Below are 56,690 nucleotides of genomic sequence, written 5' to 3'. Positions count from 1 at the left end.
CGCCAATGTGCCCAATTTTCGCACTACCCCCCACCCCAACAGTGCGACGACGCCCCGGGTCTACATTCGCGGGGTGGGTAACTTCGATGACCAGATCACCCAGGACCCCAGCGTCGCGGTGTACCTCGACAGCGTTTACATGGGGCGCACCCAGGGCATGGGGATGGAGGTGGCGGACCTGGAGCGGGTGGAAATTCTCCGCGGGCCCCAGGGCACTCACTACGGGCGCAACGCTACTGGCGGCGCGGTCAATTTCATCACCGTGGCGCCGGAGATCGGTCGCTGGCAGTTCAAGCAACAGCTGAGCCTTGGTAACCGCAATAAACTGCTGTCTAAAACCATGGTAAATGTGCCGATCACCGATGAACTGGCGGTTAAGGGGTATTATCTCACCGCGCGAGAGGATGGCTTCATCGACAACCGGGGTGTCGGGGAGGCGCGCTATGGCGACGAGGACCGCGATGCCCAGCGCCTGGATGTCAAATGGACGCCGACCGATAGCCTGGACCTGCGCTACGGTTTTGATCGCTCCCACATCGGCGACACACCGGACTATCTCATGCCGAGCACCCTGGGCGTCTCCGTCGATCGTCCACACGCGAGCCATGCCGGTAGCCAGGACATCCAGCCCAACGACGCCACTACCGGGGGGCACCAGCTGACACTGAGCTGGTTCCTCGACAACGGTACCACGTTGCGCTCGATCACCAGCTACCGGGAGCTCGACAGCTATGTGTACCAGGACTACCTCTCGGGTACCGGGCGTCCGAACACGCCGTTTTATATCGATTCCTGGGTCGACCAGGACCAGTTGAGCCAGGAACTCCAGTTGCTGGGGTCGGCCCTGGATGAGCGGCTTGAGTACACGCTGGGCCTGTACTACTTCGAAGAGGACGGCGACGGCGAAACGCTCAACTGGCTGCCGGGCTTCGGTATTCGCCAGTACTCCCTGGCGACGATCGAAAATTCCGCACGCGCCGCCTACGGCGAGGTTACCTACACCCCGGATATCCTGCAAAGTCGGTTGCACGTCACCGCGGGCCTGCGCTGGTCCCAGGACAAGCGCCGGGCGCAGCTGCTGCGCAACAACCAGCTGAATGCCCTGGATATCGTCATTCCCGGCAGCCAGGAGCAGGGCGCAGGTTCGAGAGACTTTAGCGACCTGACGCCGACGATAACGCTTGCCTATGACCTGGGCGATCACACCAATATCTACGCCAAGGCCGGCGAGGGTTACAAAACCGGCGGGTTCAATATTCGCGCCACAACCATGACCTTCTTCGAGGACGGTTTCGGCGAGGAATCACTGCGGTCCTACGAGTTGGGTTTGAAAGCCGAGTGGCTGCAGAACCGGCTGCGCACGAATATCGCGGTGTTTCTGGCGGACTACGAGGATATCCAGCTCAATGCCCAAACCGTGCTCGACGACCCGAGCAAGGCGGATATCCTCAACGCGGGTGATGCCAGCATTGAGGGGGTGGAGCTCGATGTCACCGCGGTGCTTGGTCGGGGGTTCACCCTGGGCTTTAACTACGCCTACCTGAACGCCAGCTACAACGAGATTCGCGACGGCCTGGGTCGCGACGTCACCGATCACTATGAATTCGTCAACGCTCCCGAGAACAGCTTCCGCGCCAACCTGGCCTGGGATATCGCCGAGACCCCGCTGGGTTCGCTGCAGGCCTACCTGAACTACAGCTGGCTGGACGACCGCTATATCACCGCGACTACGCTCAACGGCCGCTACACCATCGACGCCTACGGGCTGGTCGATGCCCGCCTGACACTGGCCGGGATTCCCGGGCTCCCGGCGGGCGGCTTGCGGGTGGCGCTGTGGGGCAAGAATCTCGCGGACGAGGAATACGCCTACCTCAACGGCCCCACTTTTGGTGGGATAACCGCCTGGGGCGAGCCCCGCAGCTACGGCGTTGATGTGATCTATGAGTATTGAGTGCGGAGACCCGTCAATGAGTGTTTTGCCTTTCACCGCGGCCAGGCGCGCCGCCTGCCGCGCACTTGCCTGTATCCTGGGCTGTGTCGGCATATCGCTGGCAGCGGCCGCGGATGAGCGCCCCAACTTCCTGCTGATCCTGGCCGATGACATGGGCTTCTCGGATGTGGGGGCTTTCGGTGGGGAGATCGCCACGCCCCACCTCGATCAGCTGGCGGCTTCCGGCCTGCGCATGAGTAATTTCCACGCCACGCCGACCTGTTCGCCGACGCGGGCGGAGCTGCTGACCGGTGTCGACCATCACCTCGCCGGGCTTGCGAACATGGCCGAGCTGATTACCGACGCGCAGCGTGGGAAGCCCGGCTACCTGGGGTATCTCGACGAGGGCGTGCTCACCGTTGCCGAGCGCCTGTCGGCGGCGGGTTATCGTACGGTGATGAGCGGTAAGTGGCACCTGGGCAAGCAAGCGCAACAGGACCCCCACCGCCGCGGTTTCGAAAGCGCTTTTGCGCTGCTGGAAGGCGGACACAATCACTTTGGCAAGCCCGGCATGCCGCCGGCCTCGCTCGGTGGCGCCAACTACACCGAAAATGGTGAGCCGGTGGGCATACCCGAGCAGTTCTATTCCTCGGACTACTTTACCGACAAGTTGCTGGCCTTCCTGGACGAGGGTGACGGCCGGCCGTTCTTTGCCTACCTGCCGTTTACCGCGCCGCACTGGCCGCTGCATGCGCCCGCTGCCAATACGGCGAAGTACCGCGGCCGCTACGACGCCGGCTGGGAGGTATTGCGCGCGCAGCGGGTGGCGAAGCAGGCGGAGCTTGGATTGCTCGCGGCCAATGCCCCGGTACAGTCCCCGCAGACGCTGCGTGACTGGGACAGCCTCGGTCCGGATCAACAGCGTGAACAGGCCAGGAAGATGGAAATCTACGCGGGCATGGTCGACCGCATGGACTGGAATATCGGGCGTGTCGTGGACTACCTGAAGCAAACCGGCCAGTTTGACAACACGGTGATCATCTTCCTGTCGGACAACGGGGCCGCGCCGGACACACTGGAGAACATGGCCAGGAAGGTGCCCGACTTCCCGCCTATCGATCCCGGCGCGGTGAAGGACTGGGGAGGGCCGGATTCACTGTTGTCCTACGGTCCAAACTGGGCCCAGGCGGCAACCGCGCCGCGACGCCTGTACAAGTCCGTGGTCGCGGAAGGTGGATTGATTTCTCCGTTGATCATTCACTATGGCGGCTGGCCGCGCGGTGGTGAAATCAGCAACACCTTTGCCAACGCGCGGGACATCGCGCCAACGTTGCTGGAAATGGCGGGGGTGCAGGTCGCCGAAGCATCCGGTGACCGCCTGGTGGTGCGCGGGCGATCCATGCTGCCCTACCTGGCTGGCGAGCGGCAGCGGGTACACGGCGCAGACGATGTGTTTGGCTGGGAGCTGTTTGGCCAGCGCGCGATCCGCAAGAACCAGTGGAAGCTTATGTTTGTCAGCTCCCCAAACGGCAGTGGCGAGTGGGCGCTATACAACCTCGACGAGGACCCGGGGGAGACGCTCGATCTTTCCCGTCGCCACCCGGATGTTTTCAACGAGTTGCTGTCCTGGTGGGAGGAGTACCAGCGGCGAATGCAAATTGTCCTGGAAGAACAGGTTGTGAGCCCCTATACCGCAATGTGATTCAGGCGCTTGGTCGGTCGGCCGCCATCCGCTGTCGCCAGGCGCGGGGCGACATGCCGTGACGCTGTTTGAACGCCCGTGACAGGGCGCTGGGACAGCTGTAGCCGAGCATGTCGGCCAGCGCCGCGAGGCCTATTCGCGAGCGCGAGAGGTGCTGTTCCGCGAGGTCCAGACGGGCGCTGAGCAGCAGGTCCTTGAAGGTACTGCCCTCGGCGCGCAGGGCCCGCTGCAGCGCTTTGGGATGCCAGTCCAGGATGTTGGCGACGTCCTGCATGCCGCAGCGGCCGTTACCCAGTTGCTGGCATATGATCGTGCTGACCCGTCCGGCAAGGTCCGGGGCGATTTCCAGTGCCGGGCTCGCCAGGTAGTGCTCGAGAATGGCCAGCAACTCCGGGTCGTGACTGGTAATCGGGATATCCAGGTCTTGTGCCGGAAAGCGCAGGCCGTCGTATTCCTGGTCAAAGTATACCGGGGCGGCAAAATAGCGCTTGTAGTGCTGGCGCTTTTCCGGTGCCGGAAAGGCAAAGGAAACCGAGGTTGGCGCCCAGTGGTCACCCAGCAGTTCTCGAATTGCCTTGGCGTGTTGGGCGATCGACAGGGATTGGATTTGGGGGCGCTGGCTGTTCCGGCTGTGTGGGACGGTGCAGGTCAGTTCAACGTGGCTGCCATCGCGTTTTATATGCCAGCGGGCATCTGTGTACAGGCGCAGGCGTGGATAGGCGTTGGCCAGCGCCGCGCCGAGGGTGGGGGAGGCTTTCGCCAGCTGCGCCAGGGCGCCCGAGCCCACCGCGCGGCTGTGCCGGGCCACCACCAGGCCCAGGTGGGGGCAGTTGTACTGCTCTGCGAGCAGTTCAAGGCACTGGCTAAACGCCTGCCGGGACACAAAGTGCTCCTGGGCCTCAAGCAGGGTCGGGGCCAGTCCGGAGGCGCGCAGCGCGGGCAGTAGATCCATGTCCAGTTCCCGGGCCGCCGCCTCGAGTCCGGTGAGCATGGTGCTTCGTATCAGCGGTGAGTTGTTGCTCTGCATGGAGGCGGCCACGGTGTTGTCGAGTCCCGTAATGTCGCTTTGTTGTCCTCAACTGTCAAGAAATGCGGCAGGTAAGCTTCGATACTTGGCCCCGCTCAGTTTTTCCATGGCCGCCCGAGTGAAAGGCGGCTCGCTGTTCCAAAGAAATAACGAGGACAAAACCATGCAACGATCCCCCCTGGCCCTATCACTGGCCCTGCTCGCCGCTGGTACGGGAGCAAGTGGTGCCTTCGCCCAGCAGGGCCTGCTGGAGGAAGTGATTGTCACCGCGCAAAAGCGCAGTGAAAGCCTGGAAGACGTACCGATCTCCATGGCGGTAATGGGTACCGACGCCATGAACAAGACGGGTGTGCGCCAGATGCGCGAGCTGACCGAGTTCGTGCCCAATGTCTCCATGACCTCGGGCAACGACAGCAGTACCGCCGTGCGCATTCGCGGGGTGGGGGCCACCACGCGCAATATCGGCTTCGACACCCGCGTAGGCATGTACCTGGACGGTGTTTACCTGGGCCAGTCGCCCGCCCAGAACCTGGATATTCTGGACCTGGAGCGGGTGGAGATCGCCCGTGGTCCACAGGGAACCCTGTTCGGCAAGAATACGGTGGCCGGGGCCATCAACCTGATCACCAACCGGCCGGACCGGGAATTCATGACGGAGGTGCGGGGCGAGTACGGCAATCTGGACTCCCATCGCGTGTCCGCGATCGTCAACGCGCCCCTCACCGACAGCATCGCGGCGCGCTTCTCGGTCAGCGACAACCACCGCGATGGCTTTGTCAAAAACATTACCACCGGCACGGATTTCAACGAGCGCGACGGGACTTCCTACCGGGGTCAGATCCGCTACGAGGGTGACCGCGTCGACTTCAACCTGGCGGCGGACTACCTGGAATCCGAGCGCGTGTCCTTCTTTGGCGAGGCGGTGACCGACTGGTCCGGCACCGTGACTCCCGACCCGCTGGCGCCCGGGGATTTGGAAATTTCCAACAACGTGGACAACTACGAAAAGCGCGAGATTTGGGGGATTTCCGCCACCGCCGATATCGAACTGGGCCGCGGCTACAGCCTGCGCTCCATCACCGCCTACCGCGACACCCAATCGCACCGCATCCAGGACTCCGACCAATCGGCCTACGACCTGCTCAAAGTCGATTATCCCGACCAGTACGAGCAGTGGTCGCAGGAACTCCAGTTCTTCTCCCCCGAGGGGGAGCGCCTGCAGTATGTGGCGGGTCTTTACCTGTATGACCAGCGTGCCACCAGCGAGCGCGTGCCGACCCTGGGCTCGCAGACCGACGTCCTGTTCGACACCCTCGGGGTGCCACTGGCGCCCTTTAGCGACCTGTTTACCGGCGCCAGCTTGAATACCTACGGGGACGTGGATACCGAAAGCTGGGCGGCGTTCATTAACGGCACCTATGAGTTGACCGACCGCCTGACGCTGGGCTTCGGCGCGCGCTACACCGAAGAGGAAAAAACGGTGGATTACGCCATGCTCGGTGACGTGGTGTACTTGGGCGGCGTGGTCCCGGTGACCATCGCGCAGATATTCGGTGTGGCCGTGGGGCCGATCGTCGACGGGCGTACCACCGCGGTGTACCGGGATTCGAAGTCCTACGATGATTTCTCGCCCACACTCAGCCTGACCTACGCGATCAGTGACAATGTCAACGTGTACGCCAAATACTCTTCCGCTTTCAAGAGCGGTGGCTTCAACGTGGACTTTGTTTCCCAGAATGCGTTCGACAACGGCCTGGACTTCGATACCGAAACAGTCGATGCCTACGAAATAGGACTGAAGGGAACCGCGCTTGAGGGCAACTTGCGATTTGCGCTCGCCGGCTTCCAGATGACCTTTGACGACTACCAGTTGAACCAGTACATCGACCTCGGCAACAACCTGTCGGCGATGACGATTCGCAACGCCGCCCAGGTGAAGTCCCGGGGCTTTGAAGTGGAGACAACCTGGTATCCCAGCCCGGCGTTGATGCTGCAGGGTTCCGTGGGCTACAACGACGCGGAGTTCGAGGACTTCCCGGGTGGCGGCTCGAGCCGTCATCCCGACGGACTCGGCGCCGACCTGTCCGGCAACAAGCTGCCGCTGGCGCCCGAGTGGAGCGCGGCGTTCGCGGTCCAGCACAACCACGCCATCGACGCCTGGAACGCGGAGCTGGTTACCCGCATCGACTGGACCTACAGCGATGGTACCTATACCACCGAGGATAATGTCAGGGTGGCAGGTCCCGGCGGTAACGTACCCTATGGCTATATTGACAGCTACGACGTGCTCAACGCCCGCATCGGCGTCGAGGCCATGGAGCATTGGTCGGTGTACCTGTGGGCGCGCAATTTGCTGGACGAGGAGTACTCGCTCAACACGCCGGCGGATTTCTTCGGCACCATTGCCGAATTCCCGGCCGATCCACGCACCTACGGCGTCGAAGTGGCCTACACTTTTTGACGGGCGCATTGTCATGCCAGTGGGTGCCGGCGCGGAACCGCATCGCGGTCGCGTCGGCGCCTTCCGCGCTGTTGCGCAATACTAGAACGCAGAAAAAATGAAGGGGGAATCATGATTCGAGGGCTCGTTTTGTTGTTGCTCGTGCTGGTGCTTATCGGCGCGGGCGCCATTGCCCTGGTCCCGGGCCAGATCGAGAAAGGCATGAATGTGGTGGAACCCCACCAGCCCTACGCGATTTCCCCGCGGGCCAGCGCCCTGCACCAGCAGCTGGTGGTTGGCGACTGGCACGCCGACAGTACCCTGTGGAAGCGCGATCTGTTGCGCCGCTCCGACCGCGGGCAGGTGGATATCCCCCGCCTGCAGGCCGGTAACGTGGCCCTGCAGATGTTCACCGTGGTCACCAAGTCGCCGGCCGGACAGAACTACGAGGAAAACGCCACCGAAGCGAGCGATCGCATCACGCTGCTCGCTCTGGCCCAGACCTGGCCCGCGCGCACCTGGGACAGCCTGACGGAACGGGCCCTGTACCAGGCGGGCAAGCTCAAGGACTTCGAGGCCCGCTCGCCCGATGACCTGCAGCTGGTCGTGAACGTCGATGACCTCGAGCGCCTGATGCAGCGACGCTCGGGGGGCGAGCGCGTGGTGGGCGGCCTGCTGGGCACCGAGGGCTCGCACGCGCTGGACGGCGATCTGGGCAATATCCAGGTGTTGTTTGACGCGGGCTTTCGCATGATGGGCCTGCATCATTTCTTTGACAATAGGCTGGGGGGATCGCTGCACGGACAGAGTGGCGACGGCCTGACGGACTTCGGTGAGCGCGCGGTGGACGAGATGCTGCGCCTGGGCGTGATGATCGATGTCGCTCATTCCGCGCCGGCGGTGGTGGAAGACGTGCTCGCGCGCGGCGAGGCGCCGCTGATCGTCAGCCACACCGGCTTTTACGGCCATTGCCCGGGCCCCCGTAATATCAGCGACGAGTTGATGAAGCGCATTGCCGCCGGTGGAGGCATCATCGGCGTGGGTTACTGGGCCGGCGCAATCTGCAGCGACAGCCCAGCCGACATCGTCGCCGCCATCCGCTACGGCATCGACCTGGTGGGGGTGGACCATGTCGCCCTCGGTTCCGACTTCGACGGTTCGGTCACCACCCGTTTCGATACCTCCGAGCTCGCCGTGCTGACCGACGAGATGTTGAAAGCAGGTTTCAGCGAGCAGGAAATCCGCAAGGTCATGGGCGGCAACATGCTGCGTTTCTTGCGGGACAACCTGCCGCGCTAGCGGGCCGGTTATTTCTGGACGTCTATCGGGTAGGGCTCCCACTGCCGGGAATTTGGATCAATTCGCAGCGGGCGATCCAGAGCGGGGAAGGCGCGCTGGCCACAATCGTTGCGGTGACAGACCTTGCAGCCGACACCTATGGGTGTCGCGGCGCTTGGATCCTTTAGATTCAGGCCCTGGGCGTACACCAGCCGTTCGGCGTGACGCAGATCGCAACCCAGGCCGATGGCAAAGGTGCGCGCCGGTGTGCCGTACCCGCCGCGGCGGTGGGTTACGCTGCGTGCAAGCCACAGGTAGATTCGGTCATCGGGCATGGCGGCCAGTTGGGTGAGGATTCTGTCGGGTTGTGCGAAGGCCTCGTACACCGCCCACAGGGGGCAGGTGCCGCCGGTGCGGGAGAAGTGGAAGTCGGTTGCCGACTGGCGTTTGGAGATATTGCCGGCGCGGTCCACGCGCACAAAGAAAAAGGGTACCCCGCGAGCGTCAGAGCGCTGCAGCGTCGACAGGCGATGGCAGACGGTTTCAAAGCTGACCCCAAACTGCTCCGACAACAGGTCGATATCGTAGCGCAATTGCTCTGCCGCATTGAGAAATAGCCGATAGGGCAGTACCAGTGCACCGGCGAAATAGCTGGCCAGGCCTATGCCGGTCAATTTGCGCGCGGATTCCCCGCTGAACTCGGCACTTGCCGTAATTTCCTCAATCCGTTCGCCGACTTCAAGGTGCGCCACCTGGATGGCCAGTTGAAAGGCCTGTTGGCCCGGCTCGATGGTGGTGTCGATTTGCAGGATTTTTGCCCTGGGGTCGTAATGCCGCAGGGTGGCGCTGTTGCCGCCGGACCGCTTCTGCACGCGAACCCCGTGGGTCTCCTGCAGGTAGTCCTGTAATAGCGGGATCAGTTCCGTCGAGTTCAGTGTGGCCGGGTCGCCCCCGGCGGCTTTCCGCTTCGACGCCCCCGGGTTGCCAGTCAGCCTCGCGTGCAGTGCTTCGGCGTGGGTATCCAGGGTGTCGATGTAGTTGTGCCGGGCATAGAAAAAGTCGCGGACTTCCTCGTGGGGCTGGGTCAGGCCGCTGGCGAGCCCGCGGTTGCGGTCATCGCTGCTGCTGGCGAGGCCGATACTGAGTTCCTCGGCGCTGCGGCAGCGGGCGTGCAGGCGGGTGAACAGGTCTGCCAGCGCCGGCATTTGCTGCACAAAGCCCTGCAGTTCGGCGGTGGGGACATCGGCGGCCATGTCGGCAATGGCGTCGCGCACCTGGGCCAGCAGGCGGGCGTCCTCGTCCTCGGAAAAGAACTGTGGATCGACACCGAGCCGCGATTGCAGGCGCAACAGCACCGGTACTGTCAGCGGCCGTTCGTTGTTCTCGATCTGGTTGAGGTAGCTCGGGGAAATCTCCAGCTGCTGGGCCATCAGGGCCTGGGTCAACTGCCGCTGTTCGCGCAGTGAGCGCAGGCGGACTCCCATAAACATCTTGCGCATGACAATACCTCCACGGGTGACGTTGCGGCTGCGAGGTTCGCAAAATTTGCAAAATCGCAGCCCGGCTTCGCAAATCGCCACTAATTCAGGGATTGATGGTTCCTGTTGGCCGCGTAATCATACGCAATATAAGGCGTTAGTGCTGGTTTTGAAAGGCCCGTGGGCAGCTGCGCGAACGCGCGAGTTCGGCGGTCGCTTCGCCGGCCGATTGCAATGTTTGCAAATATCGCTTCTTGTTAATTCCGGTCGGGCGCGAATGGATCCGGCCCGGCATATGGCCGGGCCCTGGGAAGGTGGAGAGTGACAATGACAACGAGTGAAACGGTGGTGCCCGTTGCGAGAAAGCCCAAGAAGTCCGTGGCGCTGTCTGGTGTGGTGGCGGGCAATACGGCGATCTGTACCGTCGGTCGCACCGGCAACGATCTGCATTACCGCGGCTTCGACATCCTGGATCTTGCCGAAAATTGCGATTTCGAGGAGGTGGCCCACCTGCTGATACACGGCAAGCTGCCGAGCCCGGCGGAGCTGCGCGCCTACAAGGCCAAGCTCCGGGCCTTGCGGGGCTTGCCGGCGCGGGTCAAGGAGGCGCTGGAGGCGGTGCCGGCGGCGGCTCACCCGATGGATGTGATGCGCTGCGGCGTGTCCGCGTTGGGTTGCGTATTGCCGGAGAAGGACGATCACAACATTCCCGGCGCCCGCGACATTGCCGACCGCCTGATGGCCTCACTGGGCTCCATGCTGCTGTATTGGTATCACTGGTCGACGTCCGGCCGGCGTATCGACGTGGATACCGACGACGAATCCCTCGGTGCGCACTTCCTGCACCTGCTGCACGGTGACAAACCCCCGGCCTCCTGGGAGCGCGCCATGCACACCTCGCTGGTACTCTACGCCGAGCATGAGTTCAACGCCTCGACCTTCACCGCGCGGGTGATCGCCGGTACCGGTAGCGATATGTATTCCTGCGTCGCCGGCGCCATCGGCGCCCTGCGCGGGTCGAAACACGGCGGCGCCAACGAAGTGGCCTTCGAAGTGCAAAAGCGCTATGACTCGGCGGATCAGGCGGAGGCGGATATCCGCCAGCGCGTCGACAACAAGGAAGTGATTATCGGCTTCGGTCACCCGGTGTATACCGTGAGCGATCCGCGTAACGTGGTGATCAAGAATGTGGCCAGGCAGCTGTCCGAAGAAGCCGGTACCATGAAAATGTATGACATTGCCGAGCGGCTGGAGAACGTGATGTGGGAGGTGAAGCGGATGTTCCCCAATCTCGACTGGTTCAGCGCCGTGAGCTACCACATGATGGGCGTGCCAACGACCATGTTCACCCCGCTGTTTGTCATCGCGCGGACCGCCGGCTGGGCCGCCCACGTGGTCGAGCAGCGCGTCGACAACAAAATCATCCGTCCCAGCGCCAACTACATCGGCCCCGAGGATCAGGCCTTTACCGCGCTTGAGCAGCGCCTCTGAACCCGCTGGGCAAGGTGCAAAGGCGCCTGCCGCGATGCCTGCCGTTCCGCGCGTCTTTGGCGCCAGGCAGGCTTTTTTGTGCCGTATGCCGCGGCAATGGCCCCGCGCCGCGGTGGCATTGATGTCAAAGAGGTTTACACGTTGTCGATGATGAACTCCGCCCATCGCATTCCCCTGCCGGGCACCGGCCTGGACTACTACGATGTTCGTTCCGCCGTGAACGCGGTCCGGGCCGGCGCCTATGACAGCCTGCCCTACACCTCCCGGGTGCTGGCCGAGCAACTGGTGCGCCGCTGTGACCCGGCGGTGCTGACAGACTCGCTCAGGCAGCTGATCGAGCGCCGCCGCGATCTCGATTTTCCCTGGTACCCCGCGCGGGTGGTCTGCCATGACATTCTCGGCCAGACCGCGCTGGTGGATCTGGCGGGGCTGCGCGACGCCATCGCCGAACAGGGGGGTGACCCGGCGGAGGTCAATCCGGTGGTGCCCACGCAGCTGATCGTCGATCACTCGCTGGCTGTCGAGGCGCCGGGGTCCGATCCTGAAGCCTTCGACAAGAACCGCGCCATCGAAGACCGTCGCAACGAAGACCGTTTCCACTTTATCGAGTGGACCAAGACTGCCTTCGAGAACGTCGACGTCATTCCCGCCGGCAACGGCATCATGCACCAGATCAACCTGGAGAAGATGTCGCCGGTCATCCAAGCCCGCGACGGCGTGGCCTTCCCCGATACCTGCGTCGGTACCGACAGCCACACGCCACACGTGGATGCCCTCGGTGTGATCGCTATCGGCGTCGGCGGTCTCGAAGCGGAAACCGTCATGCTGGGAAGGCCCTCGATGATGCGCCTGCCGGATATCGTCGGCGTCAGGTTGACCGGCAAGCGCCAGCCCGGCATTACCGCCACGGACATCGTGCTGGCGCTGACCGAGTTCCTGCGCCGGGAAAAAGTCGTGTCGGCCTACCTGGAATTCTTCGGCGAGGGCGCCCGCGCCCTGACCATCGGCGACCGCGCCACCCTCTCCAACATGACCCCCGAGTTCGGCGCCTCAGCGGGCATGTTCTATATCGACGAGCAGACCCTGGACTACCTGACCCTGACCGGCCGCGAACCGGAGCAGGTGCGGTTGGTGGAGCAGTACGCGAAAACCACCGGCCTGTGGGCCGACGACCTGGAAAGCGCCGAATACGAGCGCGAACTGGTGTTCGATCTCTCCGGTGTCGAGCGCACCATGGCGGGGCCCTCAAACCCCCACCGTCGTCTCGCCACCCGCGATTTGCGCGAGCGCGGTATCGCCGTGGACCTCGACAAAGCCCGCGCGGAGGAAGCGCGGGGCAAGCTGCCGGACGGCGCGGTGATCATTGCCGCGATCACTTCCTGCACCAATACCTCCAACCCCCGCAATGTGGTGGCCGCCGGCCTGCTGGCGAAGAAAGCCAACGAGTTGGGGCTGGTGCGCAAGCCCTGGGTGAAAAGCTCGTTTGCGCCAGGCTCAAAAGTCGCTCGCCTCTACCTGGAGGAATCGGGACTGCTGCCGGAACTGGAAAAGCTGGGCTTTGGCATTGTCGCCTACGCCTGCACCACCTGTAACGGCATGAGCGGCGCGCTGGACCCGGTCATCCAGCGGGAAATCATCGACCGCGACCTCTACGCCACCGCGGTGCTGTCCGGCAATCGCAATTTCGACGGCCGCATTCACCCCTATGCCAAGCAGGCCTTTCTGGCCTCGCCGCCGCTGGTGGTTGCCTACGCCATTGCCGGCACGGTGCGCTTCGATATCGAGCAGGACGTACTGGGCAGTGACTGCGCCGGCAATCCCCTCACCCTCAAGGATCTGTGGCCGTCGGATGAAGAGATCGACGCCATCGTCGAGGAATTCGTCAGGCCGGAGCAGTTCCGCCAGGTGTACATCCCCATGTTCGACCTGGATCGCGGCGAGCGCGCGCCCAGCCCGCTCTACGACTGGCGCCCGCAAAGCACCTATATCCGCCGCCCGCCCTACTGGGAAGGCGCGCTGGCGGGGGAGCGCACGCTGAAGGGCATGCGTCCGCTGGCGGTGCTGGGCGACAATATCACCACCGACCACCTGTCGCCGTCCAACGCCATCCTTGCCACCAGCGCAGCGGGGGAGTACCTGGCGAAAATGGGCCTGCCGGAGGAGGACTTCAACTCCTATGCCACCCACCGGGGCGATCACCTGACCGCCCAGCGCGCGACGTTCGCCAACCCCAAACTGCGCAACGAAATGTGTCGCGACGAGAAAGGCGAGGTGATCCAGGGCTCGCTGGCGCGCCTGGAGCCGGAGGGCCGGACGCTGCGCATGTGGGAGGTAATCGAGGCCTACATGCAGCGCAAGCAGCCGTTGATCATCGTCGCCGGCGCCGACTACGGCCAGGGTTCCTCCCGGGACTGGGCCGCCAAGGGGGTCCGGCTGGCGGGGGTGGAGGCGATCGTGGCCGAGGGTTTCGAGCGCATTCACCGCACCAACCTGGTGGGGATGGGCGTGCTGCCGCTGGAGTTCAAGCCCGGCGAGACGCGGGAGACCTACGCCATCGACGGTACCGAGACCTTCGATGTGAGCGGCGAGATCGCGCCTTGCGCCGACCTGACCCTGATCATCCGCCGAGCCAACGGCGAACGGGTGGAAGTCCCTGTCACCTGCCGGCTGGAAACGGCGGAGGAGGTCTCCGTGTACGGTGCCGGAGGCGTGTTGCAGCGTTTCGCCCAGGATTTCCTGGCGCAAAACAAGGCTGCCTGAGCGCGTTCGCCGGAACAAAGGAATGGATTGATGACTCAAGCCCCACAACTACGCATTCCCGCCACCTATATCCGCGGCGGCACGTCCAAAGGCGTGTTCTTTCGCCTGCGGGATTTGCCCGAATCCTGCCAGGTGCCGGGGAATGCGCGGGACCGGTTGTTCATGCGCGTCATAGGCAGTCCCGACCCCTACGCCGCGCATATCGACGGCATGGGCGGCGCCACCTCCAGCACCAGCAAGTGCGTGATCCTGTCGAAGAGCGAGCGGCCCGGCCACGACGTGGACTACCTCTACGGCCAGGTCGCCATCGACAAAGCCTTCGTCGACTGGAGCGGCAACTGCGGCAATCTGTCCACCGCCGCCGGCGCCTTCGCGATTCACGCCGGCCTGGTCGATCCGGCGCGGGTGCCCGACAACGGCACCTGCGTGGTGCGCATCTGGCAGGCCAATATCAACAAGACGATTATTGCCCATGTCCCCGTGAGCAATGGCCAGGTACGGGAAACCGGCGACTTCGAACTCGACGGCGTGACCTTCCCCGCCGCCGAAATCGTGCTGGAGTTTCTCGACCCCTCCGATGGCGAGGGATCCATGTTCCCCACCGGCAACCTCGTCGACGATCTCGAGGTGCCCGGTCTTGGCGCGCTGCCGGCCACGATGATCAGTGCCGGCATTCCCGTCGTTTTCGTGAATGCCCGGGACATTGGCTATACCGGCATCGAATTGCGCGAGGCCATCAACAACGACGTGTGGGCGCTGGAAAAGCTGGAGCGGATCCGCGTCGCGGGCGCCCTGCGCATGGGGCTGATTGACAGGCCGGAACAAGCGCAACAGCGCCAACACACCCCGAAAATCGCCTTCGTCGCGGAGCCGGCGGACTATACCGCCGCCAGCGGCAATCGCGTCGCCGCCCGGGATATCGACCTGCTGGTGCGCGCCCTGTCGATGGGTAAGTTGCATCACGCCATGATGGGCACCGCGGCGGTCGCCATCGCCACCGCGGCGGCGATTCCCGGCACCCTGGTCAACCTGGCCGCTGGCGGTGGCGAGCATAGCGCGGTGTGTTTTGGCCACCCCTCCGGCACCCTGCGCGTTGGCGCGGAAGCGGTGCGGGAGAACGGCGAGTGGATTGCAAAGCGCGCGGTGATGAGCCGCAGCGCGCGCATCCTGATGGAGGGTTGGGTGCGGGTGCCGGAGGATAGCTTTTGAGTGTCCGCCAATCCATCGAAGAAAGCATGCACCCTGGTCCAGGCCGTCAAAACAGGAGCCTTTGACGTGCTGACTGGGAAGTCATTGCGGTTTGTCTGGGCCGGGGTGCATCCAAGCCGCAATGCCATAACATTTGAAATCTGACGAACGGGAAATAACTATGTCCACAGGAAAGACTTTGCGGCAACTGGCCAGGGCCCGGCGCGGTGTGCTGGTTCCGGGTGCCTTCAATGCCCTGTCGGCACGGGTGATCGCCGACCTCGGCTTCGAGGCCATCTACGTCACCGGCGCCGGTGTGACCAATATGCATATCGGCCTGCCGGATATGGGCTTCATGGGGCTGGCGGAAATTTCCGAACAGACGGCGCGTATTCGCGACGCGGTGGAGGTGCCACTGCTGGTCGACGCCGACACCGGTTTCGGCAATGCCGTGAATGTGCGCCATACCATCCGCACCCTGGAGCGCGCCGGTGCCGACTGCGTGCAGCTGGAGGATCAGGTGAGCCCCAAGCGCTGCGGCCACTTCAACGGCAAGGCGGTGATCGAGGCCGATGAAATGATCGGCAAGATCAAGGCGGCGGTGGATGCCCGCCGCAGCGAGGATTTGTTGATCATGGCGCGCACCGATGCCCGCGCCATCGATGGCTTTGATGCCGCGGTGGAGCGCGCACAGCGCTACGCCGAAGCCGGTGCGGACATCCTCTTTGTCGAGGCGCTGGAAAGTGCCGACGAGGTTCGTCGCATGCCGCGGTTTCTCGACGCACCCCTGCTGATGAACATGGTGATCGGTGGCAAAACGCCGATTGCCACCGCGGATGACCTCACCGAATTCGGCTACGGACTCGTGCTGTATGCCAACGCGGCCCTGCAGGGTGCCGTGGCCGGCATGCAACGGGCCCTGTCCGTGCTGCGCGATCAGCGCCACCTGAAGGAGGACCCGGAACTGGTGGCTCCCTTTGCCGAGCGTCAGCGGCTCGTCGGCAAGGCGTTTATCGATGAGCTGGAGCAGCGCTACAGGGGATGATCCTGCACACGCCGGGGTAGCGCGCCTACATTGCCGAGCGCTGGAAACACTGCCTCTGCCGCGCTTGCCTGCTCGCGGCGCGGGAGCGGGGGGCGATAGCAGTACGGGGAAGCGCCATGGTGGTTCCAGGGTATCGGGTGTGGATCAACACGGGGTCGAGAGTTCTCTCCGAACGATTCCTGCGCCTGCGCTTAAAGCGTTTAGTTTGCCGTTTGCGACCTGGCGAGACAGGGGCGCCATACCGCAGTTAGTGCAAGGATAGAGCTTGTCGGCATCGACAAACTGAAGCGCCTTTCGTAGGGTGTTGGCGACTTCCTCTGGTGTTTCAATGGTATTGCTGGCCACGTCGATGGCTCCCACCATCACTTTTTTGCCTCGAATGAGTTCGATTAGATCCATTGGAACATGAGAGTTGTGGCATTCCAATGATACGAGGTCGATGTTGGATTTTTGTAGTTTTGGAAACGCTTCTTCATATTGTCTCCACTCTGAACCCAGTGTCTTTTTCCAGTCCGTATTGGCTTTGATGCCATAGCCATAGCAAATATGCACGGCGGTTTCACATTTCAGCCCTTCAATAGCTTTTTCTAAAGTGGCAATACCCCAATCATTCACCTCGTCAAAAAATACATTAAACGCAGGTTCATCAAATTGGATGATGTCGACACCGGCGGCCTCTAATTCCCTGGCTTCTTGGTTGAGAATCTTGGCAAATTCCCAGGCAAGCTTTTCGCGACTTTTATAGTGGCTGTCGTAAAGGGTGTCGATCATCGTCATGGGACCTGGCAGGGCCCATTTAATGGCTTGCGTGGTCTGCCGGCGTAAAAACCTGGCATCTTCAACAAAAACAGGCTTTTGGCGAGAGACGGCGCCAACCACAGTCGGCACGCTGGCGTCATAGCGATCGCGAATCCTAACGGTTTCACGTTTCTCAAAATCAACGCCATTGAGGTGCTCAATAAACGTGGTAACAAAATGTTGGCGAGTCTGCTCGCCATCACTAACAATATCGATTCCCGCGAGTTGTTGCTCTTGCAATACCAGGCGTAGAGCATCCCGCTTGCCTTCAATTAACCGGTCGCCGTGTAATTTCCAGGGTGACCAAAGTTTCTCGGGCTCTGCAAGCCACGACGGCTTGGGCAGGCTGCCAGCAGTTGAGGTTGGTAATACTGGTGTCATAGTAAATGGTCTTTTCGGTCTTGATGGATTAAATGGCGTAGTTCGCAGCCCATTGCTCAAGGATGCTTTTGTACGGCTTGATGAACTTCTCTTCCGTAAACTTTCCCTGCTTAATTGCCAGCTGGCTACGTTCTTCCCGATCGTAAACAATCCGGGTTAGCGAATAGTCCTGATGCTTCAAGCTTGGTCGATAGGATTTTCCCGCGGCGGCATTCGCGTTGTAAATCTCGGGCCGGTATATCTTCTGGAAGGTTTCCATCGTGCTGACGGTGCCGATTAGTTCGAGATTGGTGTAATCGCCAAGCAAATCGCCGCGGAAATAAAATGCCAAAGGCGCGACACTGTTTGGCGGCATGAAGTAGCGAACCTGCAAGCCCATTTTTTTGAAATATTCATCCGTTAAAGAATATTCATCTTGCTGGTACTCAACACCCAGTACGGGGTGCTGGTTCTCGGTCCGATAATAAGTCTTGCTACTGGAGACGCTCAGGCAGATAACCGGTGGTTTTTTGAAGTTATCTCTATAGGCATTGGAGTTCAGGAAAGCTTTGAATATTTTTCCGTGAAGATCGCCATAGTTTTCTGGAAGCTTGAATTCGGATTGATGCTTATTATGCTCCGACAGCAATACGCTAAAATCATAATCCCGCACATAGGAGGAAAAGTTGTTGCCGACAATGCCTTCAATGCGCTTGTTGTTTTTGTGATCGACGATATTCGTTTTTAGTATTTCAATCGTGGGGAAGGTCTCGCCCTTGCCTTCAACATCAATATCAACGGAAACGATTTCAAGCTCGACAGAATATCGGTCCGCATTGGAATTATCCCAATGCGCAAGGGCGTTGAAGCGACTGTCAATCATCCTCAGGGTGTTTCGCAAGTTGTCTTGTCGGCTCTCGCCTCTAGCCAGGTTCGCAAAATTGGTGGTGATGCGGGTGTTGTCCGATGGGCGATAGTTATCATCGAAGCAAATGGTCGTGATGGTGAATGTAAGCTCGTTATTCATTGCGATCCGGTATCCTGATTCCCGAGATAGAACCTGAGTTCATTTCCTGTCTTTCAGCGTTCTACAATTTTTCTGGCATTCTCTCGGCAGCCCCTATATTGGCTGCGGTTGAGCGAGGTGTGTATTTTATGCCGGGCATTTCATGAATAAAATTGAAACAATATCATCTAACCATTAGTTTTATTCATGGGTTGGTGTCGCGCTTCGACAGGGTGCCCCGGCGGTGGGTGCGCTGTTGTTGTATTCGCTCCTGGAATGCTAATGGCCGTCGAGTTTATGTTTCGCGCTTGTTGCCGGTGCGGGGGCGAGGCTGTGAATCAAGACCGCAGTGTTCCCTGCTTGATCTCTATTGAGTGTTGGTGGGGCGGGGCAGATAACTTAAAAAATGAATAATAATGCTGTATTTTCGGTTATTGATTATTTTTGTTCATGGTAAAAATGATGCTCGAGCGCATTCACCTGACGGTGATTCAGGCCGTTGACCGGCACGGCTCCCTTACAGCGGCGGCCAGCCACCTCCACCTGACCCAATCGGCGCTCAGTCATTCGATTCGCAAGCTCGAAGACAAATTAGGCACCCCGATCTGGTTGCGCGAAGGCCGTAACCTGCGCCTGACCCAGGCGGGGGAATATCTGCTGGGCATTTCCAACCGATTACTGCCGCAACTGGAGCATGCCGAAAGCAAGCTGCGGCAGATGGCCCGGGGGGAGCGCGGCACACTGCGCATAGGCATGGAGTGCCACCCCTGCTATCAATGGTTGTTGAAGGTGGTGTCCCCCTTCCTCGAGCAGTGGCCGGACGTGGACGTGGATGTGAAGCAGAAATTCCAGTTTGGCGGCGTAGGCGCGTTGGTCGGTTACGAGATCGACTTGCTGGTGACGCCGGACCCTTTTCACAAGAGCGGGCTGCGCTTCGATCCGGTCTTCGACTATGAGCAGGTGCTGGTCGTGCCGCTCGATCATCCGCTGGCGAATCGCCGTTATCTCAATGCGAATGACTTGCGTGACGAGGTGCTGTTGACCTACCCGGTGCCCGCGGATCGGCTGGATATTTACACTCAGTTCCTCAATCCGGCGGGGGTCGTGCCAAAACGGCATAAAACCAGCGAGACCACGGACATTATGCTGCAAATGGTGGCCAGCGGTCGCGGCGTGGCGGCATTGCCGCGCTGGCTGGCGGAGGAGTACAGCAGCCGGCTGGCGCTGAAAGTGGTGCGCCTGGGGCGGAAGGGAATTGCCAAGCAGATTTATCTGGGCACCCGTGAAAGCGACGACCGTGTCGAGTATCTGAACGCCTTTATTGAGCTGGCGCGTCGCCATGAAAACCCGGCCAGGGGCGGTGATTCCTGATGGCATTATCAATTGGGTTGGGGGGGATGCCCGAACCGTAGAGCCGGGAGCCCGGTCTGGCGAAACAAAAAAGGCCGAGCATTTGCTCGGCCTTCTTCAAAATGGTGCCCAGGAGAGGACTTGAACCTCCACGCCCTTTCGAGCACTAGCACCTGAAGCTAGCGTGTCTACCAATTTCACCACCTGGGCAGGATTCGGTGAACGTCCCCGCCGCGACGGGGTCACAGATGGTGTCACCACCTGAGGGCGCGCACTTTACTTTTACCGGGCGCACCTGTCAATAGTCGCGTATACTGCTTGACTGAAAAAATACACGAATCGAGAAAATTCGAGGAAGATCCCCACCTTATGACAAAAAAAGGCAAGATTGCCGATCCCCACGCCGAGCGCGAAGCGCGGCGCTATGAAAACCCCATCCCCAGCCGCGAAGCCATTCTCCAGCTGTTGACCGACGCCGACAGGCCCTTGAATCACGGGCAGGTCGCCGGTCGGCTTGGGCTGGATGACGAGATGGACGTCGAGGCCCTGCGCAAGCGCCTGCGCGCCATGGAGCGCGACGGCCAGCTGCTGTTGAATCGCCGGGGGGACTACGCCCTGGTGGACAAGCTCCAGCTGGTCCACTGCCGGGTGCAGGGGCACCGCGACGGCTACGGCTTCGCCATGCCCCTGGTCGAGGGCGACGATGTCTACCTCAGCGCGCGGCAGATGCAGTTCGTGTTCGACGGCGACGAGGTGCTGGTGATGGTGACCGGCCAGGATCGCCGCGGCCGGCCCGAGGGCAAGGTGGTGGAGGTGCTCAATCGCGGCAACCGCAGCATTGTCGGCCGCTACCAGGAAGAGAGTGGTATTGGTTTCGTGGTCCCCGACAACGCCCGCATCCAGAACCATATCCTGATTCCGCCCGCCGAGAAAGGCGGGGCCCGCTCCGGGCAGATTGTCACCGCCCTGATTACCGACTACCCCACCCGCAAGCTGGGCGCCAAGGGCCGTGTCACCGAAGTGCTGGGGGATCACCTGGACCCGGGGCTGGAGATCGACGTGGCGATCCGTTCCCACGGCATACCCTTTGAGTGGCCCGATGCGGTGTTGCGGGAGGCTGGATCCCTGGAGTCAGAGCCTCGGGAGGAGGACAAGGCCTATCGCGTGGATCTGCGCGGCAAGGCCTTCGTCACCATCGACGGCGAGGACGCCAGGGACTTCGACGACGCGGTGTACTGCGAGAAGCGCCTCGGCGGCTGGCGCCTGTGGGTGGCGATTGCCGATGTGTCCCACTATGTGCGCCCCGGCTCGGCCCTGGACGAGGAGGCGGCGCTGCGCGGCAACTCGGTGTACTTCCCCGAGCGCGTGGTGCCGATGCTGCCGGAGGCGCTGTCCAATGGCCTGTGTTCCCTGATGCCAAAAGTGGATCGCCTGGCCATGGTTTGCGAAATGGAGCTGAGCCGGCGGGGCAATCTCAAGCGCTTCCGCTTCTACGAGGCGGTAATCCACTCCCATGCCCGGCTTACCTACACCCAGGTGGGGGAGGTGATCGAGGAGGGCTGGCACCGGGACGTCGACCCGGACGTGGTGTCGGATATCATGAATCTGCACAAGCTGTACGGCGTGTTGCGCGCGGCCCGGGACGACCGCGGTGCCATTGACTTCGAGACCGAGGAAACGCGCATCGTCTTCGACGAGCAGCGCAAGATCGAGGCCATCGTGCCGGTGCAGCGCAACGACGCCCACAAGCTGATCGAGGAGTGCATGCTGTGCGCCAATGTGGCGGCGGCGCGCTTCTACGAGGAGCTGGAGCTGCCCATGCTGTTCCGGGTGCACGAGGGGCCCACCGCGGAGAAGCTGGAAAACCTGCGGGCCTTCCTCGGCGAGTTGGGGCTGGAGTTGCGCGGCGGCGACAAGCCCACCCCCGAGCACTACCAGGCCCTGCTGTCGCAGGTGGCCGGCCGGGATGACGCCCATGTCATCCAGACCATGATGTTGCGCTCCCTGAGTCAGGCGATGTACCGGCCCGACAACGAGGGACACTTCGGCCTGCACTACCCGGCCTACACCCACTTTACCTCGCCCATCCGGCGCTATGCCGACCTGCTGGTGCACCGCGGCATCCGCCATGTGATCCGCTCGCGGAAGCGGACCAAGCTGGTGCAGCGACAAAAGGGCGCGGAGCCGATACCGGCCAAACACATTTTCCCCTACGACCTGCACAGCATGTCGGTGCAGGGGGAGCACTGCTCGATGACCGAGCGCCGGGCCGACGACGCCACCCGCGACGTGCAGGCCTGGTTGAAGTGCGAGTACCTGCAGGACCATGTGGGCGACACCTTCGACGGCGTGATCAGCGCGGTCACCAGCTTCGGCCTGTTCGTGGAGCTCGAGGATCTCTACATCGAGGGCCTGGTGCATATCAGCGCGCTGCCCGGCGACTACTACAACTTCGACGCCGCCAAGCAGCGCCTGGTGGGCGAGCGCAGCGGCCGCAGTTTCAAACTGGGCGGCCGGGTGCGCGTGCAAGTGGCCCGGGTTGACCTGGACGACAAGAAAATCGACCTCGAGCTGCTGGATGGCAAGTCGTCCGGCAAGTCATCCGGGCCGTCGGCCCCGGGCAAGCGCAAGAAAGGCAAAAAATCCAGCGGCGCCAAGGGCGCCAAAAAGGGCGGCAAGGGCAAGACCGGCCTGCGCCGGCATTACTGACCGTGGAGCTGGTATACGGTATTCACGCGGTGGACGCTCTGCTGCGGCGCAACGCCGCCGGGGTGCGGCGCCTGCTGGTGCAGCGGGGCCGCCAGGACAAGCGCATGGCCGCGCTGCTGGATTTGGCCCGCAACCAGGGGGTGGCCGTCAGCGAGCTGCCGCGCAAGGATCTCGATCGCCAGGTATCGGGGCGTCACCAGGGGGTGGTGGCCGAGGTGGTCGCCGACGCCCGGGGGGCGGACGCCAACCTGTGGCAGGAGAGCGACCTCTTGCGCCACCTGGACGAGGTCGACCGTCCGCCCCTGGTGTTGGTGCTGGACGGAGTCACCGATCCCCACAACCTGGGGGCCTGCCTGCGCAGCGCCGACGCCGCCGGCGTGGACGCGGTGGTGGTGCCCAAGGATAAATCCGCGGACCTCGGTCCCACCGCCCGCAAGGTGGCCTGCGGCGCGGCCGAAACCGTGCCTTTTGTGCGGGTCACCAACCTCGCCCGCACCCTGGCGGCCCTCAAGGAGCGGGGCTTGTGGCTCTACGGCGCGGCCGGGGAGGCCAGCGCCTCCCTGTACGATTGCGATCTCGGCGGCGGGGTTGCCCTGGTAATGGGCGCCGAGGGCAGCGGGCTGCGGCGGCTCACCCGGGAGGCTTGCGACCACCTGGTGCATCTGCCCATGGCGGGTTCGGTCAGCAGCCTGAACGTGTCGGTGGCCACCGGCATCTGCCTGTTCGAGGCGCGCCGGCAGCGCCTGGCGGCGGTGGCCGAAGGCGGATAGCGCCCGCTATTGCGGGCTTGCCTGAAAGGCTGTAGAATCCGCGCCTCAAAATTTGCCCGGCGGATGCATGCCGCCGATTCTCCTTGCCACACCGCCTCCCACGGGAGCGACGGGTGGCATTAACCCGTAAGGAGCGACTGATGCGTCATTACGAAATCGTATTCATGGTCCATCCGGACCAGTCCGAACAAGTGCCCGGCATGATCGAGCGCTACTCCAACACCATCGAGAAGGACGGCGGCAAGGTCCACCGTCTGGAAGATTGGGGTCGCCGCCAGCTGGCCTACCCCATCAACAAAATCCACAAGGCACACTACGTGCTGATGAACGTGGAAGCTTCCAACGACGCGATGGAAGAGCTCACCACTACCTTCCGTTACAACGACGCTGTGATCCGCAACCTGGTGATTCGCCGCGACGAGGCCGTGACCGATGAGTCCTTCATCATGAAGGCCGAGAAAGAGAGCCGCGAGCGCAAGACCCGCCACGAGGAACGCCAGGCCGCCGACGCCGCGAAATCCGAGGCGAAGAGCGAAGAGTCAGCCGAGAACAAGGAAGAGGCCGCCGCCGAGTAAGGCGCAGCCGCTTCCCGTAACGTATACCGAGCTTAAGGAGTCATCACCATGGCACGTTTTTTCCGTCGCCGTAAGTTTTGCCGCTTCACCGCCGAGGGCGTGAAGGAAATCGACTACAAGGACCTGGATACCCTCAAGGCCTACATTTCCGAGACCGGCAAGATCGTACCCAGCCGTATTACCGGCACCAAGGCCAGGTACCAGCGCCAGCTGTCCACCGCGGTCAAGCGCGCCCGCTTTCTGGCGCTGCTGCCCTACACGGACTCTCACCAGTAAGCATCTCGTTCTCCGCGTCGTACCCAAATCCCCGGCAGGGGTAGGGAGAGGCTTGAGTTGAAGGGGCTTGCCGAATTCGTGATGCGCGGGCGCCTGCAGGCGCTGTTGGTCACCGTGGCCGGCGCCGGGAGCCTGATGCTGTGTTGGATCAGTGCCGCGGTACTGGCACTGGTCACCCTGCGCCGCGGCGCGGGGCAGGGCGCCTGGTTGTTGTTGTGGGCGCTGCTGCCGGCGGGCACGCTGATGCTGGTATTCGGCGACAGTGGCCCACTGGCCTTGCTGGTGTCCACGATGGCGCTGGCGTTGGTGCTGCGCGCCACCGTGAGTTTGCCGCTGGCGGTGCTCGCGAGCGTTCCCCTGGGGGCGCTGACCGGGCTGGGCTTGCTTGCCTTCGGCCAGGGCATGCTGGACCAGATGGTGGGGTTCTTCGACGAATTCATCACCAATCTGGAGCAGCAGTTGTCCTCCGGCGAGGCCGGCGCGGTGCAGTTGCTACGGCCCACGGCGGTGCAAGTCGCCGGTATGATGGGCGCGGCCAACGGCCTGCTGTCCATCGCCTGCCTGCTGCTGGCGCGCTGGTGGCAGGCCGCGTTGTACAACCCGGGCGGCTTCGCCGAGGAGTTCCGGGCGCTGTACCTGCCGCCGGCGGTAACGCTGGCGCTGACCCTGGCGGCGGTGGCCCTGGCCAGCCTCGGGGTGGAATACAGGACCTGGGCGGTGATTTGTTTGATCCCGCTCAACTTCGCCGGTCTCGCACTGGTGCACGCCCGGGCGGCGTGGCGCGGGCGAGGCGGGGGATGGCTCACGGCCTTTTATTTGCTGTGGCTGTTCTTCGATCCGGTGAAGCTGCTGGTGGTCGGTTTCGCCATTGCGGACAGCTGGCTCCGGTTTCGCCAGCGCTGGGTCCGGCCGGGCGGTGACGACAGCCGGCAGTGAGACAGAACAGAATTGTTAATAGCGGGAGGCAACTCCCCGAAATGTAGAGGATAGTAAGATGGAAGTCATTTTGCTGGAAAACATCGGCAACCTGGGTGGCCTGGGCGACAAGGTTGACGTAAAAGCCGGCTACGGCCGCAACTACCTGATTCCCCAGGGCAAAGCGGTGCCCGCCACCGAGACCAATGTCGCCGAGTTCGAGGCGCGTCGCGCCGAGCTGGAGGCCGCCGCCGCGGAGCAGCTGGCCGCTGCCGAGAAGCGCGCCGAGGCCCTGAACGCGCTGGATGCCGTAACCATCGGCGCCAACGCCGGTGAGGAAGGCAAGCTGTTCGGCTCCATCGGCACCCGCGATATCGCCGACGCCCTGACCGCTGCCGGCTGCGAAGTCGACAAGTCCGAGGTGAAGCTGCCGGAAGGCGCGCTGCGTGAACTGGGTGAGTACGAAGTCGACATCCAGGTGCACGGCGACGTCACCGCCACGGTCAACGTCACCGTCGTCGCGGAGTAAGACCTCTCCCCGCACAGGCGTCGGCCGCAAGGCCGTCGCTGCTCCTCTGTAGGGTCGAGAGCCTGCCCCTCTTTTTCGGGCACAGCGGGCTCCTCTTTTCGGGGCATTCATTCGACCGAAAAGCGGCGGAATAAATTCCGCCCTACAGGGGGTTGCCCTGTAGGGTCGAATTCATTCGACCGCGGTGGCCTGTCGGGTCTCCGTGACGTGTATTGAATCCCGCCCTACAGCTGCTATAGGCAAGCAATCCCGCCCGATCCGCCGTTTCGGCTTTAGTCCCGCAGCCAGATTGTTTAATCTGTGCAGCCGACCAGCCAGATCATCGCTACCATGCCCGAGCCCGACTACCCGGCCGATCTCCCGGAGCTATCCTACCCCGAAGCCCCGGATCAAGATGTCGCCCGCATCAAGATGCAGCCCCACTCCATCGAGGCGGAGCAGTCCGTGCTCGGCGGCTTGCTGTTGTCGTCGGGAGAGGGCTGGGACTCGGTAGCCGAGGCGGCCTCGGCCTCGGATTTCTACCGCCCCGACCACCGCATGATCTTCCGCCAGATTGCCAAGCTGGCGGAGGCGGCGGAGCCGGTGGACGTAATCACCGTGGCGGACAAGCTCGCCGCCACCGGCGAGCTGGACGCCGCCGGTGGCGTTGCCTACCTGGCGGAGCTGGCCAGCAATACCCCCAGCGCCTCCAATATCCGCGCCTACGCCCAGGTGGTGCGCGAACGCGCCGCCCTGCGCAAGCTGATCGAGGCCGCCCAGTCCATTGCCGAGAGCGGCTTCAATCCCGAGGGGCGCAGCTCCGAGGAGCTGATCGACGAGGCCGAGCGCCTGATCATGCGGATCTCGGAACAGGGCCCCAAGGCCGGTGGTCCGCGGGACGTCAATCCCCTGCTGCAGGCGGCCATCGAGCGGATCGAGGAGCTGTTTACCTCCGGCGGTGATATCACCGGCCTCACCACCGGCTTTACCGACCTCGACGGCATGACCTCGGGCCTGCAGCCCTCGGACCTGGTGATTGTCGCCGGCCGCCCCTCGATGGGTAAGACCACTTTTGCGATGAACCTGGTGGAAAACGCGGTGCTGTCCCAGGACAAGCCGGTCCTGGTGTTCAGTATGGAGATGCCCGCGGAGCAGCTGGTGATCCGGATGCTGTCCTCGATCGGCAAGATCAACCAAACCCGCATCCGCAACGGCAAGCTGGAGCAGGAGGATTGGCCGAAGCTCAGCGCGGCGGTGTCGAAGCTGAAGGACGTGCCCCTGCACATCGATGACACTCCGGCCCTGACCCCGACCGAACTGCGCAGCCGCGCGCGCCGGGTGGCGCGGGAGCACGGCGGGATTGGCATGATCATGGTGGATTACCTGCAGCTGATGCAGATCGCGGGTTCATCGGAGGGGCGTACGGCGGAGATTTCGGAGATTTCCCGTAACCTGAAGGCGATCGCGAAGGAGTTCAATTGCCCGATGGTGGCGCTGTCGCAGCTGAACCGCTCGCTGGAGCAGCGCCCGAACAAGCGGCCGGTGAACTCGGACCTGCGGGAATCGGGAGCGATCGAGCAGGACGCCGACGTGATCATGTTTATCTACCGCGACGAGGTCTACCACGAGGACTCGCCGGACAAGGGGGTGGCGGAGATCATTATCGGCAAGCAGCGGAACGGCCCCATCGGCACCTGCCGGCTGGCCTTTATCGGGCAATTTACGCGCTTCGAGAACCTGGCCCGGGGGTCATACGAGGATTAATGGCCGGGTGCCTTCGGTAGTCGGCGCACTGGTGAGAGCTGCGTCAGTACAGGGCTTTATTCAGTTACACTCTGATCTCCCCTCGAGCGTAATTGCCGCAGCGGTCATGCCCGGGTGCCTTCCCGGACACGCCGTGAACCCATCCATGGGGGCTCGGCAGCGCCCGTCCAGGGCGCTGACGGTCCGGGAAAGCACCCGGGCACGCCCACTGCTCCTTTCGGTACTCCGTAAATCGGCCTAAGAGGCATTTGCTCATTAAACACCGAACTCGCTCGGAGTTCAGGCGCGCTGGCGGCAGGGGGTGCGAAACAATCAGGTCGCGCTTTGACTTTTGGCAGCCGGAGAACGCTTTGTTGCGAGCACTGGCCGAGTCCCAATTTTTGCGCAGCAAAAATGGTCGAGTTGCGCAGCAGTACTCCGGCTGCCAAAAGTCAGCGGCCGTTTCGCACCCCCTGCCGCCAGTGCGCCGGCTACCGAAGGCACGTACTATTCTTGGCCTGTTAACTATGAGCTTGTTTTTTTACAGTCCAGTCTCATCCCGCAACTTGCGCAACTGCGCCAACTGCTCCTCGACAGGCAAGGGCTCCGGCTCATGCCGCTTCAGAGCGCGCTCGCGCGGTACCTCCAGCGTCTCACCGCGCATCACCCGCGCACAGTAATCCCGGTAGTGGCGTTCGAACACCGGCCAGCTGTCGCGCTCCGGGCTGCCCGCCAGCAGGAACCAGTCGCTGTCCCGGCCCGCCAGGTAGACCGCCGGGTGCGACCAGCGCTGGGCCGCCTTCGGCGACGGTGCATTGCAGGCCTCCAGGTAGGCGTTGCGGGCCGTGGGCAGGCCCAGGTCCGCCAGGCCCTGCTGGCAGCACTCGTGCATCCGGTGCAGTGTCGGCAGGAACTCGCTGTGCTCGATCGCGTGGCGGGCGCCGCGCAGGATCTGCTCCACCGGGTAGTCGCCCAGTGAATCCAGCCACAGCTTCTTGATCTGGTTCAGCTGCTCCGCGTCCGGGTAGGCCGCGTAGTACTGGTTGTGGTAGTTCAGGCGGAACAGGGCGAAGACCTGGTTGATCGCCTCGATGTGTTCCGCCGGCGCCTGCGGGCGCCGGGGCTCAGTTGGCCCAGGAGGTGTCGCTGAGGTCGTCCGCGAGGCTTCGATCCCGCGTGCGACCTGATTGATGAGGTCGCTGCTGTGGTCCGTCATGTTTGCCTCCCGCCTGTTGCATCTGGTGCTGTCTCGCCCAGTGGTATTTTACATGCTGCAGGAACTTACTGTTCCAGGAAGTGTGCACCTGGCCGCTGTCGCGCCAGTACACAATGAATTCCGGCAGCAGGGCGCGAGCGAAGGTCTCGTCGATGTGCGACATGCGCAGGATGTCGTACACATCCCGGTCCGGCTGCCAGTCGTCGGCGATGGGCGCCGGCTCGCCGCCGTGTGCCACGCTGGCCGTGTAGCGGGCCCACTGCAGGCGTATGTGCTGGATGAACTTGGTGTTCAGTTCCCGGGGGGCGCTGCCGCGCTCGCGCCAGTAGAGCACGAACTCGGGGATCGCCTCCTCGATAAAGGTTCGGTCCACCCCCGCCCGGGTCATGATCTCCAGGGCGTCCTCGCTGGGGCGCCAGTGGCGGTCCAGGGGGGCGTGCTCCGGGGCGCGCATGGCCTCCGCCTGCTGTTGCTGGTGGCGGCGCCAGGCGGCGGTCACGTGCTGGCGGAACTTGTTTTCCCAGGCGTGGCTGATATCGCCGCGCTCGCGCCAGTAGCAAATGAAATCTTCCAGCTGGTTCACGGCGAACTGGCGCGGGATGTTGTGGTTCAGCGCCAGCAGCTGTAGCAGGTCCTCGCTGGGGGCCCAGTTGGGCGGCAGGTGCGCGGCGCTGCGTCGTTGCGGCGGTGGCGCTGTCGCGGCGGCGCGCGGTTGGGGCGCGGCCGGGGCGCTGGCAGCTTCGTTGAGGGCGAACACCAGCTGCTCGGCGCTGTGCACGGGTGGCGACTCCACCAGCAGCACGCCCTTGTCCACCAGGCTGCGCAGGATGCGGTGCAGGTCCATCGGCCCCCAGAAGGGCAGTAGGCGCAGCAGGAAGTCGCGCTCCACCGTCAGCCAGGCAAAGCCGCCGCGCAGTTGCGGTGAACGGTGCTGGAACAGGGTGTGCAGCTGCTGCAGCAGCACCGCCTCCTCCAGGCCGATGGTCGCCGCCAGGCCGGGGGAGAAAACCAGCTGTTGTTCAGGGACCAGGGAGGATTCGCTCATCGGAATGCCGGAAAGTGATGCGCAGTGGGTGGAACAAAGTCTGGTAGCATACCGGGCTGGCCCCGGGACGAACAGCGGGGCCTTTCTATTTTTTCGATTGACAGGGTGCGAAAGCGGGGCGATGGCCAAAAGCAAGACGGCGTTTGTGTGTAATGACTGCGGCTCGGACTACGCCAAGTGGCAGGGCCAGTGCAGCGACTGCGGGGCCTGGAATACCCTGTCCGAGGTGCGCCTGGGGCCGGCGCGCAAGGGCGGCGCCCGGGCCGCCGATAACCGCGGCGGTTTTGCCGGGGCGCTCGCCGAGGCGCGGGTGCTCAAGGACATTGATCTCGAGGACCTGCCGCGCTTTAGCAGCGGCGCGGAAGAGTTCGACCGCGTGCTGGGCGGCGGCCTGGTGCCGGGGTCGGCCATCCTGGTGGGCGGTAACCCCGGCGCCGGCAAGAGTACCCTGCTGTTGCAGACCATGTGCCACCTGGCGGCGGGCATGGATGCCTTGTACATCACTGGCGAGGAGTCCCTGCAGCAGGTGGCGATGCGCGCCCGGCGCCTGGGGCTGCCCACGGACAAGCTGCGGTTGATGGCCGAGACCAGTGTCGAGGCCATCATCGCCGCCGCCGGTAAGTACGCGCCGCGGGTGTTGGTGGTGGATTCGATCCAGGTGGTGCACAGCGAGGAACTGACCTCCGCCCCGGGCAGCGTGTCCCAGGTGCGCGAGTGCGCCGCCTTTCTTACCCGTTTCGCCAAGCAAAGCGGCACGGTGCTGTTTTTGGTGGGCCACGTCACCAAGGACGGCGCCCTGGCCGGCCCCAAGGTGCTGGAGCACATGATCGACTGCTCCATCCTGCTGGAGGGCGGTCACGACTCGCGCTTTCGCACCCTGCGGGGGCAGAAGAACCGTTTTGGCGCGGTGAACGAGCTGGGCGTGTTCGCGATGACCGAGCAGGGCCTGCGGGAGGTGAAGAACCCCTCGGCGATCTTCCTCGACCGCAGCTCCGAGCCCGCCTCGGGCAGCGCGGTGATGGTGGTGTGGGAGGGCACCCGGCCGCTGCTGGTGGAAATCCAGGCCCTGGTGGACGACAGCCAGCTCGGCAACCCGCGCCGGGTGGCGGTGGGCCTGGAGCAGAACCGGCTGGCGATGCTGCTGGCGGTGCTGCACCGCCACGGCGGCCTGCAGGTGGGCGACCAGGACGTGTTTGCCAACGTCGTGGGCGGGGTCAAGGTGCTGGAAACCAGCGCCGATCTGGCCCTGTTGCTGGCCATTGTGTCCAGCTACCGCGACCGGCAACTGCCCCGGGACATGGTGATATTCGGCGAGGTGGGCCTGTCCGGCGAGATCCGCCCGGTGCCCAGCGGTCAGGAACGGTTGGCGGAGGCCGCCAAGCACGGCTTTCGCCGGGCCATCGTGCCCAAGGCGAACGCGCCGCGCGGCGCGGTGCGGGGCATGGAGGTGATGGCGGTGACCCGCCTGGAGGAAGCGCTGGCGGCCATCGACTGAGCCGCGGCGCCGCCGCTCGGCGCTGCCGGGTATTGGTGCCCGGTGACGGTGTGGCGCGCGGTGGCGGCCGCGCCGGAATCACCACTGGACGCGTGGTTCAAGTCCGTGGAAGATGAGAGCACCTCCGTACCGCCGCGGTTCGCGGTGCGGGCCAAACAGGTGATGGGGGCCTTGTGAACACATCGGATGTGGTGACTGACGGCTGCGGTGCCACCCATGTGGGGCAGCGGAACCACAACGAGGACGCCTACCTGCTGGACCCGGATTGCGGCCTGGCGGTGGTGGCGGACGGCGTGGGTGGTCACCAGGCGGGGGAGGTGGCCAGCGCCATCACCTGCGAGGTGATCCAGCGCGAGACCGCGGCGGGACGTCCCGTCGAGCAGGGCATCCGCGCCGCCAACCGCGAGGTAATGGCGGCGGTGGCCCAGGGCCGCGGCAAGGCCGGGATGGCCTCCACGGTGGTGGTGGCGCGCTTCTCGGGCGGCGACTACGAACTGGCCTGGGTCGGCGACAGCCGCGCCTACCTCTGGGACGGCCAGTTGAAACTGCTTACCCGTGACCACTCCTACGTGCAGGCCCTGTTCTCCCGCGGCCAGATCACTCTCGCCCAGGCGCGCAGTCACCCGCGCAAGAATGTGATCGTGCAGGCCATCGGCCTGCAGGAAGACGACAAGCTCCAGGTGGGAATCAACCGTGGCCGCCTGGAGCCGGGCCAGGTGCTGTTGCTGTGCAGCGACGGCCTGTCGGATGCGCTCGAATGTGGCGCGCTGAGCGATATACTCTGCGCCGATACGCCGCTGGCGGCACGTTGCGAGGCCCTGGTGGACGCCGCGGTGCGGGCCGGCGGCCGCGACAATATCACCGTGGTTTTGCTGCCCGGCACGGCGCCGGCCAACGGCGCGGCCCGGCTGGAGCCGGAAGTTACTTGGAGCTACGACCCCGGCTCCGGCGAGTACGCCGGCTTGCCGGAGCTGGACCTGATCGAGCATTCCCGGGGCCCGGTGCCCGGTCGGGGTTCCGCGCCGGGGAGTGCCGAGCCGCCCCTTCCACGACAGGAGCCGCTCCGTACAAGCCCCGCCGGCGAGGCCGAAGCCGCACGCGCCGCCGTGCAGCGGGAAAAGGGCCGGCGTCGGAACCGCTTGATTCTTTGGTTTGTCGCGGGGGTGCTGGTAATGGCCAGCGTGGCATACAGCCTGGGTATTGCCGCCTCCGGCGGGTGACTGGCGCAACGCTGACCGTTCAAGCCGCCATGGAGGTGTTGCCAGTAAAAGGGACTTTTTTAATATGAACGTATTTGGTGCATTTACTTTTGGCAATCTGATAAAAACCTTTCTCCCGGGTTTAATCTGGCTGTTTGGTCTGGTGTTGCTCGAGGCAAGCATTGCAGGCTTCTTCGACTCAGCGCCGGCGGCGCTTTGGTTTATACGCTCTTTTCCCCAGGTTTCGCTGGTTCTCGCGATACCGTTCTCGATTCTATTGGGGTTGTTTTCAAATGTGATTGTTTTTATGGGGCTTAACGATGTGCTGGTACGAAATCCGTCGAAGAGGGATCCCGAGGGCAAAAACGTCCATGAGCTCTACGATCTGGTCTGTGGCAAAACGCGCCAGTTCGTTTGGGAGCCCATCAAGGTTGACGGCGACAGCGAGCCATCGCGCAATACGGACAGCCCCTGTGTCGATGCCGAGGTACTGGTGCTACATGAACTGGGCGCGGCCCAGTTGAGTTTTGTTCGCGAGCAGTACTGGTCCTATGTCGAATTTTTGATGAATCTGATGCTGGGTCTCTGGGTGCTTACCGGGGCGGTACTGCTGCGCTGCTTGACTGCCTACCCCCTCGCTCCGGCGCTATGTATCACGCTGCCGCTGTTGGCGGCTTCAGCCCTGGTTTCTTGCTTTCTGGTCAAGGCCGCGAGAAAGAACTATCAGCGGCATATCGCGAAAATGCTGAGCCTCATTCTATCGGTGCTATCCAAACAGCAACGCGCGGAGATAGCCGCGGCCAGGCCCGGCAGTAGTTAGCGGGGGGGTGGTATTCAATGTATGATTGCCGGGTGGCTGGTAAATGCTTGGGGTCAGTGCATGGGTGCCTATTTCTTTGATCTCGACGGAACTTTGACCGATTCCGCCCCGGGGCTGCTGAACAGCTTCGGGGTTGCGCTGGATTTTTTGGGCGTGCGCAATGTTAGCGAGCCCTCCCTGCGTGGCCATCTGGGGGAGCCCCTGCCGGAGGTTTTTCGGTCCTACCTGCCAGATATTTCGAACGTGGACATTGAGTCGGGGATTGCCGCATTTCGTCGTAGTTATGACGACGAGGGTATTTATGTCAACAAGCTATATCCTGGCATTGAGGCGCTGCTGAAACGCCTGCGGGAACTCGATTTTGGGGCCTGGGTTGTCACTTCCAAGCCTGTGCATCATGCGGAAAAGGTCTGCGAGCTGCTCGAAATCCGCGATTATTTCCAGGGCATTATCGGTGCCGGTTTGGACGAAGCCGACACCAAGTCCACCCTGGTACACAAGGCTCTCGGCCTTTCCGAGGCCGATCCTCGCTCAACAATCTTCCTGGGCGATCGCTGTTACGATGTCGTTGGGGCTCTGTCAAATAATGTCAGACCCGTGGGGGCGCTCTGGGGATACGGAAGCCGGACGGAGCTGGAAACGGCGGGGTGTGTGGAATTTGCCCAATCGCCGTCAGCATTCCTCGCTGATTATGTTGAGTCCCGCGTACACGGGGGCTTCTCGGCCGCCGCCCTGCTGGCCCACTCGTGAGGCCGGGCGCAACTGCCAAGCTACTCCGCCAATACTGGGCTGGGGTGGGGGTTCCCTAGCCGAGTCGCCCCAGTTCCTCTCCTATCACCTCCGGCCGCTCGAGATGCGCTTCCAGCAGTGCTTTCAGAGGGGCGATATTTTCCCGGTCGACGTGCTCCACCGCAAAACCCAGGCGGCCCTTTTCCACGTGTTGCAGGTAGGCGTGGAGTTCCAGCTCGGTACCGCCGTCGAGGTGAATGGTCAGGGTAAAGGGCTCGTTGTACTGGGCGTCCCAGACGTCCGGTTGATCGGTGGCGGCGCCGGCCAGGGACAGGTCGATCAGGCGCTGGCGCCAGACGCTGCCGCCCTGGTGCACGTCCACCGGCAGGTCGAGAGCGACGCGGGTAAACCGGCGCCGCTCGGTACGAATATCGGTCATCGTTATGCTCTTGTTCGTCACCCTTGCCGACACTATAGCAAGAAAATAGGGGGTGGATACGAATGACTCTTACTGAAGTCAATAACAGGGTGTTTTGCCCTCTGCAGGGTCGAATTTATTCGACCAAAAGCGGTGCTCACGGCATCAATGGCCGAATAAATTCGGCCCTACAATGGTCAAGTAAGTGCCATTCGGGACGGATACCGATTCGCGATGGCGCGGCGAAGGGGTACCCGTCCCCGGGGTTGTTTACTTCAGTTTGCGGTATTTCACCCGGTGGGGTTGCGCCGCCGCGGCGCCCAGGCGGGCCTTGCGGTCCTCCTCGTACTCGCTGAAGTTGCCTTCGTGGAACACCACGTTGCCATCGTCCTCATAGGCCAGGATGTGGGTGGCGATGCGGTCGAGGAACCAGCGGTCGTGGGAGATCACCAGGGCGCTGCCGGGGAAGGCCAGCACGGCTTCTTCCAGCGCGCGCAGGGTCTCCACATCGAGGTCGTTGGTGGGCTCGTCCAGCAGCAGCACGTTGCCGCCCTGCTTGAGCAGCTTGGCCAGGTGCAGGCGATTGCGCTCGCCGCCGGACAGATCCTTCACATACTTCTGCTGGTCGGAGCCCTTGAAGTTGAAGCGGCCCACGTAGGAGCGCGAGGGCACCTCGTAGCTGCCGATGCGCATGATGTCCTGGCCGTCGGAGATCTCCTCCCAGACGGTTTTGCCGCCATCCAGGTCGTCACGGCTCTGGTCGACGTAGCTGAGCTGTACCGTCTCGCCCACCTTGACTTCGCCGCCGTCCGGCTGTTCCTGGCCCATGAGGATGCGGAACAGGGTGGATTTACCCATGCCGTTGGCGCCGATGATGCCGACGATGCTGCCCTTGGGCACGGTGAAGCTGACGTTGTCGAACAGCAGGCGGTCGCCGAAAGCCTTCCTGAGGTTGTTGACCTCAATGACGTTGTCCCCCAGGCGCGGCCCCGGCGGGATGTAGATCTCGTTGGTTTCGTTGCGGCTCTGGAACTCCTGTGACTGCAGCTCTTCAAAGCGCTGCAGGCGGGCCTTGCTCTTGGCCTGGCGCCCCTTGGGGTTGCTGCGCACCCACTCCAGCTCCGCCTTGATGGCTTTCTGGTGGGAGGCCTCCTGGCGCTTTTCCTGCTCCAGGCGTTGTTCCTTGGCCTGCAGCCAGTCGGAGTAGTTGCCCTCGTAGGGAATGCCGCGGCCGCGGTCCAGTTCCAGGATCCAGCCGGCGGCGTTGTCGAGGAAGTAGCGGTCGTGAGTGATCGCCACCACGGTGCCGGGGTAGTCGTGCAGGAAGCGCTCCAGCCAGGCCACGCTCTCGGCGTCCAGGTGGTTGGTGGGTTCGTCCAGCAGCAGCATGTCGGGGGCCGACAGCAGCATACGGCACAGGGCCACCCGGCGGCGCTCGCCGCCCGAGAGCTTGGTCACATCGGCGTCCCAGGGCGGCAGGCGCAGGGCATCGGCGGCCACTTCCAGCTTGGTTTCGATGTTGTGGGCGTCGGTGGCCTGGATGATGTCCTCGAGCCGCGCCTGTTCCTTGGCCAGGGCGTCGAAGTCGGCGTCCGGTTCGGCGTAGGCGGCATAAACCTTGTCCAGGCCCGCCAGGGCGTCGATCGCCTCCTGCAGACCTTCCTCGACATTGCCGCGCACATCCTTCTCCGGGTCCAGCTGCGGCTCCTGGGGCAGGTAGCCGATCTTGATCCCGGGCTGGGGGCGGGCCTCGCCGAGGATGTCGGTGTCGATACCGGCCATGATCTTCAGCAGGGTGGACTTGCCGGCGCCGTTCAGGCCCAGCACGCCGATCTTGGCGCCGGGGAAGAACGACAGGGATATGTCTTCCAGAATGGTTTTCTTGGGCGGCACGACCTTGCCGACCCGGTTCATGGTATAGACGTACTGGGCCATCGCGGATGATAACTCTGTGTTGGAAATGTGGTGCCGGATTCTAGCAGGAATAGGGGGCGGATACCGATGCCAAAAAAGGGGTCAGAGCCCTTTGTTCGGGGAAAAGGGCTCTGACCCCTTTGTTCCGTCCGCTATTTTCAGTGCCTTTTCAGTCGGCGATGGGGGCGGAGCTCAGGTCGTCGGGGTTGACTTCTTCCTGGCCCGGCTCGTGGTCCTCGTGGAAGGCTTCAACCTCCCACTTGCGTCGGCCCTCGATCTCGGCGATATGGAACAGGGCGTCCCCCTCGTAGACCAGGGGCAGGTTGGTGCGGCCGATGACGATGCCGGCGTTTTCCGCCACCACGTCCACCTCGCTTTCGCCCAGGGGGTCGGCGATGAAACCGATGGTCTGGCCTTCCTCCACCTCGGCGCCCAGGGGCACGAGTACCCGCAGGATGCCGCTCTCCGGGGCGCGGGTCCAGTTGGTGCTGCGGCTGATCACGGGGCGCTTGGTCTTGGCGCGGCTCTTGCGCAGCATGCCCAGGTGGCGCATCACGTTGAGCACGCCCTTGACCCCCGCGCGGATGTAGATTTCGTCGAAACGCAGGGCCTCGCAGGATTCGTACAGCAGCACCGGTACGCCGATGTCGCCGGCGGCCTGGCGCAGGGAGCCGTCGCGGATCTTGGCGTCGATCGCCAGTGGCGCGCCGAAGGCCTCGGTCATGGCCAGGGTCGCTTCATCCTCGAGATTGGCGCGAATCTGCGGGAAATTGCTGCGATGTCGGGCGCCGGTGTGGAGGTCGATGCCGTGGGTGCAGTGGGCCACGATCTCCTTCAGGAAGGTGTGGGCGATGCGTCCGGTGAGGGAGCCGCGCCTGGAGCCCGGGAAGGAGCGGTTGAGGTCGCGCCCGTCGGGCAGGTAGCGGGTGTGGTTGATGAAACCGTAAACGTTGACGATGGGGATGGCGATCAGGGTGCCGCGCATGCGCGACAGGTGAGGATCCTTGAGCAGGCGGCGGATGATCTCCACCCCGTTGATCTCGTCGCCGTGAATCGCGGCGCAGACAAACAGCACCGGCCCCGGCCGCCGCCCGCGCACCACCTGTGCGCTGATCGACAGGTTGTCGTGGGTGTACATGGGCGCCACCGGGATCTCGATCATGGCGTGCTGGCCGGGTTCGATGGTCTGGCCGCCGATCACCAGTCGCGCGGGGGAGCCTTGCGTCATTTCAGGCCTCCCGGCTGCCGCCGGGGCGGGCGCCCTGTAGGTAGGAGCGGCCGGAATCGACCAGGAAGTGCCCGCGCATGGCGGTGCGGCCCAGCAGCATGCGGAAGCGCATGGTCTCGCGGTCGGTGAGGGTCAGTTCGGCATCGATGGTGTGCTCGCCCACCCGCACGCGGCTTGCGATCACGTAGCGCACCTCCCGGTGCCCCCCGGAATCGGTGACCTGGCGCCGGTCCAGTACCTTCGCCTCGCAGTGCACCACATAGTCGGTGTTTTGCTGCCAGGGGTGAATGCCGAAGCGCACCCAATCTTCCCCGTCGCGAGCGAAGGGCTCCACGTAGAAGGCGTGCAGGGCGCTGGTGCGCGCCCCGGTGTCGATTTTGGCCTTGATGCGATCGATGCCGAAGTCCGGCAGGGCCAGCCACTCGCGCCAGCCCAAAACAGCCTTGTCAGTCATACCCGTCTACTGTAAACCCGCTACAGCTCGAGTATCCACGGCCGCCGGCGCGATGTAAACCGCTGTGGTGGCCTTGTATGGCCGAATTCATTCGGCCATGGCGGATTGAAATCCGCCCTACAGGGAGAGATTTCTGGCCCGTGCGGTGGCGGATTGAAATCCGCCCTACAGGGGGAGGCATCCGGGCCCGCGTAGGGTCGAATTCATTCGACCAACCTGCTCCCGGCCAAACCTGCTCCCGCTAGGCCGCGGCGTCCAGCGACAGGCCCCGGCCGATACCGTAGTACTCGATACCCAGCTCCTCCATATGGGCCGGGTTGTAGAGATTGCGGCCATCGAAGATCACCGGCTGCTTGAGCGCCGACTTTACCTGCTCGAAATCCGGCGACCAGAAGGCCTTCCATTCAGTGCAGATAACCAGCGCGTCGGCTCCTTCCAGGGCTTCTTCCTTGTGCTCGGTGAGCACCAGGTCGCCGCGCTCGCCGTAGATTTCGCGGCAGGCCGCCATGGCCTGGGGGTCGTAGGCCCGCACCTTGCCGCCATAGGACCAGATACCCTCGAGTACGTAGCGGCTGGGGGCTTCGCGCATGTCGTCGGTGTTGGGCTTGAAGGACAGGCCCCACACGGCGATGGTCCGTTGCGAGAGGTCGGAGCCGAAGCGCGCCATCACCCGTTCGGCCAGTTTGTTCTTCTGGCGCTGGTTGGTGTCGTGCACCGCGGTGAGAATCTCCGCCCGGTGGCCGAACTGCCCGGCCAGGAATTTGAGCGCCCGCACGTCCTTGGGAAAACAGGAGCCGCCATAGCCGCAGCCCGGGTAGATGAACTGGTAGCCGATGCGGGGGTCGGCGCCCATGCCGCGGCGCACGTCCTCGATGTCGGCGCCCACCGCCTCGGCGATATTGGCCATTTCATTCATGAAGCTGATCTTGGTGGCCAGCATGGCGTTGGAGGCGTACTTGGTCATCTCCGCGCTGGGCGGATCCATGGGCATGATTTTCTCGTGATTGCGGTTGAAGGCCCGGTACATGCGGCGCATCTCTTCCAGCACCTTGGGTGAGCGGGTGCCGATCACGATGCGGTCCGGGCTCTGGCAGTCCTTCACCGCGGAGCCCTCCTTGAGGAACTCGGGGTTGGAGGCGGTCTCGATGGGGATGTCCCGCCCCTGGTCGTGCAGGGCCTGCTTGATGTGCGCCAGCACCTGGTCGGTGGTGCCCACCGGCACGGTGGACTTGGTGACCACTACCTTGCGGCTGGTCATGTAGCGGGCAATGGAGGAAGCCACCTGCATGACGTAGGTCAAATCCGCGGAGCCGTCGGACTTGGAGGGCGTGCCAACGCAGATAAACAGGTAGTCGCTGGCCTGCACGGCGGCCTTGGTGTCGGTGGTGAAGGACAGCAGCTGGTTGTCCATGCCGCTTTGGATCAGGGCCGACAGGCCGGGCTCGAAAAAGGGTACCTCGGCGTCCCGCAGGCGCTCGACGCGGTCGGCATCCACGTCCATGCAAATGACCCGGTGGCCCACGTCGGCGAAGATCGCCGCCTGCACCAAACCTACATAACCGCTGCCAAAAATCGTGATATTCATCCTGTGTGTCCGCTTTCCTGGGGGTTGTGACTAACGCAGCGCGCCACTATATGTCGATAAGGTGACAATAGTAATACAGCTAGAAGACAGATACCCGTTTCGAGACTTATATGGGTGGGGGAATTTGAGTAGAATGTGCGCCTTTCCAATCGGGGCGCTAGCCCCAGAGCGCCGGGGGATACCGATGTTTGACCGCAGCATGACCATCCAGGGATTTGACGACGAGATATTTGCCGCCATCGGCGAGGAAGAGCGCCGCCAGGAGGAACATATCGAGTTGATCGCCTCCGAGAACTACGCCAGCCCCCGCGTGATGCAGGCCCAGGGCACGGTACTGACCAACAAGTACGCCGAGGGCTACCCCGGCAAGCGCTACTACGGCGGCTGCGAGTATGTGGACGAGGCCGAGCGCCTGGCCATCGAGCGGGTCAAGGCGCTGTTCGGCGCCGACTACGCCAACGTCCAGCCCCACTCCGGCTCCCAGGCCAACTCGGCGGTCTACCAGGCCCTGTGCGCCCCCGGCGACACCGTGCTGGGCATGAGCCTGGCCGACGGCGGCCACCTGACCCACGGCGCCAAGCCGAACTTCTCCGGCAAGATGTACAACGCGGTGCAGTACGGACTGAACAAGGATACCGGCGAGGTGGACTACGCGCAGGTGGAAGCCCTGGCCTTGGAACACAAGCCGAAGATGATCGTGGCGGGCTTCTCCGCCTATTCCCGGGTAATGGACTGGGGCCGCTTCCGCGAAATCGCCGACAAGGTGGGCGCCTACCTGATGGTGGACATGGCCCACGTGGCGGGCCTGATCGCCGCCGGCGTCTACCCCAACCCGGTGCCCCACGCCGATGTGGTCACCTCCACCACCCACAAGACCCTGCGCGGCCCCCGCGGCGGGGTGATCCTGGCCAAGGCCAACGAAGAGCTGGAGAAGAAGTTCCAGTCGGCGGTGTTCCCGGGCGGCCAGGGCGGCCCGCTGATGCATGTGATCGCGGCCAAGGCGGTGAGCTTCAAGGAAGCCGCGAGCCCCGACTTCGTGGAGTACCAGAAGCAGGTGGTGGCCAACGCCCGGGCGATGGCGGCGACCTTTATCGAGCGCGGCATCAATATCGTGTCCGGCGGCACCGACAACCACCTGATGCTGGTGGACCTGATTGGCAAGCCCTACACCGGCAAGGACGCGGACGAGGCCCTGGGTAACGCCAATATCACGGTGAACAAGAACGCGGTACCGAACGACCCGCGCTCGCCCTTCATTACCTCCGGCCTGCGTGTCGGCACTCCGGCGATCACCACCCGCGGCTTCAAGGAAGCGGAGACGGTGGAGCTGACAGGCTGGATGTGCGATGTGCTGGAGTCCCTGGAGAGCGGCAATGCGGACGCCGTGATTGCCGAGGTGAAGGGCAAGGTGCTGGAGATTTGCGGGCGGTTCCCCGTATATCGCTAGGGCAACAGTGCTGGCTGTCAGTTGCTGGCGGCGCGTTGGATCAAAGGGGGCTTCGGCCCCCTTTGTTGTTTTGGTGGTTGGCCCGAAAACACCGCAAGCCAACAGATGCCCCCGCGCCATTTTCTCAAGTTCGCAACAGCTGCGCCGATACACTGGCCACGAGAGCCGGCAGCCTTGGTTGCGGCCCCCAATTGTATTTCGCCAGTGGAGGCGCTACCCATGCCGTGCAGGTTGCTCATTGTTACGCTCGCTACGGTCCTGCTCAGTGGCTGTTTTGCCGTCATGACCTCGCAGGCGCCCATAGCCACCAGCTACGGCATCAGTGATCAACAAAAAATGCAGGCTGCGCACCACTGGCTGGTACTGGCCGAGCACGAAGCCCACAACATGCTGAGAAGCCCGGCGCTGTCAGGCAAGGCCTTGTTCGTCGAGCCGGGCGAGGACGTCGATTTTGCCCGTGGATTCGAGTCGCTGCTGACCAGCGAACTGGTCACTCGCGGTGGCTTTGTCCGCACCGAGCCGGTCAATACAGCGCTCGTCGACACCCGGGTTCAGGTAGTGCGGCACAAGGACAGGGATTTTGTGCGCGCGCCGCAGGGCGCGCTGACCGCGCTGGCGACGGGTATCGCCGTGGCCACGATACCCTACAACCATTGGACCGAGCCCGCGCTCGCATTGATCCCGGCAGCTGTGGCGGGGGATGCCTACAGCGGCAGCTGGCTCTCCCGCAGCAACACCGAGGTCATCGTTACCACCCGGGTCACCGAAAACAGCCGGATTCTGTATTCATCGTCCAATATCTATTACATCAATTCCGGTGACAACGATCATTACGGCGCCGCCAGATCGATTCCCGTGACCGACCAGTGGTAGTGCCGAGATGATTCCAAGTCTGATTCAACGTGCAAAATACACCGTCGCGGCGATTGTGGCAGTCGTGCTGCTTGCGGCGTGCGCCAACCAGGGCGGCGCGCCCACCTATGCGGCGCCGCGGGAAGCGGACGTCGTCAACCTGATGAACGGCGCCGCGGCCGACCTGGTAGCCAGCGCGACAGGGTTGCAGGGCAGCACCATTCTCGCGGCGACCTTTGTCAACATCGATAACCTGCAGGAATCCTCGACCCTGGGGCGCGCGCTTGCAGAAATGTTCGCCACCGGCCTGACAAGAGCGGGGCTCCCGGTGATCGAAGTCAAAATGCGCAACAGCCTGTTTATCCAGGAAAGCACGGGCGAACTGATACTGTCCCGGGACATCGGCAGGCTCTCGGCCAGCCACGATGCCCAGGCGGTGCTGATCGGAACCTATGCCCGGGCTGAGTCCATGGTTTACCTCAATGTTCGCATTGTCCGCAGCAGCGACAACGTGGTGCTCGGCGCCAGCAACGTGCAACTGCCCATGGACAAGAACATTCGCGCAATGTTGGCGCCCGCCTGGTGACGCGCGGCTACCACGCTATCCCGTAGTCGTCCCCGTAATCCGACGCGCCCCCCTGCATTGTCCCCTGTTCCCGGTCAAACCAGATCGCCGTGATTGGGCTGTAGGTGCGCTCCACGGTCTCCACTGAATAGCCCATCTGCTCCAGCCGAGCCCGGTTGTAGGGCGACACCTGGTGGGTCACCTGCAGCCGCCCCGGCTCCGACCGGTGGGCGCCGAAGGAGCTCTGCATCTGGAAGCTGGTGATATTCTGCGCCTCGGCAGCTTGCTGCACGTTCATGCCAAACTCCACCATATTCAGGAAGAATTGCAGCAAGTTCTGGTCCTGCGTGTCCCCGCCCTGGACCGAAAAGGCCATCAGCGGCGCGCCGTCCTTCAGCGCCAGGCTCGGGGTCAGGGTTGCCCGGGGGCGCTTGCCCGGGGCCACCACATTGAAGGGGTTCAGGCGCTCGTCCAGGACAAAACTCTGCATGCGTTGGGACAGGCCGATGCCCGTATTGCCCGCCACGAAGGCCGGAATCCAGCCCCCCGAGGGGGTCACCGACACCACCCAGCCGTCGGCGTCCGCCGCCTGGATCGAGGTCGTGCCGGCGAGAAAGGCCTCGTCGCCCGACATGTCCAGGCTCGCCTGCTGGAAGCCCTCGGCGCCCTCCGCCTCCGCCGCCGGCGGGATCGGCGTCCACTGCTCCAGCAGCTCCCTGAACGGATTTTTCTCTCCCTGGAAGGGGTAGGGGTCGCCCGGGCGGGCCTCCGGGTTGTTGCGCTCGGCGGGCATCTCGGCGCGCCGCTTGGCGGCATACTCCTTGGACAGCAGGCCGGCCACCGGCTCCTTCGGCGGCAGGTAGGGGTCGCCGTAGTAGAAATCGCGGTCGGCGAAGGCCAGGTTCATCGCCTGGTACAGCGTGTGGATGTATTGGGCGCTGTTGTAGCCCATGCCCTTCAGGTCCATGGGCTCGAGGATGTTCAGCGCCTGCAGCATCGCCGGGCCCTGCACCCAGGTAGTGAGCTTGTAGACGTCGATGCCCTTGTAGTTGGTGCTTACCGGCTCCTCGATATGCACCTGCCAGTCGGCCAGGTCCGCCGCGGTGAACAGGCCCCCGTGCTCGCGGTTGGCGCGCACGATCTCCGCCGCGATGTCGCCGCGGTAGAAGCGGTCGTAGGCGGCGTAGATGGCCTGCTTGCGGTTCTTGCCCGCGGCCAGGGCCTCGGCCTCGGCATCCACCAGCTTGTGCAGGGTGGCCAGCAGGTCCGGCTGGCGGAACAGCTCGCCGGGACGGGGCGCCGCGCGCTGTCCGGGGTTGTCGGGGTCGAGGTGGGGCAGGAATACCCGGGTGGAGTCGGGCCAGCGCTCGATGATCTCGCGTTTGTTCTCGATGTTGTCCGCCTGGGAGGCCTCGATGGGATAGCCGGCGGCCATTTGCATCGACGGTTCGAGCACCTCCGCCAGGCTCAGGCGGCCGTATTCCGCCAGCATTACCATCAGGCCGCCGGGGGTGCCGGGGGTGACCGCCGCCAGGGGGCCGTATTCCGGCGGGTAGACCATGCCCCGCTCCTGGAAGTACTCCGGCGTCGCCCCGGTCGGCGCGACCCCCAGGGCATTGATGCCCTTCACCTCCCCGGTTTCGGGGTTGTAGATCAGGGCCTGGGTCTCGCCGCCCCAGCTGAGCACGTCCCACATGGTGGAGGTGGCGCCGAGCATGGCGCAGGCGGCGTCCACCGCGTTGCCGCCGCGGGCGAACATCAATGCCCCGGCGGTGGCGGCGAGGGGCTTGCCGGTGACCGCCACCCAGTGCTTGCCGTGCAGGATGGGTTTGGCGGTCTTCTGGGCCTGGGCCGCGCTCCCCGCCAGCAGGGAGAGGGCGATGGCCAGGCGCAGTGCGAAATGGAGAGGGCGCAACAGGGGCTGACGGGTCATGGTCGTCTCCGGTTCGGTGTGTGGAGGCAGCATAGCAAAAAAAGCCGGTTCCGCTGGTGCGCCCCGGTGGCGTTTCGAAGGGCGATCGCCGGACTGGGCGTGCCGCGCGGCTCGCGTTAATGTGAACACCATCGGCGATACAGGACTTGGCCATGCACGACACTCAATCCCACGCCCCGGCCGCGAGCGAGCAGTTGCGCCGCGTGGTGGGCGCGCCGGGTTACGCCCTGCTGGCCTTGAACGGCGTGATTGGCGCCGGCATATTTGGCCTGCCGGCGGTGGCCGCGCAACGGGTGGGGGATTTCAGCCCCTGGCTGTTCCTGCTCTGTGCGTTGATCATCATGACCGTGGTATTGGGGTTCGCCCGGGCCGCCAGCCTGGTGTCCGCTACCGGCGGCCCCATTGTTTACGTGGCCCGGGCCCACGGCGCCTTCGCGGGCTTCCAGGTGGGCTGGCTGCTGTACATCAGCCGGCTGGTGGCAATGGCCGCCAATACGGTCCTGCTGGTGACCTATGCCGCCTGGTTCCTGCCGGCGCTGGAGAGCGGCTTGCCGCGGCAGCTGGCGATCGCGCTGGTGATTGCGGCCCTGACCGGGCTCAACATCGTTGGCGTGCGCGCGGGTATGGGGGTTGTGTACCTGCTGAGCGTGTTCAAGGTGTTGCCGTTGCTGTTTTTCGCCGGTCTGGGCCTGGCCCATGCCGAGCCGGGTCTGCTCGGGGGAGCCACCCTGCCACCGCTGCCCACCTTGGGCGAGACGCTGCTGTTGTTGATCTACGCCTTCGTCGGTTTTGAAAACGCGGTGATCCCGGCCGGGGAGGGCCGGCGGCCGGCGCGGGATATTCCGGTGGCGATCATCGCCACCGTGGTGCTGATTTCGTTGCTGTACTTCCTGATTCAGTGGGTGGCCCTGTCGCTGCTGCCGGAGCTGTCCGCGAGTTCGCAGCCGCTGGTGGACGCCGCCAGCGTGATGTGGGGCACCACCGGCGCGACGGTGATGGCGGTGGCGGCAGTGGCCTCCATCGCCGGTAACTGCTCCGCCTCGGTGTTGGGGGCGCCGCGCCTGAGTTACGCGCTGTCGCTGGAGAAGGGGTTGCCGGCCTGGTTCGGGCGGGTGCATCCGCGCTTCCACACACCAGCCAATTCCATTGCCTTCTACGGCGCCGGCGCCATTTTGCTGGCGGTCACCGGCAGCTTCGTCACCCTGGCGGTGGTGAGTACCCTGGTGCGGCTGGTCACCTACGCGGCAGTATTGTTGTCGCTGCCGCGACTGCGGGCCGAGGCCGGGGAGGAAGCGGGGGGCTTGCCGCTGCCGGGCGGCTGGTTCATTCCCGCGCTGGGTCTGCTGCTGTGCCTCGCGCTCCTCAGCCAGGCTTCCGCCACGGCCTGGGGCATGGCCCTGGCGCTGGCCGCCATCGGTACCGCGCTCTACCTGTTCACAAGCCGTCGCCGCGCCTGAGGGGCGTCCCCGAAGGCGGTTGCCGGGCCCGCACTTCGAGGCGGGGAGCATCCGCTACACCTCGCAAGCTCGATGTCGCCTGACTGTGGCCGTTGCCCTGGCCGGTAGCGGTCATTTTCCACAGTTGTCGCGAATGGGCCGTCTGGGGGTCGGAAATATGTTAGTCTTCAGCGCCTTAACCCGAGGGAAAGGCCATGCACTGCCCATTTTGCGCCGCCGATGACACCAAGGTCATCGACTCCCGCCTGGTTGCCGAGGGCGACCAGGTGCGCCGCCGTCGCGAGTGCCTGAGTTGCAAGGAGCGCTTTACCACCTACGAGGTGGCCGAGCTGGTGATGCCGCGCGTGATCAAGCAAAACGGCAACCGGCAGCCCTTCGACGAGAGCAAGTTGCGGGCGGGCCTGCAGCGCGCGCTGGAAAAGCGGCCGGTGTCGGTGGAGGATATCGAGGCGGCGATCAACCAGATCAAGCACGACCTGCGGGCCACCGGCGAGCGCGAGGTGAACTCCCGCGACCTGGGCGAGCTGGTCATGGACAGCCTCAAGCAGCTGGATCAGGTGGCCTACGTGCGCTTTGCCTCGGTGTACCGCAGCTTCCAGGACATCGCCGAATTCCGCGACGCCATCGAACTGCTGGAATCCGACTCCGCCCGCGACAGCAAGCCCGCCTGAGTTTCCGTGGACGCCGCCTTCGACACCCGAATGATGGCGCGCGCGCTGCAGCTCGCCCGCCGGGGCCGCTACTCGGCCATGCCCAATCCCCATGTCGGTTGCGTACTGGCGCGTGATGGACGGGTGATCGGCGAGGGCTTCACCCAGCCCGCCGGCGGCAACCACGCCGAGATCGAGGCCCTGCGCGCGGCCGGCGACGCCCGCGGCGCCACCGCCTATGTCACGCTCGAACCCTGTAGCCACCACGGCAAGACCGGCCCCTGCGCCGAGGCGCTGATCGCCGCCGGTGTCGTGCGCGTGGTGGCCGCCATGGAGGACCCCAACCCCCTGGTGGCGGGGCGCGGCCTGGCAATGCTGCGCGCGGCCGGGGTCGATGCCAGGTGCGGCTTGCTGGAGGCCGACGCGGAGCGGGTGATTCCCGGTTTTTGCGCCCGCATGCGCCGCGGCCGTGGCCGGGTGAGGGCCAAGCTGGCGATGTCACTGGACGGGCGCACCGCCATGGCCTCCGGGGAAAGCCAGTGGATTACCGGCCCGGCGGCGCGGCGGGATGTACAGCGCCTGCGCGCGGCAAGTTGCGCCATTGTCACCGGCGTGGGTACGGTGCTGGCCGACGACTGCTCCCTGACCGTGCGCGCGGCGGAGCTCGGCATGAACGAGGCCGAGGCCGCTCGCGCCAGTGCCCGCCAGCCCCTGCGCGTGGTGGTGGACCCCGCGCTGAAAACGCCCCCCGGGGCAAAGGTTCTGGATGCCGGGGCACCGACCCTGTTGTGCCACGGTGAGTCGGCCGTGGTGCCGGAGGCGCTAAAGGTGGAGCGGCTGGTATTGCCCGCCGCGGAGCGGGGCCTGGCCCTGGATGCCCTGATGGATGCCCTGGCCGCGCGGCAATGCAACGAAATTCTGGTAGAATCTGGCCCGCGCCTGGCGGGAGCCCTGCTGCGGGCGGGGCTGCTCGACGAGTTGGTCGTCTACATGGCGCCGGTACTGATGGGCAGCAGTGCCAATCCGCTGCTACACCTGCCGCTGGAGACGATGGGCGAAAAGGTGCCGCTGGCGGTAAAGGACCTGCGGCAGGTAGGCGCCGACTGGCGCTTTACCCTGGCCCTGTAGGGTCGAATTCATTCGACCAAACGCCGCGGCAGGAGCGCACTATCGGGTGTAGGGTCGAATTCATTCGACCAAATACCGCGGCAGGAGCGCACTATCGGGTGTAGGGTCGAATTCATTCGACCAAACGCCGCGGCAGGAGCGCGCTATCAGGTGTAGGGTCGAATTCATTCGACCAAATACCGCGGCAGGAGCGCACTATCAGGTGTAGGGTCGAATTCATTCGACCAAATACCACCCGGCGCAGAACCGGCGCAAAAAATGCCCCGCGACCAGGACCGGCAACAGACACACAGACAACGGAACCACGCTATGTTCACAGGCATTGTCCAGGCCGTAGGCGAGATCGCCGCGCTGCAACCCAGCGGGGGCGACCTGCGCCTGCGCGTGCGCAGCGGAGAGCTGCCCCTGGACGACGTGGCCCTGGGGGACAGCATCAGCACCAATGGCGTGTGCCTGACCGTCACCGAGTTGCCGGGGGATGGCTACTGGGCGGACGTGTCCCGTGAGACCCTGGATTTCACCACCCTGGGCGGCCTGGAAGTGGGGTCGCGGGTGAATCTCGAGAAAGCCCTCACCCCCGCCAGCCGGCTGGGCGGGCACATCGTCTCTGGCCATGTGGATGGCGTTGGCGAGGTTGTCAGCAGCAGTGAGGACGGCCGTTCCATCCGTTTTGTATTGCGCGCGCCCGCCCCACTGGCCAAATACATCGCCCACAAGGGCAGCATCACCGTGGACGGCACCAGCCTGACGGTCAACGCGGTCAACGGCGCCGAGTTCGACCTCAATATCATCCCCCAGACCATGCAGGAAACCATCTTCGGCAGTTACCGCCCGGGCAGCCGCGTGAACCTGGAGGTGGACGTAATCGCCCGCTACCTCGAGCGCCTGGTACTGGGCGAGGCGGCGGCCGAGCCGGGCGCCGGCGGCCTGAGCCTCGACACCCTGGCGGAACACGGTTTTTTACGTCGCTGAGCGCCCGTCGCCAGCGGCCCACAAGGACATTCTATGCAAGTTAACACCGTCGACGAATTGATCAGCGATATACGCCAGGGGCGTATGGTGGTGCTGTTGGACGACGATGCCGACAGCCACAACGAGGGCGTGGTGATGGTGGCCGCGGAGCACTGCGACGCCGGCCATGTGAATTTCATGGCCCGGCAGGCGCGGGGCCTGGTGTGCCTGACCCTCACCGAGGATCGCTGCCGCCAGCTGGACCTGCCGCCGATGGTGGCCAAGGCCCACGGCGAGAAGTCCAATTTCACCCTGTCCATCGAGGCCGCCGAGGGCATCGACACCGGTATTTCGGCGGCGGACCGGGCGCGCACCGTGCAGGTGGCCGTGGCGCCCCACGCGGTGGCGGCGGACATCGTCCAGCCGGGCCATATTTTCCCGCTGACCGCAATGCCCGGCGGCGTGCTCACCCGGGCCGGCCACACCGAGGCGGCCTCCGATTACGCCCGCTTGGCCGGTTTGCTGCCGGCGGCGGTGATCGCCGATATCCTGACCCCCGCGGGGGAGCTGGCCGACGGACCGGCGCTGGTGGAGTTCGCCGAACAGCACCAGCTCAAGATCGGCACCATCGCCGACCTGATCCACTTCCGCCTGGCCAATGAGCGCACCATCCGCCGCATCCGCGACGGCGTGATCCAGACCGCCCACGGCGAGTTTCGCCTTACCGCCTACCGCGACCAGACCGCCGGCGAGGTCCATCTGGCCCTGTCCCGGGGCGCGATTCGCGCCGACGAACCCACCCCGGTGCGGGTGCACGTGGCGGCCGCCCTGCGCGACCTGGTGACCAGCGAACTGCCCGGCCGTCCGTCCTGGAGCCTGGGTAAATGCCTGGCCCACGTGGCCCGGGAGGACCGCGGGGTGATCGTGCTGCTGGCCAATGAGGAGAGCAGCGAGCAGCTGTTGGCCAGCATCGACATGGCCATGGGCGAGGAGCCCGCGCCCCCGTCGCCGCAGGACACCTATACTACCGTGGGTCTGGGCTCCCAGATCCTCAAGGATCTGGGGGTGGGTAAAATCCACCTGATGGGGGCTCCGGTTAAGTACAATGCCATTTCAGGCTTTGATCTGGAGGTGCTGGATCATATTGAGCCGGGTTGAGGCCGGCTTTTTGGTCGAATAAATTCGACCCTACAAGGGATGGGCACGGGCCTCCGCAGGACGGAATTCATTCCGCCAGCAAGCGGGTTGGGGCAGCGCCCCCTGTAGGGCGGAATTCATTCCGCCAACAAAACAGTTTGGGGCAAGGTCCCCTGTAGGGCGGAATTCATTCCGCCAACAAAACAGGTTGGGGCAGCGTCTCCTGTAGGGCGGAATTCATTCCGCCAACAAAACGGGTTGGGGCAAGGTCCCCGGTAGGGCGGACAACGGCCCCTCTTTTCGGGCCATTCATTCTCGCCAGTGCGACACTCAGGAACCAATATGCAAAACATCAAAACCGTAGAAGGCAACTTCACCCACACCTCGGGCAAGTACGCCCTGGTGGTTGGTCGCTGGAACAGCTTCGTGGTGGAACACCTGCTGGAGGGGGCCGTGGATGCCCTGCGCCGCCACGGCGTCAGCGAAAAGCAGCTGACCGTCGTGCGCGCCCCTGGCGCCTTCGAAATCCCGCTGGTGTGCCAGAAAGTCGCCAAGAGCGGTAACTACGACGCCATTATCGCCCTGGGCGCGGTGATCCGCGGCGGCACGCCCCACTTTGAGTATGTGGCCGGCGAGTGCACCAAGGGCATTGCCCAGGTGAGCATGGAGTGCGGCATTCCGGTGTCTTTCGGGGTGCTGACCGTGGATTCCATCGAACAGGCGGTGGAGCGCTCGGGCACCAAGGCCGGCAACAAGGGCGCCGAGGCGGCCCTGTCCGCGCTGGAAATGGTCAGCCTGCTGGCCGAGCTGGACTGAGCCCCGGTGAGCAAGCAAGCCCACAACACCCTTGCCGCCGAGCGCCGCAAGGCCCGCCACTACGGTATGCAGGCCTTGTACCAGTGGCACATGGCCCAGGCGCCCCTGAACGAGATCGAGGCCGAGTTCCGCACCGATTACGACTTCCGTCACGTGGATAGCGACTACTTCCACGCCCTGCTGCACGGCGTCCCGGCACAGGTGGACGCGCTGGAGGATATCCTGACCCCGTTGATCGACCGCGACCTGAACGAGCTGGACCCGATTGAGCGCACCCTGTTGCGCATGGGGACCTGGGAGCTCGCCCATCGCCTGGACGTACCCTACAGGGTGGTGATCAACGAGGCCGTGGCCCTGGCCAAGAAATTTGGCGCCACCGACAGCCACAAATACATCAACGGCGTGCTGGACAAGGCCGCCCGCGAGCTGCGCAAGGTGGAAGTGGACGCAGGTTCCTAGCCTGGCCCATGGCGCTTTCCGAATTTGACCTGATCTATCGCTATTTCTCCGCCCTGGGTCGCGGCGACGCCGTGGACCTGGGAGTGGGGGACGACTGCGCCATCCTGCGCCTGCCGCCGGGGGCGCGCCTGGCCACCTCGGTGGATACCGTGGTGGAGGGCGTGCATTTCCCCGAAGACGCCTTTCCGGAGGACCTGGCCTATCGCGCCGTGGCGGTGGCGGCCTCGGACCTCGCCGCGATGGGTGCCCGGCCCCTGGGCATGACGCTGGCCATCACCCTGCCGGTGGTCGACGAGCTGTGGTTGCGTGCCTTCAGCGAGGGCCTGGCCGCGGCGGTGACCGATTTCGACCTGCCCCTGGTGGGCGGCGATACCACCCGGGGGTCCTTGTGCATCGCCGTGCAGGTATTTGGCGCCCTGCCGGGGGGCAAAGCCCTGTTGCGTGGCGGCGCCGCGGTGGGGGACAGCCTATGCGTCAGCGGCACCCTGGGGGATGGCGCGGCCGGCCTCGCCGTGGTGAGCGGCGACTGGCGCGGCGATCCGGAGCAGGGGGATTACCTGGAGCGGCGCTATTACCGGCCGACACCGCGCCTGGCCCTGGGTCTGGAGCTGCTCGATACCGCCACCGCCGCCATCGATATCTCCGATGGCCTGGTGGCGGACGCCGGCCATATTGCCGCCGCCAGTGGCGCAAAACTGGTAATCGACCCGCAATTACTGCCGCTCTCGCCGGCCCTGCAGGCCCTCCCGGACCGCGAGCAGGCCCTGCGTTGGGCCCTGAGCGGTGGCGACGACTACGAGCTGTGCTTTACCCTGCCGCCCGGGGCGGAGTTGCCCGCCGGCTGTACCCGCATTGGCCGCGTCGAGGCCGGGGAAGGGGTGGACTGCGGCCTGGATTTGGCGGGCCCGGTGGGTTACCAGCATTTTTAAATCCCGTTACACTGCCCGCATGCCATCCACCAACCCCGTCGCCATCACCAACCCCATCCAGTTCCTCGCCTTCGGCTTCGGCAGCGGCCTGTCTCCGAAGGCCCCGGGTACCATGGGCACCCTGGTCGCCATCCCGCTCTACCTCGCGGTGGCGGCGCTGCCGCTGGCCTGGTACAGCCTGTTCATTGCCCTGACCTTCGTATTTGGTGTCTGGCTATGCGATCGCGCCAGCAAGCAGTTGGGTGTGCACGACCACCCCGGCATCGTGTGGGACGAGTTCGTGGGCTACTGGATCACCCTGTGGGCCGTGCCACTGGGTTGGCAGTGGGTGTTGGCGGGTTTTGTGCTGTTCCGGCTGTTCGATATCGCCAAGCCCTGGCCCATCGGCTGGCTGGACAAGCGGGTACACGGCGGGCTGGGGATTATGATCGATGACGTGGTGGCGGGGGCGATGGCGTGCGCGGTGTTGCACTCGGCCGCCTGGATACTTAATTAACGCGACTCAACCAAGCAACGATCTAATATTGGGAAGCAGTACCGCGGCAGTCAGGATTGCCAAAATCCAATTGTGCAGCCTTAGCTGGCTTTCGAGCTTATTGAACATGGCATCGATACGGTTATTCTGCTCGGCAAAGCGGGCTTCGACGTGGGCATCCATTTGTTGCAGCCGTGCATCCAGGTAATCTTTGGTTACCAGCTCACCGACATAATAGCCAAACGCTTTGCCCATCAGCTCCGCTTGAACCTCCGCCTGCTGTTCCGGTACGCCGGCTGCCTTGAGGCTTCTGGCATACTGCAACGTATCAAAAGCGATGTCAGCCATATTACGCTCCTGGAAACAGTGAGTATAGCCTGCCCCTATACCGCTTTCGTGTACACATCAAATCTGTTCAACGCCATGCCCGACGGAGGCTATAATGACTCCAGCTCACAAAAGGGGGTTGCGTGAAGCGCGCTGTATCGAAACTACTGCTTGGCCTGCTACTGGCCATCGGCATGCCCGCCCTGGCCACTACACTGGTGGTAGAGGCCCTGCTACCCAATACGGCAGTGATCACCATCGACGGCGCACGCAAGACCCTCAAGGCCGGCCAGAGCCACGCCGGCGTCACCCTGGTCAGTGCGGACTCCAGGGCCGCGGTGGTGGAAGTGAACGGTGTGCGCCAGACCCTGGGCCTGCACCAGCGCATCACCGGCGCCTACCGCGAACCCAGCACCCGCCGGGTGGATATCCCCCGCAACGCCCGCATGCAATACCGCACCACCGCCACCATCAACGGCCGCAGCACCCAGGTACTGGTGGACACCGGCGCCAATGTGGTGGCGATGAACGCCAGCCACGCCGCTGCCCTGGGGGTCGATTTTCGCGCCGGACAGCCCTCGCGGCTGGAAACCGCCAGCAACGTTATCGACGCCTGGACAGTCACTTTGCAGAGCATCGACGTGGGGGGAATCCGGGTGGACAACGTGCGCGCCACGGTGACCGGGGGCAGTTTTCCCTCCACCATCCTGCTGGGGATGACCTACCTGGAGCACGTGGAGATGCGGGAGAGCAACGGGGTGCTGTCGCTGTCCCGGCAGTGGTGAACTCGCACAGCTTTCGCAAAGTGGTAGAATGGGCGCCCTTTTGAGTACCCAAGGCCCCAGAGTGACCACACGCTACGTAGAATCCTCCCGCCTCCCCACCGCCTGGGGCGTATTCGATATCCACGGCTTCGAGGATCCCCAGGCCAACAAAGAGCACGTGGTGCTGACCATGGGCGACGTCTCCGATGGCGAGCCCGTGCTGGCCCGTATCCACTCCGAGTGCCTGACCGGCGATGCCCTGTTCAGCATGCGCTGCGACTGCGGCAACCAGCTCGAAGCCGCCCTCAAGGCCATTTCAGAGGCCGGACGGGGCGCTTTGTTCTACCTGCGCCAGGAGGGCCGCGGCATCGGCCTGCTCAACAAAATCAAGGCCTACAAGCTCCAGGACGCCGGCGCCGACACCGTCGAGGCCAATGAACAGCTCGGCTTCGGCGCCGATATGCGCGATTACACCATTCTCAAGCCGATGCTGGAGCACCTGAAGATTCAGAAGGTGCGGCTGATGACCAACAACCCCCGCAAAGTGGCCGCCCTGGAAGCCGCGGGTGTTGAAATCGTGGAGCGGATACCCCTGCACACGGCCTGCAACCCCCACAACGAGAAGTACCTGCAGACCAAGGGCGCCAAGCTGGGGCATCTGTTCGAAGACCGGGAGTAGCCTGTAGGGGGCCGACAGCGGGCCCCTCTTTTCGGGTCATTCATTCGGCCATCCTACCTCGCCACCCCCTTTTGTTATCGCTGCGCTGGGCGGCGGCCGGCGGGTGGCCCGCCACGGCGAGACCTAGTCTCAACCACCTAATACTCCCTCTCCACAATATACCGCCCCAACTCCCGCAACATATCCGCCGACTCGCCAAAGCCGTCCAGCGCCGCCAGCGCCTCGGTCAGCAAGCGCGCCGCCTCCGCCTTGGCGCCGTCCAGCCCCAGTAACTTCACATAAGTCGCCTTGTCCGCTTCGGCATCCTTGCCCCCGGTCTTGCCCAGAGTCGCGGTATCCCCCTCCACATCCAGGATGTCGTCCACCACCTGGAAGGCCAGGCCGATATGCCCGGCATAGCGATCCAGCGCAGCAAGCTGCTCCTCGGTCGCCCCGGCGGCAATGCCCCCCAGCGCCACCGAAGCCCGGATCAGCGCCCCGGTTTTCATCGCGTGCATGGCCTTGAGCTCATCCAACGTCAGGTCTTTACCGGTCGACTGGATGTCGACATACTGTCCGCCAACCATGCCGTTGAAGCCAGAGGCCTCGGCGAGCACCTTGATCATGCGCACCTTCTGCTCAGCGGACAGATCCGGCGCGTCGGCGATCAGCTCAAAGGCGCGGGCCTGCAGGCCATCGCCCACCAGGATAGCGGTGGCCTCGTCGAAGGCCTTGTGCAGGGTGGGCTTGCCCCGACGCAGGTCATCGTCGTCCATGGCGGGGAGGTCGTCGTGGATTAGGGAGTAGGTGTGGATGAGTTCGAGGGCGGTGGCGGGAGCTTTGGGGCTGGTTGTTCCGCTGATCGTATTGCAACTAGCAGCGACGAGAATGGGGCGGAGGCGTTTTCCACCGCCGGCTAGTGCATAGTGCACACAGTTATTTAGTGCGGTAGACGTCGTACTCGCGTATGCATTCATACTAGCTTGTACATTCCATTTGCGCCACCGCTCCAAGTGGGCTAGGAAATCCGTTCTCATTCAGTTGGCTCGTCTTCAGAGGAGTCGTTGTTCCCAGGCTTAGGATGATCCAGCAGGGTTTGCACTCTCTGCTCTGCATAGGAAAGGTCTCCCTGGGCCTGACGCAGCAACTGGACGCCCTCCTCGAAACTAACGAGGGATTCCTCCAGAGAGGTGTTAGAGTCTTCCAGCCTGGTGACAATGGCATCCAGCAGGCTGATGGTCTCGGTAAAAGATGATTTGGGCTTTTTTGCAGGCATGGCTTACGAGGCTTGCGGAAATGTGATGTGATTATAACAACAATTCGAAGGTCTGGAGGAGGTGACGGCCTCTGGCCGCAAATCAACTGCGATATGATTGATTCCCTAAACAAATTGTGGCGAATTTTTCTACCAAGTGAGCGCCGCAAAGTGCTGTGGATGCTGTTACTGGTAGTGGTGATGGCCGGTGTCGAAACGCTGGGAGTTTTGTCAATTACCCCTTTCTTATCAGTATTGGGCAGGCCAGAAGTAATAGAAGAGAACCCCGTGTTATCGGCGGCGTACGATTATCTGGACTTCACTAGCAATCAGGATTTCGTCGTGGCACTTGGGTTGGCCTCTATTATACTGGTGGTTGGCTCGTCAGCATTTAAAATCGTCACACAGCATTTGATTAACCGGTTTGTTCACTTGCAACGACATATACTGAGCGCCCGTTTACTTTCTAAATATCTACAGCAGCCATATGAATTTTTTCTGGATAGGAACCCGGCTGTGCTCTCGAAGAATGTGCTCTCAGAAGTAGATCAACTCGTTTTCGAGCTTATAAAGCCGCTTTCGCAGCTAGTAGCACAAGGCGCCATTGTTGTATGTATGGGATTTCTGATCCTGTTGTATGACCCACTTATGGCGGTCGGTATTGTTGGGTTTGTGGTGCTGATTTATGTCGTAATTTACCGAGTTTTTCGTACCTGGCTGGAGGGGATTGGAAAGGAACGTCGCGAAGCAAATGGCAAACGATATCAAGCCTGTAGTGAGGTTCTGGGCGGTATTAAAGATGTTAAGGTCACGCAGTCAACGTCCTCCTATCAGAGAAAGTTTGATATTTCGTCAAGGCTATTTTCGAGGCACACGGCTGCAAACGAAACGCTAAACCAGTCGCCACTCTACTTAGTTGAGGCCGCAGCATACGGCGGCCTGATAGTTATCGCACTTGTGCTCCTAATAAGATCTGATGACATAGCTTATGTATTGCCTATTTTGGGTCTCTATGGATTTTCTGCATATCGCATGCTGCCCGCCGCACAGATTATGTTTCGAGGTTTCGCGAAACTAAAATTCAACATGGCGTCGCTGGATGCAATATATGAGGATCTGGCTCTTCCGTCTGCAATTGAGACGTCCTCAAATTCCCCAATGGCCCTTTCAAAGGAGATCAAAATTAGCGATGTCCGATATGCATATCCGACTGCTAGTGATAAGCCCGTACTGGAGAATTTTAACCTGACAATACCTGTAAATTCTTGCGTAGGGATTGTTGGAAAAAGTGGCTCAGGAAAAAGTACTCTGATGGATGTTCTACTTGGATTGCTTACGCCGCAAAGTGGAGAGGTGTTGATTGACGGAACTCCTTTAGGGCCAGAAAACATTCAAAGTTGGCAGCGTTCCGTCGGTTATGTGCCTCAACACATCT

Annotated in this window: 50 protein-coding genes and 1 tRNA gene (2 of these 51 cut by a window edge); 35 read left to right on the top strand and 16 right to left on the bottom strand. The window is 63.4% G+C overall.

What is annotated here, in order from left to right:
- Positions 1–1,951: the 3' portion of a TonB-dependent receptor gene (locus JYP50_RS02960; RefSeq protein ID WP_206558983.1), read on the top strand. 278 nt of this gene lie to the left of the window's left edge; the window shows 1,951 of its 2,229 coding nt (coding positions 279–2,229); its start codon lies off the left edge, out of view; its stop codon occupies positions 1,949–1,951.
- Positions 1,952–1,967: 16 nt separating this feature from the next.
- Positions 1,968–3,632, top strand: coding sequence for an arylsulfatase (locus JYP50_RS02955; protein ID WP_206558982.1), 1,665 nt, complete (start codon positions 1,968–1,970; stop codon positions 3,630–3,632).
- A gap of 1 nt (position 3,633) precedes the next feature.
- On the opposite strand, the gene JYP50_RS02950 is transcribed toward JYP50_RS02955, so the two are convergent.
- On the bottom strand, positions 3,634–4,659 hold the full coding sequence (locus JYP50_RS02950) for an AraC family transcriptional regulator (RefSeq protein WP_206558981.1): 1,026 nt from the start codon (positions 4,657–4,659) through the stop codon (positions 3,634–3,636).
- 163 nt (positions 4,660–4,822) lie between these two features.
- On the opposite strand from JYP50_RS02950, the gene JYP50_RS02945 reads away from it, so the two are divergent.
- Together JYP50_RS02945 and JYP50_RS02940 are read left to right on the top strand one after the other, a co-directional pair.
- Positions 4,823–7,120: a TonB-dependent receptor gene (locus tag JYP50_RS02945; protein ID WP_206558980.1), complete on the top strand. Its 2,298-nt coding sequence runs from the start codon at positions 4,823–4,825 to the stop codon at positions 7,118–7,120.
- Between the two features lie 111 nt (positions 7,121–7,231).
- Complete coding sequence (locus JYP50_RS02940) at positions 7,232–8,398, top strand: dipeptidase (RefSeq protein WP_206558979.1); 1,167 nt, start codon at positions 7,232–7,234, stop codon at positions 8,396–8,398.
- 8 nt (positions 8,399–8,406) lie between these two features.
- On the opposite strand, the gene JYP50_RS02935 is transcribed toward JYP50_RS02940, so the two are convergent.
- Entirely contained in the window at positions 8,407–9,876 is a 1,470-nt protein-coding gene (locus tag JYP50_RS02935; protein ID WP_206558978.1) for a short-chain fatty acyl-CoA regulator family protein, read from the bottom strand.
- 306 nt (positions 9,877–10,182) lie between these two features.
- Here JYP50_RS02935 and prpC point away from each other — a divergent pair, with 306 nt between their 5' ends.
- The 4 genes from prpC to JYP50_RS02915 all read left to right on the top strand — a co-directional run bounded on the left by prpC (position 10,183) and on the right by JYP50_RS02915 (position 16,339).
- Positions 10,183–11,346, top strand: a complete 1,164-nt coding sequence (gene prpC, locus JYP50_RS02930; RefSeq protein ID WP_206558977.1) for a bifunctional 2-methylcitrate synthase/citrate synthase — start codon at positions 10,183–10,185, stop codon at positions 11,344–11,346.
- 147 nt (positions 11,347–11,493) lie between these two features.
- Positions 11,494–14,106: a Fe/S-dependent 2-methylisocitrate dehydratase AcnD gene (gene acnD, locus JYP50_RS02925; protein WP_277602413.1), complete on the top strand. Its 2,613-nt coding sequence runs from the start codon at positions 11,494–11,496 to the stop codon at positions 14,104–14,106.
- 30 nt (positions 14,107–14,136) lie between these two features.
- Positions 14,137–15,315, top strand: coding sequence for a 2-methylaconitate cis-trans isomerase PrpF (prpF, locus tag JYP50_RS02920; protein WP_206558976.1), 1,179 nt, complete (start codon positions 14,137–14,139; stop codon positions 15,313–15,315).
- A 160-nt stretch (positions 15,316–15,475) separates the two neighbouring features.
- A complete protein-coding gene (locus JYP50_RS02915) occupies positions 15,476–16,339 on the top strand; it encodes an isocitrate lyase/PEP mutase family protein (protein WP_206558975.1) in 864 nt (287 codons plus the stop codon).
- Between the two features lie 144 nt (positions 16,340–16,483).
- Here JYP50_RS02915 and JYP50_RS02910 read toward each other — a convergent pair whose 3' ends face one another.
- Positions 16,484–17,518, bottom strand: coding sequence for a methionine synthase (locus tag JYP50_RS02910; protein ID WP_206558974.1), 1,035 nt, complete (start codon positions 17,516–17,518; stop codon positions 16,484–16,486).
- A gap of 28 nt (positions 17,519–17,546) precedes the next feature.
- The gene (locus JYP50_RS02905; protein ID WP_206558973.1) at positions 17,547–18,524 is read right to left on the bottom strand and encodes a DUF1852 domain-containing protein; all 978 of its coding nucleotides are present in this window, start codon (positions 18,522–18,524) and stop codon (positions 17,547–17,549) included.
- A 429-nt stretch (positions 18,525–18,953) separates the two neighbouring features.
- Here JYP50_RS02905 and JYP50_RS02900 point away from each other — a divergent pair, with 429 nt between their 5' ends.
- Positions 18,954–19,874, top strand: coding sequence for a LysR family transcriptional regulator (locus JYP50_RS02900; RefSeq protein WP_241262772.1), 921 nt, complete (start codon positions 18,954–18,956; stop codon positions 19,872–19,874).
- A 102-nt stretch (positions 19,875–19,976) separates the two neighbouring features.
- On the opposite strand, the gene JYP50_RS02895 is transcribed toward JYP50_RS02900, so the two are convergent.
- Positions 19,977–20,063, bottom strand: a tRNA-Leu gene (locus JYP50_RS02895).
- Between the two features lie 159 nt (positions 20,064–20,222).
- Between JYP50_RS02895 and rnr the strand changes: the two genes are divergently transcribed.
- From rnr to dnaB, 7 genes are all read left to right on the top strand, one after another.
- The gene (gene rnr / locus JYP50_RS02890; RefSeq protein WP_206558972.1) at positions 20,223–22,562 is read left to right on the top strand and encodes a ribonuclease R; all 2,340 of its coding nucleotides are present in this window, start codon (positions 20,223–20,225) and stop codon (positions 22,560–22,562) included.
- A 2-nt stretch (positions 22,563–22,564) separates the two neighbouring features.
- A complete protein-coding gene (gene rlmB, locus JYP50_RS02885; protein ID WP_431311285.1) occupies positions 22,565–23,332 on the top strand; it encodes a 23S rRNA (guanosine(2251)-2'-O)-methyltransferase RlmB in 768 nt (255 codons plus the stop codon).
- 140 nt (positions 23,333–23,472) lie between these two features.
- Positions 23,473–23,907 carry a 30S ribosomal protein S6 gene (gene rpsF, locus JYP50_RS02880; RefSeq protein WP_206558971.1) on the top strand — a complete coding sequence of 145 codons (435 nt, stop codon included), beginning with the start codon at positions 23,473–23,475 and terminating at the stop codon, positions 23,905–23,907.
- Positions 23,908–23,955: 48 nt separating this feature from the next.
- The gene (gene rpsR, locus JYP50_RS02875; RefSeq protein WP_117318793.1) at positions 23,956–24,183 is read left to right on the top strand and encodes a 30S ribosomal protein S18; all 228 of its coding nucleotides are present in this window, start codon (positions 23,956–23,958) and stop codon (positions 24,181–24,183) included.
- A 57-nt stretch (positions 24,184–24,240) separates the two neighbouring features.
- Positions 24,241–25,119: a hypothetical protein gene (locus tag JYP50_RS02870; RefSeq protein ID WP_206558970.1), complete on the top strand. Its 879-nt coding sequence runs from the start codon at positions 24,241–24,243 to the stop codon at positions 25,117–25,119.
- Between the two features lie 58 nt (positions 25,120–25,177).
- The gene (gene rplI, locus JYP50_RS02865; RefSeq protein WP_206558969.1) at positions 25,178–25,627 is read left to right on the top strand and encodes a 50S ribosomal protein L9; all 450 of its coding nucleotides are present in this window, start codon (positions 25,178–25,180) and stop codon (positions 25,625–25,627) included.
- Between the two features lie 330 nt (positions 25,628–25,957).
- A complete protein-coding gene (dnaB, locus tag JYP50_RS02860; RefSeq protein ID WP_206559103.1) occupies positions 25,958–27,370 on the top strand; it encodes a replicative DNA helicase in 1,413 nt (470 codons plus the stop codon).
- Between the two features lie 520 nt (positions 27,371–27,890).
- On the opposite strand, the gene JYP50_RS02855 is transcribed toward dnaB, so the two are convergent.
- Both JYP50_RS02855 and JYP50_RS02850 read right to left on the bottom strand, forming a co-directional pair.
- The gene (locus tag JYP50_RS02855; protein ID WP_206558968.1) at positions 27,891–28,565 is read right to left on the bottom strand and encodes a replication protein P; all 675 of its coding nucleotides are present in this window, start codon (positions 28,563–28,565) and stop codon (positions 27,891–27,893) included.
- Complete coding sequence (locus JYP50_RS02850; RefSeq protein WP_206558967.1) at positions 28,474–29,610, bottom strand: DnaT-like ssDNA-binding domain-containing protein; 1,137 nt, start codon at positions 29,608–29,610, stop codon at positions 28,474–28,476. Before JYP50_RS02850 ends, JYP50_RS02855 begins: the two co-directional genes overlap by 92 nt.
- A 121-nt stretch (positions 29,611–29,731) precedes the next feature.
- Between JYP50_RS02850 and radA the strand changes: the two genes are divergently transcribed.
- The 4 genes from radA (at position 29,732) to JYP50_RS02830 (ending at position 33,874) form a co-directional block, all read left to right on the top strand.
- Positions 29,732–31,105 (top strand): DNA repair protein RadA, encoded by a 1,374-nt coding sequence (gene radA, locus JYP50_RS02845; protein WP_206558966.1) that lies wholly within the window; start codon positions 29,732–29,734, stop codon positions 31,103–31,105.
- A 173-nt stretch (positions 31,106–31,278) separates the two neighbouring features.
- Positions 31,279–32,325, top strand: a complete 1,047-nt coding sequence (locus tag JYP50_RS02840; protein WP_206558965.1) for a protein phosphatase 2C domain-containing protein — start codon at positions 31,279–31,281, stop codon at positions 32,323–32,325.
- A gap of 64 nt (positions 32,326–32,389) precedes the next feature.
- Positions 32,390–33,124, top strand: a complete 735-nt coding sequence (locus JYP50_RS02835; protein ID WP_206558964.1) for a hypothetical protein — start codon at positions 32,390–32,392, stop codon at positions 33,122–33,124.
- Positions 33,125–33,184: 60 nt separating this feature from the next.
- Complete coding sequence (locus tag JYP50_RS02830) at positions 33,185–33,874, top strand: HAD hydrolase-like protein (RefSeq protein WP_206558963.1); 690 nt, start codon at positions 33,185–33,187, stop codon at positions 33,872–33,874.
- A gap of 55 nt (positions 33,875–33,929) precedes the next feature.
- Here the strand turns inward: JYP50_RS02830 and JYP50_RS02825 are convergent, their stop codons facing one another.
- The 5 genes from JYP50_RS02825 to JYP50_RS02805 all read right to left on the bottom strand — a co-directional run bounded on the left by JYP50_RS02825 (position 33,930) and on the right by JYP50_RS02805 (position 39,452).
- Complete coding sequence (locus JYP50_RS02825; protein WP_206558962.1) at positions 33,930–34,292, bottom strand: PilZ domain-containing protein; 363 nt, start codon at positions 34,290–34,292, stop codon at positions 33,930–33,932.
- 249 nt (positions 34,293–34,541) lie between these two features.
- The gene (gene ettA, locus JYP50_RS02820) at positions 34,542–36,206 is read right to left on the bottom strand and encodes an energy-dependent translational throttle protein EttA (RefSeq protein WP_206558961.1); all 1,665 of its coding nucleotides are present in this window, start codon (positions 36,204–36,206) and stop codon (positions 34,542–34,544) included.
- A gap of 148 nt (positions 36,207–36,354) precedes the next feature.
- Positions 36,355–37,413 carry a succinylglutamate desuccinylase/aspartoacylase family protein gene (locus JYP50_RS02815; protein ID WP_206558960.1) on the bottom strand — a complete coding sequence of 353 codons (1,059 nt, stop codon included), beginning with the start codon at positions 37,411–37,413 and terminating at the stop codon, positions 36,355–36,357.
- Position 37,414: 1 nt separating this feature from the next.
- Positions 37,415–37,867 carry an ATP-dependent zinc protease family protein gene (locus JYP50_RS02810; protein WP_206558959.1) on the bottom strand — a complete coding sequence of 151 codons (453 nt, stop codon included), beginning with the start codon at positions 37,865–37,867 and terminating at the stop codon, positions 37,415–37,417.
- Between the two features lie 241 nt (positions 37,868–38,108).
- On the bottom strand, positions 38,109–39,452 hold the full coding sequence (locus tag JYP50_RS02805; protein ID WP_206558958.1) for a UDP-glucose dehydrogenase family protein: 1,344 nt from the start codon (positions 39,450–39,452) through the stop codon (positions 38,109–38,111).
- A 184-nt stretch (positions 39,453–39,636) separates the two neighbouring features.
- Here JYP50_RS02805 and glyA point away from each other — a divergent pair, with 184 nt between their 5' ends.
- From glyA to JYP50_RS02790, 3 genes are all read left to right on the top strand, one after another.
- A complete protein-coding gene (gene glyA / locus JYP50_RS02800) occupies positions 39,637–40,899 on the top strand; it encodes a serine hydroxymethyltransferase (protein WP_206558957.1) in 1,263 nt (420 codons plus the stop codon).
- Between the two features lie 219 nt (positions 40,900–41,118).
- A complete protein-coding gene (locus JYP50_RS02795) occupies positions 41,119–41,772 on the top strand; it encodes a hypothetical protein (protein ID WP_206558956.1) in 654 nt (217 codons plus the stop codon).
- A 7-nt stretch (positions 41,773–41,779) separates the two neighbouring features.
- Positions 41,780–42,337: a FlgO family outer membrane protein gene (locus JYP50_RS02790; RefSeq protein ID WP_206558955.1), complete on the top strand. Its 558-nt coding sequence runs from the start codon at positions 41,780–41,782 to the stop codon at positions 42,335–42,337.
- 7 nt (positions 42,338–42,344) lie between these two features.
- On the opposite strand, the gene JYP50_RS02785 is transcribed toward JYP50_RS02790, so the two are convergent.
- Complete coding sequence (locus JYP50_RS02785) at positions 42,345–44,249, bottom strand: gamma-glutamyltransferase family protein (RefSeq protein ID WP_206558954.1); 1,905 nt, start codon at positions 44,247–44,249, stop codon at positions 42,345–42,347.
- Between the two features lie 152 nt (positions 44,250–44,401).
- Here JYP50_RS02785 and JYP50_RS02780 point away from each other — a divergent pair, with 152 nt between their 5' ends.
- The 9 genes from JYP50_RS02780 to JYP50_RS02740 all read left to right on the top strand — a co-directional run bounded on the left by JYP50_RS02780 (position 44,402) and on the right by JYP50_RS02740 (position 52,272).
- Entirely contained in the window at positions 44,402–45,706 is a 1,305-nt protein-coding gene (locus tag JYP50_RS02780; RefSeq protein ID WP_206558953.1) for an APC family permease, read from the top strand.
- 194 nt (positions 45,707–45,900) lie between these two features.
- A complete protein-coding gene (gene nrdR / locus JYP50_RS02775; protein ID WP_206558952.1) occupies positions 45,901–46,377 on the top strand; it encodes a transcriptional regulator NrdR in 477 nt (158 codons plus the stop codon).
- A 6-nt stretch (positions 46,378–46,383) separates the two neighbouring features.
- On the top strand, positions 46,384–47,484 hold the full coding sequence (ribD, locus tag JYP50_RS02770; RefSeq protein ID WP_347136712.1) for a bifunctional diaminohydroxyphosphoribosylaminopyrimidine deaminase/5-amino-6-(5-phosphoribosylamino)uracil reductase RibD: 1,101 nt from the start codon (positions 46,384–46,386) through the stop codon (positions 47,482–47,484).
- 309 nt (positions 47,485–47,793) lie between these two features.
- Positions 47,794–48,456 (top strand): riboflavin synthase, encoded by a 663-nt coding sequence (locus tag JYP50_RS02765; RefSeq protein ID WP_206558951.1) that lies wholly within the window; start codon positions 47,794–47,796, stop codon positions 48,454–48,456.
- Positions 48,457–48,489: 33 nt separating this feature from the next.
- Positions 48,490–49,593 (top strand): 3,4-dihydroxy-2-butanone-4-phosphate synthase, encoded by a 1,104-nt coding sequence (gene ribB, locus JYP50_RS02760; RefSeq protein WP_206558950.1) that lies wholly within the window; start codon positions 48,490–48,492, stop codon positions 49,591–49,593.
- 321 nt (positions 49,594–49,914) lie between these two features.
- Positions 49,915–50,388 (top strand): 6,7-dimethyl-8-ribityllumazine synthase, encoded by a 474-nt coding sequence (gene ribH, locus JYP50_RS02755; RefSeq protein WP_206558949.1) that lies wholly within the window; start codon positions 49,915–49,917, stop codon positions 50,386–50,388.
- Between the two features lie 6 nt (positions 50,389–50,394).
- A complete protein-coding gene (gene nusB, locus JYP50_RS02750; RefSeq protein WP_206558948.1) occupies positions 50,395–50,847 on the top strand; it encodes a transcription antitermination factor NusB in 453 nt (150 codons plus the stop codon).
- A gap of 8 nt (positions 50,848–50,855) precedes the next feature.
- Complete coding sequence (gene thiL, locus JYP50_RS02745) at positions 50,856–51,776, top strand: thiamine-phosphate kinase (protein ID WP_206558947.1); 921 nt, start codon at positions 50,856–50,858, stop codon at positions 51,774–51,776.
- Between the two features lie 19 nt (positions 51,777–51,795).
- Entirely contained in the window at positions 51,796–52,272 is a 477-nt protein-coding gene (locus JYP50_RS02740; protein ID WP_206558946.1) for a phosphatidylglycerophosphatase A family protein, read from the top strand.
- 6 nt (positions 52,273–52,278) lie between these two features.
- Here JYP50_RS02740 and JYP50_RS02735 read toward each other — a convergent pair whose 3' ends face one another.
- Positions 52,279–52,599 carry a hypothetical protein gene (locus JYP50_RS02735; protein WP_206558945.1) on the bottom strand — a complete coding sequence of 107 codons (321 nt, stop codon included), beginning with the start codon at positions 52,597–52,599 and terminating at the stop codon, positions 52,279–52,281.
- Positions 52,600–52,721: 122 nt separating this feature from the next.
- Between JYP50_RS02735 and JYP50_RS21945 the strand changes: the two genes are divergently transcribed.
- Together JYP50_RS21945 and ribA are read left to right on the top strand one after the other, a co-directional pair.
- The gene (locus JYP50_RS21945) at positions 52,722–53,363 is read left to right on the top strand and encodes a TIGR02281 family clan AA aspartic protease (protein WP_206558944.1); all 642 of its coding nucleotides are present in this window, start codon (positions 52,722–52,724) and stop codon (positions 53,361–53,363) included.
- A gap of 61 nt (positions 53,364–53,424) precedes the next feature.
- Positions 53,425–54,021 carry a GTP cyclohydrolase II gene (gene ribA, locus JYP50_RS02725; protein WP_206558943.1) on the top strand — a complete coding sequence of 199 codons (597 nt, stop codon included), beginning with the start codon at positions 53,425–53,427 and terminating at the stop codon, positions 54,019–54,021.
- Positions 54,022–54,158: 137 nt separating this feature from the next.
- On the opposite strand, the gene JYP50_RS02720 is transcribed toward ribA, so the two are convergent.
- Entirely contained in the window at positions 54,159–54,977 is an 819-nt protein-coding gene (locus tag JYP50_RS02720) for a polyprenyl synthetase family protein (RefSeq protein ID WP_241262770.1), read from the bottom strand.
- A gap of 56 nt (positions 54,978–55,033) precedes the next feature.
- The gene (gene xseB / locus JYP50_RS02715) at positions 55,034–55,276 is read right to left on the bottom strand and encodes an exodeoxyribonuclease VII small subunit (RefSeq protein WP_206558940.1); all 243 of its coding nucleotides are present in this window, start codon (positions 55,274–55,276) and stop codon (positions 55,034–55,036) included.
- Positions 55,277–55,369: 93 nt separating this feature from the next.
- On the opposite strand from xseB, the gene JYP50_RS02710 reads away from it, so the two are divergent.
- On the top strand, positions 55,370–56,690 hold the 5' portion of the coding sequence (locus JYP50_RS02710; protein ID WP_206558939.1) for an ABC transporter ATP-binding protein. It continues 431 nt past the right edge of the window; only the first 1,321 of its 1,752 coding nucleotides appear in the window; its start codon is at positions 55,370–55,372; its stop codon lies off the right edge, out of view.

The organism is Parahaliea mediterranea (genome assembly GCF_017255185.1).
In the GTDB taxonomy this organism is placed as follows: domain Bacteria; phylum Pseudomonadota; class Gammaproteobacteria; order Pseudomonadales; family Halieaceae; genus JAFKCZ01.
This window is presented reverse-complemented; position numbering and strand designations above follow the sequence as displayed.

What these genes read in the sequence shown, in the direction of transcription:
- JYP50_RS02955 (WP_206558982.1), top strand. Translation starts at nt 1,968, where the DNA reads ATGAGTGTTTTGCCTTTCACCGCGGCCAGGCGCGCCGCCTGCCGCGCA.
- JYP50_RS02950 (WP_206558981.1), bottom strand. Translation starts at nt 4,659, where the DNA reads ATGCAGAGCAACAACTCACCGCTGATACGAAGCACCATGCTCACCGGA.
- JYP50_RS02945 (WP_206558980.1), top strand. Translation starts at nt 4,823, where the DNA reads ATGCAACGATCCCCCCTGGCCCTATCACTGGCCCTGCTCGCCGCTGGT.
- JYP50_RS02940 (WP_206558979.1), top strand. Translation starts at nt 7,232, where the DNA reads ATGATTCGAGGGCTCGTTTTGTTGTTGCTCGTGCTGGTGCTTATCGGC.
- JYP50_RS02935 (WP_206558978.1), bottom strand. Translation starts at nt 9,876, where the DNA reads ATGCGCAAGATGTTTATGGGAGTCCGCCTGCGCTCACTGCGCGAACAG.
- prpC (WP_206558977.1), top strand. Translation starts at nt 10,183, where the DNA reads ATGACAACGAGTGAAACGGTGGTGCCCGTTGCGAGAAAGCCCAAGAAG.
- acnD (WP_277602413.1), top strand. Translation starts at nt 11,494, where the DNA reads ATGATGAACTCCGCCCATCGCATTCCCCTGCCGGGCACCGGCCTGGAC.
- prpF (WP_206558976.1), top strand. Translation starts at nt 14,137, where the DNA reads ATGACTCAAGCCCCACAACTACGCATTCCCGCCACCTATATCCGCGGC.
- JYP50_RS02915 (WP_206558975.1), top strand. Translation starts at nt 15,476, where the DNA reads ATGTCCACAGGAAAGACTTTGCGGCAACTGGCCAGGGCCCGGCGCGGT.
- JYP50_RS02910 (WP_206558974.1), bottom strand. Translation starts at nt 17,518, where the DNA reads ATGACACCAGTATTACCAACCTCAACTGCTGGCAGCCTGCCCAAGCCG.
- JYP50_RS02905 (WP_206558973.1), bottom strand. Translation starts at nt 18,524, where the DNA reads ATGAATAACGAGCTTACATTCACCATCACGACCATTTGCTTCGATGAT.
- JYP50_RS02900 (WP_241262772.1), top strand. Translation starts at nt 18,954, where the DNA reads ATGGTAAAAATGATGCTCGAGCGCATTCACCTGACGGTGATTCAGGCC.
- rnr (WP_206558972.1), top strand. Translation starts at nt 20,223, where the DNA reads ATGACAAAAAAAGGCAAGATTGCCGATCCCCACGCCGAGCGCGAAGCG.
- rpsF (WP_206558971.1), top strand. Translation starts at nt 23,473, where the DNA reads ATGCGTCATTACGAAATCGTATTCATGGTCCATCCGGACCAGTCCGAA.
- rpsR (WP_117318793.1), top strand. Translation starts at nt 23,956, where the DNA reads ATGGCACGTTTTTTCCGTCGCCGTAAGTTTTGCCGCTTCACCGCCGAG.
- rplI (WP_206558969.1), top strand. Translation starts at nt 25,178, where the DNA reads ATGGAAGTCATTTTGCTGGAAAACATCGGCAACCTGGGTGGCCTGGGC.
- dnaB (WP_206559103.1), top strand. Translation starts at nt 25,958, where the DNA reads ATGCCCGAGCCCGACTACCCGGCCGATCTCCCGGAGCTATCCTACCCC.
- JYP50_RS02855 (WP_206558968.1), bottom strand. Translation starts at nt 28,565, where the DNA reads ATGACGGACCACAGCAGCGACCTCATCAATCAGGTCGCACGCGGGATC.
- JYP50_RS02850 (WP_206558967.1), bottom strand. Translation starts at nt 29,610, where the DNA reads ATGAGCGAATCCTCCCTGGTCCCTGAACAACAGCTGGTTTTCTCCCCC.
- radA (WP_206558966.1), top strand. Translation starts at nt 29,732, where the DNA reads ATGGCCAAAAGCAAGACGGCGTTTGTGTGTAATGACTGCGGCTCGGAC.
- JYP50_RS02835 (WP_206558964.1), top strand. Translation starts at nt 32,390, where the DNA reads ATGAACGTATTTGGTGCATTTACTTTTGGCAATCTGATAAAAACCTTT.
- JYP50_RS02830 (WP_206558963.1), top strand. Translation starts at nt 33,185, where the DNA reads ATGGGTGCCTATTTCTTTGATCTCGACGGAACTTTGACCGATTCCGCC.
- JYP50_RS02825 (WP_206558962.1), bottom strand. Translation starts at nt 34,292, where the DNA reads ATGACCGATATTCGTACCGAGCGGCGCCGGTTTACCCGCGTCGCTCTC.
- ettA (WP_206558961.1), bottom strand. Translation starts at nt 36,206, where the DNA reads ATGGCCCAGTACGTCTATACCATGAACCGGGTCGGCAAGGTCGTGCCG.
- JYP50_RS02815 (WP_206558960.1), bottom strand. Translation starts at nt 37,413, where the DNA reads ATGACGCAAGGCTCCCCCGCGCGACTGGTGATCGGCGGCCAGACCATC.
- JYP50_RS02810 (WP_206558959.1), bottom strand. Translation starts at nt 37,867, where the DNA reads ATGACTGACAAGGCTGTTTTGGGCTGGCGCGAGTGGCTGGCCCTGCCG.
- JYP50_RS02805 (WP_206558958.1), bottom strand. Translation starts at nt 39,452, where the DNA reads ATGAATATCACGATTTTTGGCAGCGGTTATGTAGGTTTGGTGCAGGCG.
- glyA (WP_206558957.1), top strand. Translation starts at nt 39,637, where the DNA reads ATGTTTGACCGCAGCATGACCATCCAGGGATTTGACGACGAGATATTT.
- JYP50_RS02795 (WP_206558956.1), top strand. Translation starts at nt 41,119, where the DNA reads ATGCCGTGCAGGTTGCTCATTGTTACGCTCGCTACGGTCCTGCTCAGT.
- JYP50_RS02790 (WP_206558955.1), top strand. Translation starts at nt 41,780, where the DNA reads ATGATTCCAAGTCTGATTCAACGTGCAAAATACACCGTCGCGGCGATT.
- JYP50_RS02785 (WP_206558954.1), bottom strand. Translation starts at nt 44,249, where the DNA reads ATGACCCGTCAGCCCCTGTTGCGCCCTCTCCATTTCGCACTGCGCCTG.
- JYP50_RS02780 (WP_206558953.1), top strand. Translation starts at nt 44,402, where the DNA reads ATGCACGACACTCAATCCCACGCCCCGGCCGCGAGCGAGCAGTTGCGC.
- nrdR (WP_206558952.1), top strand. Translation starts at nt 45,901, where the DNA reads ATGCACTGCCCATTTTGCGCCGCCGATGACACCAAGGTCATCGACTCC.
- JYP50_RS02765 (WP_206558951.1), top strand. Translation starts at nt 47,794, where the DNA reads ATGTTCACAGGCATTGTCCAGGCCGTAGGCGAGATCGCCGCGCTGCAA.
- ribB (WP_206558950.1), top strand. Translation starts at nt 48,490, where the DNA reads ATGCAAGTTAACACCGTCGACGAATTGATCAGCGATATACGCCAGGGG.
- ribH (WP_206558949.1), top strand. Translation starts at nt 49,915, where the DNA reads ATGCAAAACATCAAAACCGTAGAAGGCAACTTCACCCACACCTCGGGC.
- thiL (WP_206558947.1), top strand. Translation starts at nt 50,856, where the DNA reads ATGGCGCTTTCCGAATTTGACCTGATCTATCGCTATTTCTCCGCCCTG.
- JYP50_RS02740 (WP_206558946.1), top strand. Translation starts at nt 51,796, where the DNA reads ATGCCATCCACCAACCCCGTCGCCATCACCAACCCCATCCAGTTCCTC.
- JYP50_RS02735 (WP_206558945.1), bottom strand. Translation starts at nt 52,599, where the DNA reads ATGGCTGACATCGCTTTTGATACGTTGCAGTATGCCAGAAGCCTCAAG.
- JYP50_RS02720 (WP_241262770.1), bottom strand. Translation starts at nt 54,977, where the DNA reads ATGAATGCATACGCGAGTACGACGTCTACCGCACTAAATAACTGTGTG.
- xseB (WP_206558940.1), bottom strand. Translation starts at nt 55,276, where the DNA reads ATGCCTGCAAAAAAGCCCAAATCATCTTTTACCGAGACCATCAGCCTG.